This is a genomic window from Limnothrix sp. FACHB-881, assembly GCF_014698135.1.
Taxonomy (GTDB): Bacteria; Cyanobacteriota; Cyanobacteriia; order CACIAM-69d; family CACIAM-69d; genus CACIAM-69d.
Genome location: NZ_JACJSN010000013.1, coordinates 57,672 through 115,342, shown reverse-complemented (window position 1 = coordinate 115,342; position 57,671 = coordinate 57,672). Strand labels below are relative to the sequence as shown.

Genomic DNA, 57,671 nt, shown 5'->3' with positions numbered 1-57,671 from the left:
TGATTTGAAATCCGTGGACTTCAAAACCTTGGAAAGTCGCTCTTGCCCGGGGTTGCACTTTGCCGGTGAAATTTTGGACATTGACGGCATCACGGGCGGGTTCAATTTCCAAAGTGCCTGGTCTACGGGTTGGATTGCGGGCCAGGCGATCGCCCAGGGAGTTGCCGCCTCGCCTTCGGGGGTGAACCAGGGTTGAAGTCGTGGATTTTGCGACCTAAGCCGACAAGGACGGCAAGCTACAAACATTGGGCCAGTCGATCGCCGTGGCAGACTCGATCGGGCGATCGGCTGGTTCCTGCTGTCGCTTAATCACAATCAGGGTGATGTCATCAAAAATCTTGGCCTCACCAATGTGGCGATACACATCATCCACCACCAACTTACAAATTTCCTGGGGGGTGCGATGGTGCTCGGTTCGCAACAACCGACAGAGGCGATCGGCCCCATAGAGCTGGTTGCTGTGGTCGGCCGCCTCGGTCAGGCCGTCCGTGTAAAGCACCACCAAATCGCCGGGATTGAGATAGACCTCCGCTTCGGCAATGAAACTGCTGACATCCGCTTCAATCCCGAGGGGAAAGCCCAAATCTAAGGTATCGACCCGATCGATCGACCCATCCGCCCGCACCACGATCGCCTCCTCATGCTGACCGCTGAGGCGCAGTGACCCCCGCTCATAAACCAACAGGGAAAGGGTCATGTTTCGGTACGATCGCATCCGCCTGGTGTTGTCATACACCAAGCGATTGAGGGTGTTGATCGTTTTCACCTGATCAATTTCGCCCACCGCTTGCAAGGTGCGCACCGCCGCCTGCACCATCAGCATCACCATGCCGCTTTCCAAGCCATGGCCCGTCACATCGCCAATGCTGATTTCCACCCGGCCATCCCGGTGCAGCACGTCGTAGTAATCGCCGCCCACCTCATCGGCCGGTTCCATGTAGGCGGCAATTTCCAAATCCGCCGTGTTCAGCAAGTCTTCTTCCTTGGGCAGAATCATTTGGTGCAAACGACGCACCACGGACAATTCCGCCCCCATCCGGCGATTTTCGTCCGTGAGCTGCTGGTTGAGGGTCACAATTTCCTGATTAGCCCGCGCTAGGTCATAGGTGCGCTCGGTGACGCGCTGTTCCAGGGTTTCCAGATGCACTTGCAGTTGGGTGACCATCCGCGCAAAGGAGGTGGCCAATGCGCCGATTTCGTCTTCCCGATCGGTGGGCAAGGGTTGATCCCAATGGCCACGGGCGATCGCCTGGGAAGCCCGATTCAGGGCCACAATCGGCTCCACCAACCGACCCGCCATCCAATAGGACACCACCACCACCAGCAACAACACCATGCTGGACACCATCAGGAGCAATCGGGTTTGGGTGGCCAACGCCTCTTGCAGGGACTTCAGCGAGAGGGTGACCAGAGCGGATCCTTGCAGGGCCTGTGATTGATCGCGCAACGGCACAATCACATGCAGCAGATTGCCATTCACCACGCGGGCCGTGGCCTGAGTGTTGAGGCTATTACGCAAGAGAGACAATTGCTGCTCGGCCAATTGCTTCCCGAGGCCGCTTTCCGGGCGAGCTTGACCCGCAATCACCTTGCCCTGCAAGTTAACCACCCAAATGCCCAGCACGTCCGGCTCCCGCAGCAACTCCTCAATCAGGCGATCGAGACCCAGAGCCTGGCGGAGGGATTCCAAAAAGGCCACATGGTTACCCACCTGCACAATGCGGCGCTGATCAATTCCCGGAACTCCCACATATTGAAAGACGCGATCGTCAATTTCTCGCCGCCGAGGTTCTTGAATCACCATCTTGGCCTTGCCCGTCAACAGGGGCCAAAACACATGGGCTTGGGGTTGTTTTTTCGGATCAGGATTAAAACAAAAAACCGCCTCCCCGGGCGGTCGCAAACGGGCACATCCATCCGCATCAGAAATCCAAACTTCATCGATGATCGAATTAGCCAGGATCCTGTTAATTCGTTGTTGGAGTTGGGCGGTTGGTTCGCCGCGTTTTTGGCTCAAATCCACCAACTGAGCTAAGGCTGTGGCTGTGGCGGCCATTTGCTGGCCCAATTTGTTTTCCACCGTGGCCGGCACATCTCGCAACACCGACAGAGCACGGCTGAGGGTGTTGGCCAGACGCACGCCGTCCGTTTCCGAGCGCCGAATCAATTCGTGATGGGTGTTCCAGTGAAAAATGGCAATGGTGGGCAAGACGGCCACCACCGCCACTCCCGCCATCATGAATAGCAAGCGTCTTTGTAAATTCATACGTAAATGTTACTTAAAAATTTTTGTCACTTAAAACGGTTATCCGCCCTCCCAATCCTAGGCCATGTCATTGGTTGCGCCCAATATCAGGCTAAAACAATGTAAAACTGGCCCCATTCGGGGTGACCTCAAGTTAAAAACAGCTTAAAAACAGCCCGATTCGATGCCCGATTTGAATCTCAATTCAAAACCTGACTCAGAACTTGATTCAAAACTCAATTGATGGCCTAATTTTCGTCCTAATTCTGGGCCCAATTCAAGATCTCTCTCATTCATGGCTCATTAATGACTAATTCAGAGCTAATTCATGGCTAATTCAGTGCCAATCCTAATGAATTCGCATTTCAACGGCCGATCGAAGGGCGATCGTTTCGTTGCTGAGTTCGTCAGCCACCACCACCCGATTGCGCCCCTGTTGTTTGGCGGCATATAGGGCCCGATCGGCCCGGGATACCAACAGGGTGGGCGAGGTGGTCAAGGAGGGAAATATGGCTGCCACCCCAACGCTCACCGTCACACAAGGGTTGACGACCGATCGGGGATGGGGCAAATTCAACCCCAACACGGCCTGGCGAATTCGGGTTCCCACCAATTCCGCCTGCTGCAAGGTGGCGCGGGGCAACAAGACCGCAAATTCTTCGCCCCCATAGCGAGCCACCAAATCCGAGGTCGATCGAGCCACTTGGGCGATCGCCATCGCCACCTGCTGCAAACAGACATCCCCCGCCACATGGCCCAGCAAATCGTTGTAGGCCTTGAAGGAGTCCACATCCACCATCACCAAGGCCAACGGCTCAGACCGGCTGCCTCGCGTTTGCCATTGTTGCTCCAAATATTCATCAAACCGCCGCCGGTTGGCCACGCGCGTCAAGGCATCCATCGTGGCCTTGGCTCCCGCTTCCGTGGCTTGCACATAGAGCTGCTCGATCATGGCATCCCCATGCTCAATAATCAGCCGCAGCACATGCTCCAGGTCTTCCCGTTCCCGGGTAATGGTTCCTAACAGCGATTGCAGTTTTTGTTCCGCGTTCCGGTGTTGATGGGCCTCGATGGTCAACCGCTCATTGGCGCTCAACAGCTCGTTTTCAATCACGCTGCTATGCTCGATCGTGGTTTGCAAAACCCACTCCAGATCTCGCTTCTGTTGGGCCACTTGCTTCAAAATCGTCTGCAATCGCTGCTGTTGGCGACGGTACAGCGACAGGGTGGACTGTAGTTCGTTTTCAATACAGTCACCATGGATGGCGGTGGTTTCAAGGGCGATCTGGAGATCGCGGTTGCTTTGCTCTAAAGCAGCCACCTGCTGGCGAAGGCGTTTGTTTTCTTCAATCAACGCTTGTGGATCAGACGATGCCGCCGGATCGGGCAGCGACTGGGGATCGCGCACAGTATCTCCAAACAGACGCGGCATAGACCGCTTGTAGAGGGTAGAGCCGAGGGAGCGATCAACATCAACGCCACAGCCTAGTGATTGAACCGATGAATGTTGAACCGAGCGTTGCACAGACCTGGAAGGATCAAGGGCAATTCAGGGAACCCATGCTGCGTGATCGATGCCATAGGATTGCTCACCGCAGGATTACCCACCGAATGATGGCTTGTCATGATGATGACTCAGTGGTGATGACTCAGGGTTGATCGACGTTGAGCGATCTACTCCAAGCGATCCCTTCTGAGTGAGCCATTCTGAGCCATCCCTTCTGAGCGAGCCATCCGGTCATGACCCACGAAACTATCTCCAAGCTCATGATCGCTAAGTTAGCACTAGTTCAATGCTGGGCATGAGGCGCTGGAGATTTTTGAGCGATCGCGTTTGCCAAACAATATTAGCGGATCCTTTAAAAGTTAACTTTGCTGTCCCCCGCTGTCGCAACCGAACTACAAACATAGACAGCATACTGATACCGGAGCTATTGAGGAATTCGAGTTCCTGGAGGTCAACAATGATTTTCTCGGACTCTTCCGCCGCCGCTTCCAAAATATCGAGCACAGGACGGTAAGCCTCAAGGCCGTCCAGACGCAGGGAACCACGGCAGAGAATCGTTGCCGTGGCGGGGTCATACTGAATGCTGTAGTCCGGTTGTTTTAGTTCCATACGAATGAGTGGTGGGAAATTGCGGAGGACTGGGGCATTGGAGAAAACCAGGAACTAAGAAGTATTAACAGAAAGATAGGGCCATGATGTAAGGCGGCAGGGCTGGGGGCGAACCATGGAGAAGGCGCGATCGAATCGTGATCCTGTGGTGATGCTGACCGGTGTGGCCGCATCTTCAGATCCCGTTGGTAGATCCCGTTGGTAGATCCCGTTAGCTAGATCCAGTCACCCGATCCAGTCAGTCACGCGAATGAGCCATCGCAGTTGGTGCAGTTTCACCATGCGATCGAGCCTTAACTATCCTTACATGAACTTGCTCTGGGCCATGCAAGGTTTCGGGATCCCCCCATCACCGAAATGCTGGCAAGAGTTTGACAATATCTTGGTCTCTTTGCTCAGTTCCAGGGCGATCGACATTTTAATAGTCAATCACTACACTGTGAGTCGGGCCATCACGCTGATCGCAACGGAGTTGTCATCATTAGTAGACGGTGTAAACCGCCACCCCATTTTCACTCCGTAATCTGCCATGATTGAAATCAGCCCCAGGCAAGATTCATTGGACTCTTCACGCCCCATTTGCTCTAGTCGTTGAGCATAAAGTAGGTCAAGATCAGTCGTCAAAATATCATGGATGTGCTTCTGAAACCGGATGGCGCGATCGGCCGTTGTGCTGTTGCAAACCAGAAGCAAGATGCTGGACTCATAGAGATAGAGAGAAATGGTGACTGGGCTGTTCACCCGTTCATCACTGAATTTAATCGCATTCTCAATGAGTTCATTGGCGACATAGCTAATACAGGCCTTAACATTTTCTTGAGTGCTGGAGCTATCGGCCGCGTCCTCATTGTTGCCCGGAAAAAAGGTGGCGAAATAGTCGCCCAAAAAATCGGCCGATAGTCCATAGTTGCGCCAACGAATTTTGCGAGCTTGCGCACTCGGTGAAAACCCCAAGGTTAGGTATTCTTGGGTATCAGGTAGGGAATCGTAAAACTCGCCTAAGGTTACATTCATCACGCTTATGCATTGACCAAGCTAAGAACAGGATAAGGCAAAATTTTCCGAGAGTAGAGGGCTGAATTCAGCATCAACAATGTTTTGGAATGTTTTGGAAACTCCAAGTCATACCCTAAACTACCAAAACATTCGCACCATCATAGTTTTGCGGGCTGGTTCAGGCGGGCTTGGATTCAGCCCCGGTGCATGATTGCAGGGCTTTCTCCTGGCGCGATCGAGGGCAATGGCTCACTCAAAATCATGACTTCAAAGGCTCCACCGAATTTTTAGAATGATTTTTAAGATGATCAGAAAGATGATCAGATCTCCCAAAACCTTACTCTCTCCAGTGACTCCGACTGCGCTTCGGTTAATGGGTCGGCAGGCGCTGGCGATCGCCCGGCGGATTTTGCAGGAGTTGTGGCGACGCAAGCGCAGTTTGGTATTTTGGTCGCTGTTTCCGGCGCTGGTGTTGGTGCTGAATGGGTTGATTTTGGCGGAGCGGGCCCAACTGCCGATCGCGGCGGCCTTTGAGCGGGCGGCTCCGGTTTCCTGGGTGGGGGCGGCCCTGTTTTTTAGCTGCCTGGGCGGCACGGTGGCAACCCTGGTGGGCGAGCGAGAGTCGGGCACGTTTCGGCGGCTGGGCCTGTCGCCCCTGGGTGGCATGGCTTATTTTTTGGGAATTAGCCTCGCTCACGGGGCGATCGCCCTCGGCCAGGCGGTCATTGTGGGGATCATTGCCACCGCCGTGGGGGCCCAGTTCCAGGGGGCCTGGTGGTTGGGCGGGGCGATCGGATTGCTGAGTGTGTTGGCCTATGTGGGGGTGGGCTTTGTGCTGGGGGGACAATTTGCCCGGCGCACGGAGGATGTGAATGCGTTGGTGGCGGCCTTGGGCGTGCCCCTGCTGATTTTGGGCGGCAGCTTTGTGCCCGCCTGGCTGTTTCCACCCCTGTTGCAACAGTTGGCCCGTTTTGACCCGATCTACCACATGAATGAAGCCCTGTTGCGGGTGGCTAGCGAGGGAGCCACGGCCGCTGATATTGCCTTGCATCTGTGGGTGTTGGGCGGGGTGGCGATCGGGGGCTTGGGTCTGAGCGCGGTGACCTATCAACAACTGTTACGGCGCGATCGTTGCCTTTAGGACGCTCCATCCTGGGGAACGCGCTACGCTGAACTTGCAGTCGTTTTGGCCCTTTCCGAGGGGCCTTGCTCCCAACCATGCCTAGCTATCCCGGAATTTCCAGCGAAGCCTTTCGTCATCCGCTCGATCGCGAAGCCGAGCAAGCCCTGCGAAGCCTGCCGGGATTTGACTTGGTGGCACGCAAATTTCTAGAAGTGGCGGTCGATCGGCCCCAATATCTCTACCACATGGGCAACAGCGTCCAAGTGGGGCCCCGTCAATACGCCAGCCTGCATCAGCTCCTGCGGGAATGTCTGCGAGACCTCGATGTGTTCCCGGAGCCGGCCCTGTTCGTCAGCCAAAGCTATCAGGTCAACGCCTTCACCATTGGTCAAGAACAGCCCACCTTGGTGCTCACCACCGCCCTGCTGGAATTGCTGAATGAAGCCGAATTGCGCGTGGTGTTAGCCCACGAATTGGGACATTTGAAATGTGGCCACAGCACCCTCACCCAAATGGCCATTTGGACGCTGTATGCGGCTTCCATGGTGGGGCAAATGACCATGGGCTTAAGCAACATGCTGATTAGCAACGCATTGGTCATGGCATTTTATGAATGGAAGCGCAAGGCCGAACTGTCGGCCGATCGAGCCGCCCTGATTGCCACCGATGATCTCGACACCGTATTGATGACCATGGTGAAAGTGGCCGGCGGCAGTCCCAAACATTTGCAAGAGCTGAGCCTTGCGGAATTCAAAAAGCAAGCCCGCGACTACCAATCCCTAGACGCGGATGCCATGAATCAGGCTTATAAATTCTTTCTTTACAACAACTTGCCCCAGGGCATGTACAGCAGCCATCCCTTCCCTGTGGAGCGAGCCAGCTATCTCCAAGATTGGGCCACTTCGGCGGAATATCAAGCCATTCGACGCGGGGACTACCAACGGGATGTGGCTCAAGGGGCCGTGAATGTGACGGCGAATGCAACCACCACGGCGCGATCGACCGGCAACACCGAAGCCGATCGCCTGCGCCAACAAATTGAAGACCTGCAACGGGAACTCGATCGCCTGCGCCCAGCGCGATAGAAGTTGCTAGAAACTCGCAAAAATTCGCGCGAGTAAGCACAAATCGCCAATTGCAAAGTACAAGCCGAAAGGCAACAAGTGCAAACTCAAAAACACAAACCAATCAGGGCAGATTGAAAGGGCAGATTGAAAGGGCAGATTAATAGGAGTAGATCAGTAAGAGCAGATCAGGCCCTTCAAGACGCACCCCCCAAAAAACCAGAAAAACAAGGGGCTTAAGCCCCTTGTCTCAGGAATGAGAACAGAGAGCTTAAGCCCCTTGTCTACCCCCATTGGTGCTAGGGGCTATTTTGCAGGTTATTCTTCGCCCTTGCCGTCCACTTGCACCAGGCGAATGTGCTTGTAGCCCAGCTTGATCTCAAACTCATCGCCCGGCTTCAAACCCATGCTTTGGGTATAGGTCGAACCGATCACGATTTGGCCATTTTGATGCACCGTCACGCGATAGGTCGGTTCGCGACCCCGACCATCCTTGGCACTTTCCGGATCAATCCGCGTGCCCTTTGCTTCCAACAATGCATCATAAAACTCAGCCAAGTTCACCTGGACTTGGCCGCTTTTGGTCTCTTTGTAGTAGCCGCAGCGCTTTGCCTTTTCGCGACGGGGCAGATTCGAGAGTTCCTTCAGTTTTTGCAGTAGGGCTTTACCCTTCAGCGGTGTGGGTTGTTGAGCAGTTGCGGAATCACTCATTGCTGTCAAACATTCAGTTCAGTTAAAAAAGCCTAGCTCGGCTGAAGCGGGGTTCCTCAGATGCAATTGCCCTTTAACCCAAGAACACCGCCGACTTAGCCTAGCGCGTCCCCTAGTCGAGGCCAATTGTTCCGAACTTCCCCAATTCAGACATCACCTCCTCAGAGACTCTTCGACTCATTGGAGGGTGATCAAACCCCGATCGATCTTGGCTGGATCGATTGTTCGATTCGACTGGATTGGCCCCCTCAAAAATCAGGGATTTGCCATAATCTGGCAAAATCCAGCGGTAATTCTACAAACGATCAAACCGCACAATCTTGCATCGAAGGATGGTCGGTGAGGATGTCTCTCTCGATCGGAATCAGGTTTTACCGGTGTTGATCATGCTCTGACAGGCAGCCTAAATTTAGACCGGCCAATGCCAATCATGGCTGAAGCCTAGGATTTACCCATAAAAATTGATCGCCTAGAGACTAAGCACGGAGATAAATTTTTGAGGCAGCTTTAGATGCGCTCCTGGGCAGAATCCAGAAAAACACCGGAATCGAGATTGACTACATTAAGACTATAGCCCCAAGCGGCAGAAATTTGAATCGGACTGCTCAAAATTTTTAGATTAAAAAAAGCTCTTGCCTCCCTATAGATTGATCTATCCCCCAGGGTGGGTTCGATTGCTTTGATCAGTTCGGGATGACGGCCTTTGCCGCTAAGGCTAAAGCGGGGCTGGCCAAAAGCAAAGACAAGGGGAGCGGACGCATCCCACCAAAATAGAAAATGTATCCTCTTCAGGGAAGAAGCACTGCAAATTGGGTGTTTTCGGATGATTTTTACGGAAGGGGGCAAGGCGATCGGACGATGGCCGCGGGGTGCTCAAACCCTCCTCAAAAAACATTGCAGATTGTGTGATGGGGGAGCGGGTCTGCCAGCAATTTGCGACTAGACTAGTATCAAATCCCTGCCGTATTTGCCGAATCGACCAGCCGTGCAAGTCACTTTCCAAATCATGCGTCGGGAACCCGGATCGTCTCTTCGGGTTCAGTCCTATCGCCTGGACAATGTTTTACCCGGAAATACGATTCTGGATTGCCTGAATCGTATCAAGTGGGAGCAAGATGGCAGTCTTGGCTTTCGCAAAAATTGTCGAAATACGATTTGCGGAAGTTGTGCCATGCAGATTAATGGCCGATCGCGCCTGGCCTGTAAAGAAAATGTTTCGGAAATGTTGACCCGGGCGATCGGGACGGATGAGCACGGCGAGCCGGTGATCACCGTGGCTCCGATGGGCAATTTACCGGTGATTCGAGATTTGGTGGTGGATTTGCAACCGTTTTGGGCCCGGTTGGAATCAATTCACCCATCGGTGAGCCGGGCGGAGCAGTTGGCGGCGGCGGAAACGGTGGCGGCCCAGGAGCGATCGCCCCAGCAAAATCAGCCAGTCTCAACAGATCGGGTCAATCAGGCAAGCCAGGCAAGTCCAACGGATCAATCTACGGATCAACTTCTAGATCAACCTCTAGATCAACTTTTGCGGGAAACGCGCCAAACGCCGGATCAGCGGGCCCTGTTGGAGCAAGCGGGCAACTGCATCGCTTGCGGGGCTTGCTATTCGGAGTGCAACGCGGTGATGGTGAATCCGCAGTTTGCGGGGCCCCAAGCCCTGGCGAAGGCGCAACGGTTGGTGGACGATACGCGCGATCGGGCAACGGCGGAACGCTTAAGCCAGTTGGGTGAGGATGGCAGCGGCGTTTGGGGTTGCACGCGCTGTTTTGCTTGCAATGAAGTTTGCCCGATGGAGGTGAACCCGCTCGATCGCATCTCGCGCATTAAGTCGGTGCTGTTGGCGCAGGCGGCAACGGCGGGCGAGGCGATCGAACGACCTTTGCGCCACCGCCAAACGCTGGTGCAGATGGTGCGTGAGGGCGGGTGGATTGATGAGCGTCAGTTTGCCATTCGGGTCATTGGCAATTCGGGACGCGATTGGCGGGGGCTGGCCAGTTTGGCTCCGGTGGGCTGGCGGATGGTGGCTCGGGGCAAAATGCCGCTCACGTTTGAAAAATCCGAGGGCACTGACCAAGTGCGGGGTCTGATTGATGCGGTGCGGGCGGTGGAAGCGGCCCAAGGCACGGCCCAACCCCCCCTGCCCGATCGGGAACCCTAGGGGATCGCGAATTCGGGGAATCCTGTTGTTGAGGTTGAAAGTCGCCCCTACCGAGAACCAAAGGGATCGGGAACCGCTGGCCGGCCCAGCTTGGCCCACAGTTCCGCCTCAATGCGTTTGACGATCGACTGTTCATCCAAGGTGGCTAACACCCGCCCGATTGCGGCCCTTGGCCCATCGGGGCCCCAGGAGGCATCGTTGGCTAGGTAGGTTTTGGTTGCTTGGCCGATCGCGTAGGAAGAAACTCCGGCGATCGCGGCTTGGGTGGCGGCGATCGACAGATAGGGCACGGTGGTGATCCCGCCAGTGGCGACGGTGGACAGGCCCAGAAATCCCTTGAGGGCGCTGAGGCCCAACCGGGCGATCCATTCTCCGGCACTGAGGCCGCCTAGCCCGATCGCGATGGTTTTCATCAGGGCGATCGCGCCCCGTTGGCCCATGGGAATTCCGTAGAGCCGCGAGAGGGCCAAAATGGTGGCCAGGTCGATCGCCGCGCCCCCCACCAAGTCCAACACCACCACGGGATTCACCGCCACGGCGATCGCTTTGGCAATCGTGCCATTCCAAATCAGGCGATCAGCAGAACGATCCCGCAGGGCCAACTTGCGCGACAGGATCCGATCGCCCGCCGCTTGGGCATAAAGCAAAGAATTCAGGGCCACCAATGCCTTGCCCTCCCTTGCCAATACCTCCAAGATTTTCAGCTTCAGGCTTTCCACCTGGGGCGCGCCCCGTTGCAAATCCGCCGCGATCGTCCCGTCGGGCCGCTGCACCACCTGGGCCACCAGGGGAGCTGCCGCCACCATCACAATCTCATCAGGCGACAGCAGCTCCCGCACCCGATCGTCTCGAATCTTTTCATAAATGGCCTGTCGATCGGCCTCGGGAAACTGATCAATCTTGTTCAACACCAGCAGGATCGGCTTACCCGCTTCCCGCAACTGAGACAGGGCCTCGCATTCCACTTGGGTCATGTCCCCGGCCACCACAAACAGGATCAGATCCGACGCTTGCCCCACTTCCCGTGCCAGGGCCGCCCGCGCCGCCCCATTCACTTCATCAATGCCCGGCGTGTCCACCAGTTCCACTTGGCCCAAACTGGACGGCACTGTCCAATGAATGCTCCGGCTGGATTGGGTTACACCGTGGGTGGGGCCCGTTTCAAAGACCGATCGCCCCAACAGGGCATTGAGCAAAGAAGACTTGCCGCGACTGACGGCCCCAAACACGGCAATTTGAACCCGCTGATCCTCCAGCTTGTCCAGCATTTGCGCCAAACCCTCCAGATCTGGCTCCAGACCCGATCGCTCCCGAGGGGTCAAGTCCAACCGCTCCATCAGCGATCGCAGGGCCGATCGGGCTTGGCGATAGGCCAACTCCGCATCCAAATCCGCCAAGGACTCGATCGCCGCATCCAATTCCCGATCGACCGTATCCCACTCGTCTAGGCGATTGCTACTCTCAGAATCATCACCCTCAAAATCATCACCCTCAAAATCATCATCCTCAAAATCGCCGCGATCCAAGCCACTCCCATCAACATCGGTGGGTCGATCCATCGGCCCTTCCATTGACTCAGAAAATTCAGGACTTGGCGGAATGGCAGCCATGGGTGATCGGGAATAACCACTAAGAATAAAAATTGATCTAAACCACAATCGTCAGAATTGGATCAGACCTTTTTTGGCGATTAATAATTCCTGACCGGCCTTCGATCGCCTGCCTTGGGTATTGGTCATGCTGTAGGGCTTTGTCCAGGGTAAACAATCCGCCCAATCGGCCGGATAGAGATCCTGAATTGCTTCACAATTATCGATCGTCATCAGCCAATCGTGGGGACAATCGCGCAGGGCTGCCGCCAATTGTTGATGATTAAACCCCTTGTGCAAATCGCCCGATCGCCCATAAAGCCGCGATTGTTCTGCGGAAAAATAGGGCGGATCGAGAAAAATAAACACATCTTCACCGGGCGCATGAATTAGCTTCTGATAGTCACCGAGGGTTAAGTGTACCCCCGCCAGCCGACCTTGCAAATTTTCCAGCCGTTGGATGCTGGACTCCGTGAACCGACCGCAATAGGCCGCCGCCGTCATGCCGCCGGATTCTGTGAGACCGCTGGCGGTGCTGCGATTCAAAATGAAAAATCGCGCCGCATTATGGAGCCGATCGCCCGGTAAGTTCGCCAACTTTTGTTGATAGCGATCGCGAAATTCCACCCATTGATCGCACTTGCGCCGCTCACCGTCATAGTCATCCCGCAGCGATCGCACCAACCGGGCCAGGGCGATCGTATCGGTCTGCACCTGTTGCCAAAAATCCATCAACAACGGATTCGCATCATTGGCCCAAAATGATTGTGCCACCTCCGACCCGATCGCATGGAGCAACACACTCCCGCCCCCCAAAAACGGCTCCCGATATTCCTTCGCCGATCGAAAATATTGCGTAAAAATCGGCAGATCTTTTTGTTTCCCCCCCGGATATCGCAGGGGCGATCGCCAATCACGCAACTGCTCCGATCGGCTTTGATCGGCGACCACAGGGCGATCGGGTGAATCAGGAGTCATCGTTTTCATGGAATGCTGAAGGGCCAACGGCCATACGCCCCTGCGAATGTTGATGGGTCTGATTCGTGACTATATCTGTGACTGTATTCATGACCATGATCGCCTCCAAGTCAATCAACGGGCGATCGTCAGCGACACGATAGAATAAGACCTCTGAATCGGCCCGGCAAGTTGCCCGCCGATGACCCGTTTACCCCATCGGACTGACGCACCCCCGCACTGTCGGAGCAAGGGGCTTAAGCCCCTTGTCTGAGTAGATCACCGCGCTAGTCCTAAATCTGAGAGATACACCCACCACAGAGCGATCGCCCGTCATGAGCCAAGGAACCCTCTTCGACAAAGTTTGGGATTTGCACACCGTCGCCACATTGCCTTCGGGCCAAACCCAACTGTTCGTTGGCCTGCATCTGATCCACGAAGTGACCAGCCCCCAAGCCTTTGCCATGTTGCGCGAGCGGGGTCTCAAAGTGCCGTTTCCCCAACGCACCGTGGCCACCGTTGATCACATTGTCCCCACCCAACTGCAACAACGCCAGCGCCCCTTCCTCGATTCCTTGGCGGAAGACATGATCGTCGCCCTTGAGCAAAGCTGCCAAGAATTCGGCATTCGGTTCTATAACATCGGCTCCGGCAAGCAAGGCATCGTCCACGTGATCGCCCCCGAACAGGGACTGACCCAACCGGGCATGACGATCGCCTGCGGAGACAGCCACACCTCCACCCACGGCGCATTCGGGGCCATCTCCTTTGGGATCGGCACCAGCCAAGTGCGCGACGTGCTGGCTTCCCAAACCCTGGCCATGACCAAGCCGAAGGTGCGCCGCGTGGAAGTGAACGGCGACCTGCGCCCCGGAGTCTACGCCAAAGACGTGGTGTTGCACATCATCCGCAAGCTGGGCGTGAAAGGCGGTGTGGGCTATGCCTACGAATACGCGGGCACGACCTTTGAGGCCATGAGCATGGAAGAACGGATGACCGTTTGCAACATGAGCATCGAAGGCGGCGCACGTTGCGGCTACGTCAACCCCGACCCAATCACGTTTGATTACTTGCAAGGGCGCGAGTTTGCCCCCAAGGGAGCCGATTGGGATGCGGCGGTGGCTTGGTGGACGAGCGTTCGCAGCGATGCGGATGCTGAATATGATGATGTGGTGGTGTTCGATGCGGCGGACATTGAACCGACCGTCACTTGGGGGATCACGCCCGGCCAAGGCATCGGCGTGACGGAAACGATCCCGACGGTGGACGAACTGGACGAGGGCGATCGCTCGATCGCCAAGGAAGCCTACGACTACATGCAGCTCGCCCCGGGCCAGGCGATCGCCGGAACCAAGGTGGATGTCTGCTTCATCGGCAGTTGCACCAACGGCCGGATCAGCGACCTGCGGGAAGCCGCCAAGGTGGCCCAAGGTCGCCAGGTGGTTGAAGGGATCACCGCCTTTGTCGTGCCCGGTTCCGAGTCGGTGAAGCAAGCGGCCGAAGCGGAAGGCCTGCATGAAATCTTCAAGGCGGCCGGGTTTGAGTGGCGGGAAGCCGGTTGCTCCATGTGTTTGGCCATGAACCCAGACAAGTTGCAGGGCAGCCAAATCAGCGCCTCTTCCTCGAACCGCAACTTCAAGGGCCGTCAGGGTTCCGCCAGCGGTCGCACCTTGCTGATGAGTCCGGCAATGGTGGCGGCGGCGGCCGTGACCGGTTCCGTCACCGACGTGCGCGAGTTGCTATAACGACGCGCAAGGTTTGTTCTTTATTCGCTGAAGTTACGGGTTAGGGCAGGTTTCAAACCTGCCCCTACCGCCGGCCGTGCTTGATACAATTGCGGACATCTGCAAATCACGCTAATCAGGTGAACCTATGAGTGCAATGTCCCAACTGCAATCCGCCCTCGATCGCGGCCAAGCGTTGAAGGCGATCGCTGGTTTGAACAATTTCGACGGCGATCGGGTCGAAGCGATCGTCAAGGCAGCCGAGCTGGGCGGTGCAACCTTCGTGGACATTGCCGCCGACCCCGCCTTGGTGCAACGGATTAAGGCGATCACCAGCTTGCCCGTCTGTGTGTCCGCTGTGGAACCCGCCAAGTTTGTGGACTGCGTGGCGGCCGGTGCTGACCTGATTGAAATCGGGAACTTCGACAGCTTCTATGCCCAAGGCATCCGTTTTGAAGCCGCTGAAGTGTTGGCCATGACCCAAGAAACCCGCCGCCTGCTGCCCAATGTGCTGCTGTCGGTGACGGTTCCCCATATTTTGGCCCTGGATGAGCAAGTGGCCCTGGCCGAAGCCCTGGTGGCCGCTGGCGCAGACATCATCCAAACCGAAGGCGGCACCAGCAGCCAACCCGTTCACGCCGGTAGCTTGGGCTTGATTGAAAAGGCGGCTCCCACCCTGGCCGCTGCCTACGAAATCAGCCGCGCGGTGTCCGTGCCGGTGCTGTGCGCGTCGGGCATTTCGGCGGTGACGGCTCCCTTGGCGATCGCGGCGGGTGCTGCGGGCGTGGGTGTGGGTTCGGCCATCAACAAGCTGGACAGCGAAATCGCAATGGTGGCTGCTGTGCGCTCGATCGTTGAGTCGTTGTCGGGCACTGGCACAGCTTTGGACACCAAGAACCTGCAAGCCGCCTCAGGCACTGGCACTGGCACAGCTTTGGACACCGAGAACTAGCGCCTCAGAGTCCCGATCACTGCCAAGTTTGGTGGGCGATCGGGATTGAGCCTAAGCTCAGCCAGCAACCTCACGGATGGCTGATTTTCCCAAACCTCAAAAATGAGCACAGAAGCCGCCTCTCAAGGGTGGCTTTTTTGGTCTTGTTTTTCTGATTTGATAGGATCAATCGCGATCATCCACCCATTTAGCAACGGCGGGATCATTGATGCTCACTCCTGATCAGCGGCGGGCCGCGGAAGCACCCCAGAGTGTGGCAGTGTTGGCAGGGGCCGGCACGGGCAAAACCCACATGCTGGCTGCACGCTACCTGTACCATGTGACGGCATTTGGCTGCTCCCCGATCGAGATTGTGGCGGTCACCTTCACCCGCAAAGCGGCGGAGGAGTTGCGATCGCGCATTCGGCAGGATTTGCAACAGCTTTTGGCCACTGAAGCCGCAGCGCTGGCCAGTGGCCATCCATCAGCCCTGACCCAACTCTACGATCGCTGGCCAGGCTGTGACCTATTGGCCGATTTGGAAGCGGCGGCGGTGAACACTTTCCATGCCGTGGCGGGACAGATTTGCCGAGAACAAGCGCACCACTTAGAATTAGCGCCCAACTTCACGATTCAAGAGGCTTGGGAAACGAGTCTTTGGCAAAAGGAACAGTTAGATTTGGCGTTGGATGAGCTGCCAGAATCACATTATGCGGCTGTGCCCTATTCCACTTTGCGCCCCATTTTGGAAGGATTATTAGCCGATCGCTATACGGCGGAACAGGCCTTGCAGCGCGATCGCGCCGATTGGGAAGCACAGGTCAAAATTTGGCGACAAGCAGCGCTCGATCGGCTGGTGAATGCTCCCAGTTGGCAATCGGCACAACAGTTTTTATCCCAATGGGCTGGGAAACCCGGAGACGGAGCCGAGGGCAATCGGCAGCGAATTTTGGAATTAATGGATGCGATCGCCCAAGATCGCGATTCCGATCAATGGGCCACTTGGGCAAAGGCGATTGATTTTAATAAAGGACGAGGCAGCAAGAAAAATTGGGATTCTGGGGAGCTTTTAGAATCCGTCAAAGCAGCAATGAAGGCTGTGAGAGGTCAAATTAACCAGGCCTTAAAAGAAGGAGCCATTCTTTGCAAATTAGGAGAAGTTGACGATCGCTTTGAGGAAAAACTGAAAACCATTCGTCAAGTCTATGTTTGGGTGCGTTCTCGTTTGGAAGTGGCGAAAAAGCAAGCCCGGATCATGGACTTTAGCGATCTGGAATGGTATGCCCTCAAGGCGTTGGAAATGCCGGAAGTTCAAGCCTACTATCGTCAGCGATGGCAAGCATTTTTGGTGGATGAATTTCAAGATACAAATCCGGTGCAAAGCGCCTTGCTCGATCGCCTGCAACACGATCGGGCAAAGGTGACGATCGTTGGCGACAGCAAGCAATCAATCTATCGGTTTCGCCGGGCAGAAGTGGGGCTATTTCAAGATTGGTGCGATCGCCTGGCCCGCTCGGCCGAGGGCGATCGGGTCAGTTTGTCCCAGAGCTTCCGCACCCATCAAAATTTGGTGGCCGCGGGGAATGCGCTTTGTGAGCCGTTGTTGAACGAGTTGCACCAACCCTTGCGGGGCGATCGGGCAGAACCACCCCTCGATCGCCCCGTGACTCTGTTGGCGGTGGCGGCCACCAGCAAAGCGCAGAAGGTTGCGATCCGGCGGGTGGCCGAGGCCCAGGCGATCGGCCAACGATTGCGCGATTGGGTCGATCGGGGATTGCTGATTTTTGATAAGGCCTTGGGAACCCCTCGCCCGCTGGAATTTCGCGACATTGCAATTTTGGGGCGCACCCATCGGCAACTGAGCATCATTGCCCAAACCCTAACGGCGGCGGGGTTGCCGGTGAATCTCTGCTCCGGCGACTTGCTGGATACCCGTGAGGCGAAGGATGGAACCGCTTTGCTCCGGTTTTTGGCAGATCCGCAAGATAGCGTGGCCCTAGTTACGATTTTGCGTAGTCCTTGGTTTGCGGTCAGCGATCGGGCCCTGTTCGCGGTCAGTCGCCAGTTTCCAGCGCCGGAACCCGCCACCCCTGACGGATTCCCCGCGCCGCGCCGATCGCCCAATTGGTGGGCCGCTCTGCAAGAGTTGCTCACCGATTCCGCGACTTTCAATCAGTTAGACGAGGGTGATCAACAAGCCCTGAAGCGGGCGGTGGAGCAGTTGCGGCGCTGGCGGGGTGATCGGCGGCGGGAACTGCCCTCCCAGTTGCTGCACCGGGCCGATCGAGCCACGGGCTACAGTGCCACGATCGCTAACTTACCGGACGGGGCCCGCCGCCTGCGGGATTGGCGCGACTTTGCCGACTGGATCGCCCAATTGGAGGAAGGGGTGGGCGACACCTTTGGCGTGGTGCGGCGGTTGCGACGCATTGAAACCGTGCGACGGCTGAATTCTGGTGACCTCAAAACCCTCTTTGCCCGATCGCCCCTGGAAGCCGGTAACGCCATTGACCTGATGACCATCCATGCGTCCAAGGGGTTGGAATGGCCGGTGGTGGTGTTGCCGGATCTGAATCCCCAGCGAGATTTCCAACAGTCAACTTCTTGGCGAATGAGCGCGGACTTGGGATTCGTGTTCCAGTGGCGTGACCAACCCCAGGAAAATCCACAAATTCCAGCCCTGTGGCACTTGCTGGCAGCAGCCGATCGGGAAGCGGAGCAGGCGGAAACCCGCCGATTACTCTACGTTGCTTTGACTCGGGCCCGCGATCGGTTGCTCCTGAGCGCCAATTTGCCTTGGCATGAAGACAAGGCTGAAAAAGGTGAAAAACCGGACAAATCGGAAAAATCGGAAAAACCCGAAACCAGCGAAGACGAAACGGGCGATCGCTTCCGTCCTTGGGATTGGGTGCAAGGGGTGGCCCAGGCCCAAGGCTGGCCGATCGACTGTGTGATGATCCCTGCAGACTCGCCGGATTTTCCCGATCGACCCGATCCAACCGATCGGCCCGATCCAACCGATCAGCCCGATCCAACCAATCCAGCCAATTCCCAAAGCCCCCAAGACCCAACCGCACCGGGCGATCGCCCCCCAACCGCCCCCCGCCCACTCCCCGGCGACGGTCAGCCCCTTTGGGGTTGGGTGTCCTCCGGCTTGGATGAATTGCCCGTGGTGGCCCTCAGTGAATATGCACGCTGTCCCCGGCGGTTTGCTTGGCGCATTGTGGACGATCGCCCCCCCAGCGGTGACGGCCCCGCCCGATCGCGCCGGATTGGCACGTTGGTTCACCGGGCGATCGAACGGCGCATTCAAAATGTCGCTACCCTGGCGGCCCAGGATCCCGGATTGGATCTTGAAGCGGTTAGCGAAGCCCTGACCCTCGCCGATCGATTTTGGCAGGATCCCGCCTTGGTTTCCCTGAGCCACGATCCCCAAGCTCAGCAAGAAGTGCCGATCGGGTTTGATTTGGCACTGCCTCACGGCCAAACCCTGCGGCTGAATGGGGTGGCCGACTGGGTGGGAACCGCCGGAGTTTTGGACTTCAAGACCGATCGCGATCGTGTGCCCAGCGAACACCGACTGCAACTGTGGGCCTATGCCCATGCCTTGGGGGCCGATCGCGCCGCCCTGGTCTACTTGCGCCATCCCGATCGCCCGATCGAATGGTTCACTCAGCCCCAACTGCAACCGCTGCAAACCCAAGCGATCGAAATCGCCCAACGAATTCGGGCAGGACAATTTGACCCCACGCCGGGCCCCGCCTGTCAGTTTTGCCCTTACCACGACACCTGTGATGCGGCCCCACGGGACATTTCAACCTAGGCCATTAGCGAGAACTGGGGCGATCACGCGGCATATCCCCCGCTAAGGAAGACGGTTGCCGGATTGCCTCATAGGGCAGCGCCACAATTCGATCGCGCCCCTGCTGTTTGGCTTCGTATAGGGAGCGATCGGCCCCGGCAATCAGATCAGAAACTTCATCTCCCGACTGGGGAATATGGCTCATGATCCCAATGCTTAAAGTCACGTGGCTACTCACCTGGGAACCCCTGTGGGGAATCGCCAACTGATGAATTTGGCCGCGAATTTGATGTGCTAATTGCACCGCTTCCGCTAGGGTCGTGTTGGGTAACAAAATTGCAAATTCTTCGCCCCCATAGCGTGCCGCCAAATCACTACTTCGGCGGGCATGTTCCCGAAGAACTTGAGCGATCGCCACCAAGCATTGATCGCCCATTAAGTGGCCATAGGTATCATTATATTTTTTAAAATAATCCGCATCACAGAGCATTAAAGAGAGGGGTTGGGTCGATCGCAAACATCGATTCCACTCCGATTGCAGCACTTCATCAAAATGCCGACGATTGGCAATTTGCGTCAGTCCATCGATGCGAGCTTGGTGAGCCAATTGTAATTCTAATCGCTTGCGATCGGTAATATCCATTACCAAAAAACCAACACGATAGGGCTGATGATCCATATCAAAAATCGGAAAATAGGACACTAGCCAAGTGTTATCAATTCGAGATTGAGCAGAAATTTGGGCATTAATTTCCTGATTCAAAATCGAATCACCCGTGGTGAAAACCGCTTGAAACAGTGGCTCCAAACTCGATCGCAACCCAGGAACCACATCCCAAATCAAGCGCCCCAAATGCCCCGACTCCGGTAATCCGTTAATCTTCGCCAATACCTGATTCACCCGCACATAGCGATAGTGATGATCAATAATTCCCATGCCCCAAGGCGCTGCCGAAAAAAACGCATCCAGTTGCGCCTCACTCAATCGTAAGTCAGCGGTGCGCTCTTCAATCCTAATTTCCAACGTTTCTAGCATTTGCACCAAATCTGACCGAATCGCTTGGCGCTCTTGAACCGTTGCCGACAAAATTAGCCCCGTAATCGAAAGAATCCCGATAAATGATTGCAGCAAAATAATTGATTCATTGGGCGTGCGATCGGAGAAGGATCCTGTTCCTTGGGAAGTGGCGATAATTGCTGCCAAGGAAATGATCGCCACTCCCAATGCTGAAATCAGTTCTCCTAAGCGAAAAACACTCCAAATCAAAATTGCAAAGAGCACGTAAGCCAAAGGATAGCCATAAAAAAAGTCAATCCAAACAATGGCTGCGGTGAAAACCACAATGGCACTGCTTTCAAAAGTCCAGCGCATTGCTCGGTGCAACCCCGCAAAAATCTGTCGCCACCCCAATTCCTTGAGAAGCAAAATGGGAGGAGTAAAGATTAAGTGAGCCAACGTGCTTGCCAGCCACCAGGACAACCAACACACTCCATAGTCTTTCCAAGTAATCGTGCCAATCCAATAGGAAATGGTGATGCCCATGGTGGCAGACACGAAGGGTCCGGCGGCCGCTGCAATGACGAAAAAGGATGCGGACTGCACTCGACCGGAGGCGCGATCGAGCGTGGCTTTCTTCTGAAAAATCCATGTGCTGATCAAGGGCTGAAAGCAGTTGGCCAGGGTGCAAACTAAGTTAAAAAGAACAAAGCTAGCGAAAGAAAATTGCCAATCAAAAAATAATGGAACCAAGCCAAACATCGATCCACAGATGATACCAGGCAGAGCCTTGAATCGGTAATAGTAAAAAATAGCGAAGGTAAATCCTGAAGGTAGCCAAACCGAAGCAACCTTACCCGGCAAGGAGATAAATTCTAAGCTAACGGTTGCCAAGAGGAAGTAAACAAGGGCGATCGCCAGGTTAGAACCAATAATCTTGAGGGAGTCTTGTCCAGAGAGATGCTGACGATCAGAATCAATCTCGTTGAGAATTCGCTGCCAAAATTTTCTCATCGTTTCATGGGTCTCTTGATGTTTATATACATGCCAATGCATATAACAGACTTGCAATATTGTAAGCTTACAACTTTTGTTCTATGGATTCATGATCATAAATCCATGAAATCTAGCGAGAAGATTGATTTTTTGATCAAATAGATCTTTCCAGGAATTTGATTCAAAAATCTGATCTGATGAACACAATCTTCAGGGCCTTGAAAATGCGCGATCGCGTAGCGTTGACCCACTTTGGGAAAAACACTAAAGAAATGACAAGCCTTAAGGATTTCACCTATTTTTACCCATTGTCGATCCCAAGATCACCAGCCTAAGATAGGCGTTGCGTTTACACAGCATCCAACGCTGCATTCTGGTTAACGAATTAACGAAATGTTGACCGAATGCCGATGGATTGTTCACGGAAGTCCTCGATCGAGCGACAAGGACATTTTTATGAAATCAACGATTGGACTGGGTTTTGCGAAAACATTGGTTGTCACCCTGCTGACAACGGGGGTCGCACTGCCGGCGGTGGCGTTGCCGGTGGCCACGGCCCACAGTGCGACTGCCGCCCAGACAGACAAGCAAACCCAAAAGAAGCGCATTGTGGTGCTGGATTTTTATTACGGCAACACGGGCGACACGGGCTATTGGTCGAGCTACCGGGGCGGCGCTGCGGGCACGGGGGTGAGCGAGTTGGTGACCAATGCGCTGGTGGAAGGGGGTAAATATCGCGTGGCCGATCGCAGCCAAGTGGCGCGCACGGACGGAGAAGTGAGCACGGCGCGGGCGGTGGAAATTGGCAAGGCCAATGGGGTGGATGCGGTGATCATTGGCACGGTCACGCAGTTCACGGTGGAAAGTCGGCGGGCCAGCGGGGGCGCTTTTGGCATTGGGGGCAACTCGGAAGAGACGATCGCCCGGGTGAAGTTGTCGGCCCGCATTGTGGACACGGCCACGGGTGATATTTTGGGCACGGCGCGGGGGGAAGCGGAGGCCAGTTCCCGCAGCGGTGGCGGCTCGGTGTTTGGTGTTGGTGGCAGCAGCAGCAGCGCCGATGGCAATGCCCTGTTAAGCAAGGCGGTTGAAGAGGCCGTTGGTAAACTGGCAACGGATATTCAAGCGAAGTTTTAAGCGGCTTGGGCGAATTGGGCGAATTGGGCGAATCTCTTGTGCTGGTGCTGACCGATGCTCCTGACTCAGGATCCAAACCGATCGCCCTGTTCCATAGCTCTTAGCCCACGACTCTTAGGGGGACTGAAAAGCCAAAACTGCCACCTTGCGGGTCTCAGCGATCGACGAAAACAAGGGGCTTAAGCCCCTTGCCCCCACGACTAGATGCTTTTCAGACATCCTCATTAATCCATGGCAAAATCGTCGTTTCGATCGCGCCGATCGGGGTTTGCTTCTCGCCTGCCGCCGGTCTCGCCCCCTGCTCCGCCGCCCGAATCTGCCCCACCGGCTCCTGTCCCGGTGCAGGAACCTATTACGGCCCTCGCGCCGCTTGCCACTCCCTGGCAACTGACTTGGGGCCATGACTTGGCGCGATCGGGCGATTGGGACGGCGCAGCGATCGCCTATGGTCAAGCCTTGGCAGCCTACCCGGGAGATGGGTTAGCGGCCTTGGCGTTGGCGCGGGTGGAGCTACGGCGCGATCGACCCGCTGCGGCCTGGGCCGCCTTGGAACCCCTGTTGCCCCAATGGCCCACCGCCGGGCCCCTACTGCTCACGGCCAGCCAGGCCCAGGCGGCCCAGGGAGAGCTGGTCATAGCGGAAGATTTGGCATTGCGGGCCTGGTTGGCGGATCCCGATCGCCCGGAAGCTCGCCGTTGGTTAGCCCAGCTCGATCGCTTGGCCCATTCTCCCTTTCAGCTCATCGATAGCTGGCGGGGACGACTGGCCGACCATTGGCTTTGGGCCCTGGCCGATCGCTTGGGCCATCAAGAGCAGCTCACTCGCCTGGAAACCGCGACTCCCCTAGACGATCGCCCCTTTGCGGCCCAGGTGGACAACGGTTCCCTCTGGCATTGGCGGGGCATGGTGGGGGTGTTTGATGCCCAGCAACGGCTAATTTTGGAGCTGTCCGATGGGGCCTTGCCCCGTTGGCTGCAAATGCAACCGCCCAGACCGATGCCAACTGTGCAAGTGGCGGGTCGGGTGGCGGTGGTGGCCAGCGGCGCGGGGGATGCGATCGACCGTTGGTTTCAGGAACTGTTGCCCCGGCTGCAGGTTTTGCAAAGTTTGGAATCAGAGGGGGGAGCCTTTTGGGAACCCTTCGCAGCGATTGTGGTCGATCGCTTGGCCCATCCTTGGCAGCGGGAAACCCTCGATCGCCTGGGCATTCCCTCCGATCGACTGCTGGAACTCGATCAACACCTGCAAATCCAAGCCGACAGTCTCATTGTTCCGCGCCGCTTCAACGGCCCTTCCAGCTATGGGGTGGCCGCTCTGCGGGCCTTGGGAGCAGACTCGGATCGATCGACCCTGGTTGGGTTTCGGCAAACTGTGCCCAACTGCCGTCGTTGGGTACTTTCGGCCAGTGATGGGCGCGATCGCCCTTGGTTAAACGGCCCCGCCGTGGCCCAAGACTTGGCCCGTTGGGGGTTCAGCTTGCTGGATCCAGCCGCCTGCTCGTTGGCAGATTTAATCGGGATCTTGCAAACGGCCGAGGCGATCGTCTCCCCCAGTCATCCGGCCCTGGCACTGTTGCCCCTCTGCCCGCCGGACACGATCATTCTGGAAGTTGGCTCCCGCACCTATCAACCCCTGGCGCAACTGGCAGGACTGCAAGGGCGATCGATCCCTGCGGAACCCGCACCCCCAGGCAACACCAGCCCAGTGCTTTGGGTGCGATCGGCTGAAGTGCGTGCCGTGCTAGCCCGTTGTTTGCGAGGCCTGCGGGTTTAGCACCGCAATTTTCAGGCTAATACGCAGGCGGAGCGCCGCAATATTCATCAAAAACGCCCACCCAAAATTTATCAACACGGGTCAAATTTGAGCAAAACTAATCCAAAAGACCCATCCGAAAAATATTCATAAAAAAATGGGAGCCGTTTAAAACTCCCACTCACCTGACTTTAGAGACCTTAGAGACTAGAGAGACTGGTATCCGAGTCACGACAGTCGCTATCTGCCTTCGTGCTGCCGCTAGCGCAGTCCCCAAAAGTGCATGACCCCTTGTCGGGAAAGCAATTCTGTGATCATGGCCGCGAGGATGCCAAGCATTGCCAAGCGACCATTCCAGACTTCGGCGGTGGCGGTGAAGCCCCACGGATGGGCTGTGCGACTGTTGGTTTTCATCGACCAACTCCTATTTGTAAAATAATGTAACAAATACTTGTTGATCGTGCAACTTTGTTTCTCAAGGGCTTGCCAAATCGGCGGGCGTGAGCATTCTTTAGCGGTTGATTAGTTCCATGGATCAGCCCCGTTAATCCGCCCTGACAATCGCGGTGCTCATGGTGGTGTTCATGGTTGCCCCTGCGATCGCAACAAATCCTCAATGGCCGATCGCAAAGGTAAGGCATCGATCGCTCCCGGGTTGGTGGTGGTCAGGGCCCCGGCCGCGCTGGCAAAGGCCACGACCGATCGGGCAACGGCCGGATCGGCCATGGCCGCCAGCCCCCGTTCCAACAGTTGCGTCACAAACCCCGCCGTGAAGGCATCGCCCGCCCCGGTCGTGTCCACCACCGGCACATTGAAAGCGGGCATCACTCCCCCATGGCCACTGATCCAGTAATGACAACCGCGCTCCCCGTCCGTGACCAGCACGGCTTCTAGGTGATCCAGCTTGTCCGCGATCACCATGGGATCGTGGGTATGGAACAGCCAATCGGCCTCCTCCCGCGCCAACTTCAGAAAATCCACCCGCTCCAGCAACGGCATGATCGATCCCGGTGCAATGCCTGGGTCGGGCCAAAAGACCGATCGCCAGTTCACATCCAACACAATTTTGAGATAGTGCTCATCGGCCAAGTCCAAGGCCCGGCGGATGGCGGCGCTGCTGTCAGGATAGGCCAAGGCCAAAGTGCCCAACACCAAGCAATCGGCCGCTTGGAACTGCCGCGCCAACAGCAAGGAAGCTTGCAGCCGAGTATCGGCAAATTCTCGGGTGTCGTGGCCAATGTATCCACCGCTGCGAAAGGCGGCAAACTGTCGATCGCCCCGATCGTCCCGCAAGACGCAAACTTCACGGGTGGGGGCCGTGGGATGACGTTGCACCCCCTCCAAATTCACCCCCAAACTTTGCAGTTCCCCCAGCAGGCGATCGGCCGACTGCTCACTGCCCACACAGCCCACAAACCCAGCCGACACCCCCAACCGACTGAGGGCACAAGCCACATTGGCCGGCGCACCACCGGGGTAGGTTGTCCAAGACTCCACCGCTTCGATTGATCGGCCGGGTTGATCAGCCAGACAGTCCCAAAGCAATTCACCCACGCAAAGGACTTGCGGGGAGGAGACGCGCGCAGTCGTCATGATCTCTCCTCGGTTAAGCTGGATTCGATCGGCCAAGGCCGACCTATCTAGTTATTTGGACTAGTTATTGGACGGTTGATTGCTTAGACGGTTACTCGTGGTTATTCAGCCGTAGATCACCGCCCCATGGTGCTCCCGCCAGTCACGAAGGCAATTCAGCAAAATTCAGCAAATTTGATTTCAATTCAGCCAATTCAATTCAGCCAATTCAATTCAGCGGATGTTGCCACTCCCATCGGCAATCGGCAGGGTCTTCCGAAGACCGAGGGTTTTTAGCCCAGTTCAATGGGGTCTGTCCTCTGAATCCAGCATAACAAGCCACTTCTAGGCTGCTTGTGACAAAAAATGAATCTCTGTTAACGAGTGCATCCCTCTGTTAAAAGCAGTTGATTTAAAAACAGTTGATTAACCCTTGCCCAGGCCTTCATGAGGATCATGCCGCAGCGATCGCCGCTCTCAACCCCAGCCCCCACCGTTCATCCTCGCCCCGCTGGACTAACGGGAACCGGGAGGCGGTCAAATATTGGGCAACGTCGGGGGCGATCGAGGGGGGCGTGGGGGTTGCGTCCGCTGCGGGTGTTGTTGTTGGTGGTTTGGCTGGTGCTGCTGGGTGGTTGTGTGGATTTGGATACGGAGGTGCGGTTTCCGGATGCCAACCATGGCGCATTGGTGCAAAGGGTGCGGCTGAGTGAAGGGTGGCAGGTGTGGGGCGAGGCCACGGCCAAGGCCTGGCTCGATCGCTGGGCTGCCCAAGCCAAGACAGTCGGGGGTCAAGTGTTGGAACAAAGCGATCGAACCCTGACGATCGCCATTCCCTTCCAGAACGGGCAAGATTTACAATCCACCTTTCAGACATTCAGCCAAGCCCTGGGAATTGTCGATCGAGAGGCGGCGAAGTCGGGCGATCGCTCCGACCACCAGACCACCGCCGCCCAAACGAGATCCATTGCCAGAGGGGGCGATCGGCTGGCCGATCCAACGCCAAAGGTGAATGGGAATTCGTTGCCAGATCCGGCTTTGCTCGATCCCTTGGCCTTTCCCAGCCAGTTCCAATTGCAACAGCAAAATTGGTTGGTCGCCGTCCGAAACCAACTTCGCTACGAGGTGGACTTGCGATCGCTGGCGGCCCTGGGCGGCGAGCAGTTGGCCCTGGTGGACACGAGCCGGCTCTTGCGTTGGCAATTTGGCTTGCGAGTGCCCCATTGGGGCCAAAGCACTATCCAACGGCCTCACCCGGAACCCGACTTGAACCCCCAAGCAGGACAACCGAACCCGATCCAGCCCAACCGCCCCAGCCCCCAACGGCAACAGGGCCGCTGGGTTTGGACTTTGGAACCGGGCACGGTCACCACGATCGAAGCGGTGTTTTGGGTTCCCAGTTGGGTGGGCATTGGCGGCCTCATGATTGGGTTGTTGGGGGCGATCGGGTGGTGGCGTTGGCGACCGATCCCGATCAGTTCTCCCCCAGAGACGGAACCCGCCGAAACCCCCAACCCAACCGATTCCACCCCTGCCCACTGAGCCGTTTCCGTGCCCATCGGCACCCGATCGCCCCAGCCCCGGCCCTGAAAATGACTCTGAAAACTGTCGCCTGTGAACCTTGCGGAACGGGGGCATTTTTTAGAATAACCTCCACAGAACCCGCGCCCCAATCACTCCCTGATTCAGCCTTGGATCGGGGTTTAGACCACGGCTTGTTTGCTCAACCTCGGCCTACACACAACCTGACACTGTTATGACCGCCCAGCTTCGCATTCTGATGTGCTCGCCTGACCACTACGACGTGGATTATGTGATTAATCCCTGGATGGAGGGCAATGTCCACAAGTCCTCGCGCGATCGGGCAGTGGAGCAGTGGCAAAAACTCTACAAAGTGCTCAAGGCTCGGGCGATCGTCGATTTGGTGGAACCGGCCAAAGGTTGGCCCGACATGGTGTTCACCGCCAACGCCGGCCTGGTGCTGGGAGACAAGGCCGTTCTCAGTCGCTTCTATCACAAGGAACGGCAGGGTGAAGAACCCTACTTCAAAGCCTGGTTTGAGCAAAACGGCTTCACGGTTTACGAACTGCCCAAAGATTTGCCCTTTGAAGGGGCCGGCGATGCCCTGTTCGATCGCGAAGGGCGTTGGCTCTGGGCGGGCTATGGCTTCCGTTCCGAATTGGACTCGCATCCTTACCTGGCCCAATGGCTGGATATTGAGGTGCTGTCTTTGCACTTGGTTGATGAGCGGTTCTATCACCTGGATACCTGCTTCTGTCCCCTTGAAGGCGGCTACTTGCTCTACTATCCCGGTGCATTCGATGCCTACTCCAACCAACTGATTGAGCGACGGGTTCCGGCGGCCAAGCGGATCGCGATCGAGGAAGCCGACGCGGTGAACTTTGCCTGCAACTCCGTGAACCTGGGCCAAGTGGTGGTCATGAACAAGGCCAGCAACAGCCTGAAATCCGCCCTGGCGCGGGCCGGGTTTGAGGTGGTGGAAACGCCCCTCACGGAATTCCTGAAAGCGGGTGGCGCGGCCAAGTGCCTGACCCTGCGGGTGAATGAGCCGGTGATGGAAGATCGCCATGCGGTGGCCGGCGTTGAAACCCGTGTAATCCAAATGCAAGGGCACTTGCTGGACTCGGGGCTAATTAACCGCGCCCTGGACTTGATTGTGGAAGGGGGCGGCAGCTTCCAAGTGTTGGACTTCCGGTTGGGTGAGCAGCGCCAAAGCACCTCCGCCGCTCGGATCAAGGTTTCCGCACCGTCCCATGAGGTGATGGAAGAATTGATGGCTCAGTTGATCGATCTGGGGGCCGTGGCTCCAGACGATCGCGCCGAGCGGGATGCTCAGTTGGAACCCATTGAGCTGCCCGGCGTGGCTCCCGATGACTTTTACGTCACCACCATTTACCCCACGGAAGTGCGGATCCAAGGCCGGTGGGTGCGTCTGCAAAACCAGCGCATGGACGGGGCGATCGCGATCTCGGGCCTGAACGAAGGGCAACCGGTGGCTCGCTGCAAACTGCTGCGGGATCTGGAGTTGGGTGAGTATGTGGTGACCGGCATTGACGGGATCCGCACGGTGCGCAAGGCCGAAGCCCGGGGCGATCGCACGGCCCGCGAGTCCCAGGAATTTACCTTCATGGGATCCGGCGTTTCCAGCGAGCGCCGCGTGGAGCTGGTGGTGGAACAAATTGCTTGGGAACTGCGCCAGGTGCGGGAACGGCGCGGCAAAACCGTTGTGGTTGCGGGGCCGGTGGTGATCCACACGGGCGGCGGTGAGCACCTTTCGCGGTTGATTCGCGAAGGCTATGTCCATGCCTTGTTGGGCGGCAACGCGATCGCTGTTCACGACATGGAACAGGCCTTGATGGGCACTTCCTTGGGGGTGGACATGAAGCAAGGAATCGCCGTGCGCGGCGGCCACCGCCACCACCTGAAGACGATCAACACCATTCGCCGCTGCGGCAACATTGCCAAGGCCGTGGAACAGGGCGTGTTGACCAACGGGATCATGTATGAGTGCGTCAAACAGGATGTGCCCTTTGTGCTGGCGGGATCAATCCGCGATGATGGCCCCTTGCCGGATACGGTGACGGACATGGTGGAAGCCCAGCAGGCCTACGCCCAACTGCTGGAAGGGGCAGACACCATCATCATGCTGTCTTCCATGCTCCACTCGATCGGGGTGGGCAACATGACCCCAGCGGGTGTGAAGCTGGTTTGCGTGGACATCAACCCGGCGGTGGTGACAAAACTGGCCGATCGCGGCTCCCTGGAGTCCGTGGGCGTAGTGACCGATGTGGGTCTGTTCCTGAGCCTGCTGATGCGGCAGTTGGATAAGCTGGAAAGCCCCTACGAACTGGCAGTTTAGGCGTTAGGCGCTCAATGGGCTGGGTTTCGGGGCCATCCGCTTTGGCAACCGATCTCAGCCCCTGTCAGTCCATGGTTGCCACAACCGGCCTAGGCCTTGAGCAAGCCATGCATTCCCGCTAACAACACCCAGCCCAATAAATTCACCCGCAAATCAAACAGGGTGACATCCAAGAAATGGTAAGCGGCAAGATTGGCGAATCCCAAGCCCCAAGCGGCTAAGCGGGTTTGGGATTCCCGATTGCCCCAACGACCGATCGCCCGGGTGAACTGGGCCATGATCCAGCCACAGAGGCAAATCAGCCCCAAAGCCGCTGGCCAGCCCGTTTCCATGGCCAACATCAGGGCCAAGTTGTGGGGATGGCCCAGCCAATTGCCCGTGGCCTGTTGATACAGTCCTGTGAAGTTTCCCAGCCCCCAACCCGTCCAGGGCCGTTGGGCTGCCAAATTCCAAGCAAAGTCCCACTGACTCCGGCGCAGGGTCGCTTCGGGGCGATCGGGATAAAGGGCATCATTCAGCCGGCCCCAAATGGCCTTCGGGACGATCGCCCTCAAGGGCCCGGCGGCCGGTTCCGGGCCAAAGGCCGCCCCCAGCGCCAAGGCGATCGCCCCGCCCGCCAGGGCCAACAACCAAAACCAACCAACGTATAGTCCCGTAGCCAACAGGTCGATCGCGGCCAGGGCCCAACCACTGCGAGAGTCCGTCAGCCCGATCGCCCCCAGCAGCAACAGCACTGATAATCCATTGCCCAGGATCACCCCCCAACCGGGGGCGGCATGGGTCGATCGGTGGGTTTGCGCTTGTCGCTGCCGTTCCCGATCCATCACCAACAACCCCAAGGCCAGCACCAGCGCTACCCCAAAGTAGCTGGCGGTCACGTTGGCATATTCAAACGCCGAAGACAGTCGCCCTGGCGGATTGCCGCCCGCGGCCAAAATCCAGTCAATCACCGGCACAATGCGCACCGGGCCGCGCCATCCCCCAAACAGTTGCCCCAACCCCAACCCCACGGCGGGCAGGCAACCCCACACGATCGCCTGAGCCAAGGGCCGCAGGTGCGATCGATGGGTGATCAGTTGGCTGAAGGCCCCAAAGGCCCAAAAAAACGGTAAGAAATTCGCCAGCCCCAACGCCGCCCGCTCCAGGTTGGGCGAACCGGGCAAGGACAGCAACATCACCAGGCCGATCGCCCCCCAGGCCCAAACCAGCCGATCGCGCCGAATTGCATTCCAGCGTTGCCAATAGGTGGCAATGATCCCCAGCCCGATCGCCACCGCTCCCAAGGCCGGACTCAGGGGCAACACCAACAGCCCCCACCAAAGCCCCGCCCAAGGCCCCAACAGGGCTGGGTCAATCACAATCGAGCGCGTGGGCCACAGCCAAACCCGCCCCAGCGCGGCCAACTTCCCCATGGCCTAGGCGCGCTCCCTAGGCAAATCCGTAGGCGATCGCGTCATCGCCGCGTGTCATCCGAATTTGGGCCAGGGCAAACACCGCTGGCACAATCCGCCCGTAGTTGGTGGCGATCGTTCGCCAACCCAAATCCGCAAAAAACCAGCCCCACATCAGGGGCCCCATCACCGCCAACACCGTTTGCGCAGCACCATAGCGAGCGGCCGTCATCATCATTCCCCGTTGGGCCATCTTGGCCGCCACTTGGGTTTCCAGGGCCGCCGCCGCGCCGCCGGAAGCCGCGATCGCCACCTGGGCCGACTGATATCGCACCATGTGGGTTACAAACTGCTGGGCAATTTGCCGCAACACCAGGGGCCGCACCACCGCATCCAGGGCGATCGCGCTGCCCCCTTCCAACAGCAGCCGCACCGGATCGCGCCGCAGGGTTGCGGGAATGGCATCCACACCGGGAATCGTGGCGATCGACCGTTGCAAGTCCTTGGTCAGGGCAGCCCGTTGGCGCTTGGGCAATCGCTTCCAGGCGCGATCGAGCAAATGCAGAAAAATTTCCGCCTCCAGCTCCGTTGCCGTCCAGGTTTCACCGTAGGGCAATCGCAAATGTTGGCAAACCCTGACCAACACATCGCGGTAGGTCACCTCATGGAACCGCCCCCGCAACACCGTTAGCCCATCGGCGGCCAAGTAGCGAAATCGGCGGTCGATCGCATCTAACCAAGCTTCCCGATCGCGGCTCTGTACCGACAGGGGATCGGGCGTAGCAACGTAGTCCAAGGGGTTAAACTTCCGCGCGAACAGCATCTCCGTCAGTTCGCGCAACTCGTCATTAGTTGCTAATTCCAATGCTGCTCGCAGTTCGTCCACAGCCCCAACTCCGCATCATTTCCAGCGTGATTGCCAGCGTTTAAATAGCGTTTGAATCGCCAATGAATGGCTCGCTAATAGCCTGTTTATGGCTTGGTTTCTATGGCTTGGGTGAGAGTTAGCGCCAATCGCTCCCAAAGGTGTCACACAAGGGCGCAGGAATGGCAACTCAACGCCTAAATTTGCTTTGCCCTGGGGTCAGCCCCATTGTACAAAGGGATGGGAAAACGCCCATGGCCTTGACGTAAGATCGCGCTAAATCTCGCTACAATCTTTAGATTTTCTTTGCATTTCGTCTTAGTGTCTGAAGTTCCGGTAACCCTGACCATGGGCTTGGCCGTTTAGCCCGTGCTGCTGGGTTGCCCCAAAAATAACGCAAAGTCTCCGTAAAATTCCTGGCCCGATCGCCCCGATATCAAGTCCCTATGACAACGCTTCCCCCGACTTTAACTCCCTCTCATTCTGTCGCGGTGATTGGCGCAGGGTTGGCGGGACTCACGGCAGCCCGCCAACTGCAAGCGGCCGGGCGATCGGTTGTGGTGCTGGAAAAGTCCCGGGGCTTGGGTGGGCGGTTAAATACCCGTCGCCATTTGGACAGTCGGGCCGATCGAGGCCTGCCCTACCTGGAGCCTCAGGGGCCCTTAACGGAAGCTTGGATCCAGGAACTGCAAAACACCAGCGACCTGCAACCTTGGCCCCAACCGCTCCATCACCTGACCGCCGAGGGCTTGCAAACCATTCCGGGGGATCAACGCTGGGCCATGCCCGCTGGCTTGAGCGTTGCGGCCAAACAATTGGCCGCGGGGCTAACGATCGCCCGTGGCCACCGGGCCATTGCCCTGACGGCTCCAGAAAAACCGGGAGAACCTTGGACAATTCAGTGTGATTTTCCGGCGGCGATCGAACCGGAGCAACAGCAGGAATTTTGGACTGCTGGGGCGATCGTGCTGGCCATTCCGGCTCCCCAGGCGGCGGACTTGCTGGAGTCGGTGGCCCCCGACTGGGCCAAGCGGGCCCGCCAAGTGACCTTCGATCCCTGCTTCAGCGTCACGGCCGCCTATGGCCCCGATCGGGAATTGCAGTTGCCCAATGGGGAAGCTTGGCAGGGAATTCGGGCCCAAATTCCCACCGATTGGCGCTGGTTAGCCCGCGAAGACAGCAAGGCCGACGGGATCTGGGCCATGGGGCAACCGGTGTTGCTGTTGCAAAGTTCGGCTGCGGTGGCCGAGCGGCTGTGGGATGTGCCAACGCTGGAGGCCGTGGGGCAAGCGCTGCTCGATCGCGCCGGGGCCGATCTGGGCTTGCACTTGCAACAGCCCGAATGGATTCAGGTACACCGTTGGCGTTATGCGATTGCCCGAAACCCGCTGGATGAGGGGTGTTGGATTGATCCCGATCGGGCCCTGGCGGTGGCGGGGGACTGGTGTGCAGCTCATCCGCCGGGACAATCCCTAGAAGCGGCAATGCGATCGGGGCTATCTGCTGCCCAAGAACTGCTAGTCCACTGTTTTTAAGGCCCCTTACTTTTAAGACCCTACGTTTTTAGGGTCTCCTGCGGGGCCCCGCTACCGATGGGATTGGGAATTGATCGCGCCCCCCAGGTTTGGGGAATTAGACCTGGGGAATCGCCTCGCCGGGAAAGGCTTCCTCATATTCCGCAATCAAATCATCCAATTCTTCCAAGGCCTGGTTCACATCAATCCGAATCGGGCCCAAATCGGCTCGATCGAGCAAAGACAATAAATAATCTCGTTTGGCCGCAATCGATCGCACCTGATCTTTCAGCACTTGCACATCCATGGCACAGTCATCCTCAGCTTTACGAAAGCGTTCTAAAGGGTTGGGGGCAAAAGGGTTCGGGTCGGTTGTCCAGTCCTGTCGGTGCGGAGTTGGGGATCGTCCCGTCCGCTAGACGAATGGGCCATTCCATCTCAGAATTTACATTAGTTAATGAATACCCGGAACGCGATCGTGTTTGGCAGCCTTCCCCTTGCTCGAATTTTGCTCTATGCCGGTGGAGCCTTAACGGCGATCGCGGCAGTGGCCTATGTCATTGGTAACTCAACCCTGAATCTGATCACCTTTTTTTACGGCGTGCCGGTGCTGTTGGGGGGCTTGGCCCTGAAGGCTGCGGAGTTGAAACCAGCCCCCTACAAAACTCCCACGTCTTCGGAGGTCGTTGCCCTGCGCGATCGCCTGGCCACCCCCACCCAAAACCAGGTGCGCAAGGATGTGACCCGTTATCGCTACGGTGAAGAGGCCCATCTTTCCTTGGCGCTGGAGCGTTTGGGCTTGGCTCCCACGGATCCTGAACGGCCCAAACTGGTCAGCGTGGAAGAGGTGGACTTGCAGGGAGACTATGGGCTGATCCTGGAGTTTGAATCTCCAAAAATGCCCTTTGAAACCTGGCAGACCAAGCGGGACAAGATTGAGCGCTTCTTTGGCCCCAACTTGCGAGCGGAGGTTGCCCAAGGCGAAGGCTCGATCGTGGTTGTGTCGTTGATTTCACCAGCCCCGACGGCCTAGATCTGCCAACTGCTTCGATCAACCGCTTCGATCAGGGACTACTGCTACCTAAGGCTCTTCAATGGCGGGTTGATCGCGCCGTTGCACCCCTAGCCCTAGCTCGATCGGGGGCAACAACCGACCACCGGGCGCAATCGCCGCGCCCACAAAGGGATCGTCCATCAAATTCAGATGACTATCCAAGTCCAAGTAATCGGCCCAGGGGCCCAACTGCAAGGCGGCGGTGTTGGCCAAGGCACTGTCGGAATAGCAGCCAAACATCACTTGCAAGCCACAGGCCCGCGCCGTGGCCACCAGCCTTGTGGCCGCTGTCAGACCGCCGGATTTCATCAGCTTGATGTTGATGCCGTGGATGTGGGGCGCAAGCTGCGGAATATCTCGCTCATCAAAACAGCTCTCATCCACAAAAATCGGGAGGGGCGATCGCGCCTTCAGTTCCGCGAGTTGGGTTTCTTGGCCCACGGGCAAGGGCTGTTCCAGATAAACCACGCCCCGATCGGCTAACCAGCGGGCCATCTCGATCGCCCCGGCCAAGTCCCAACCCCCATTGGCATCCACCAAAATCTTGGCCGTTGGGGCTTCTGCCAACACGGCTTCCACCAGGGCCCGATCGGCCGCCAACCCCTCGGGGCTACCGAGCTTCAACTTCAGCCAAGGGGTTTCAATCACCGATCGCCACTGTTGAACCCGCTCCCGGGCCGCCGCCGGAGAGCCAATCCCGATCGTGACGGAAATGGGCGGAATCCGTTCCCGATCGCCTCCCCACAGTTGCCAGAGGGGCAATCCCGATCGCTTGCCCGCCCAATCCCACAGGGCCAGATCGATCGCCGCCCGCGCCGCCGAGGGCAACGAGCGCACCCGATCGGCAATTTGCTGGCGATCGAGCGGGTGGCAGCCGGCCAGTTGCGGCCCGATCGACTCCAGAGCCTTGGCCAAGTCCTCAGTGGTTTGGGCGTGGGCCCCATGCACCACCGGGGAAGCCTCGCCCCACCCTTCGTAGCCCTCTGCAAAGATCCGCAGCCAGAGATTAGTGTTGCCGTGGTTTGTGCCGCGACTGATGGTGAGGGGCGATCGCTTGGTGACCGTGAAACGTTCGACGCAAATTTGCATTGCGAGAGAGGAGGGGAATGAGTGGCTAAAGGGCAATCCATAACCGATCGCCCCATTAATCAAACGTTAATTCGCCGTTAACCCATCCAACTGTGCGCAGGCAACCTCCTGCAAACTCTTTCAATCGCCTTGATGCAAGTGTGCCAAGATCCACTAAACTCTAATTGAATAGTTTTCTCAATAAATCAAGCCTGATGGGCTGAAGTGGGGGTGGCGATCGACGTACCCCCTTTGTTTAGCCTCCCTTATTGCAAATCTTTCTGGATAGTTGGAGGACTTCGTGAAGCCGTTTTCGTTCGATCGCCCCTTGCATAACGCGCATAATCCTTTCAACCCCGCCACGCCCCCTCGGCTTGGGCTGCAATCAGTCTTTTATCCCCTTAAAAAACGACAATTTTTCCAACTGAGCGGTCGCATTTGTGCCACCCACACCGACAAGGCCGGCCGCTGCAAGGCGCTTCAACTCGAAACCGACGGACGCATTGAACAGATCAAGTTGGCCAAGCCGTTGCGATCGCGCCTGGGCCACACCTTGCACGTGGGCAGTTGGGTTTCCCTGGCGGGCACGGCCAAATGTCATCCCTACAAAGGGTGGGTGAAGTTTAAGGCCAAGGCCCTCACGGGATCTTCGGTGCAACCCATGGAACCGGCAGGGCGATCGCCCTTTAATCGTTCGGCTAATTTGCCCTGGACTCGGCAACCGGCAGCACCCCCCACCCGCCCCGCTGCGGCTCCCATGCCCCACCGGGCCCCCTTCACGCCGCCTGCACAGTCCCCCTCGCCCGATCGGTCATTGGCACGCCCAACCGATCACGCAAGCGATCGCTCAACCGATCGCGCCACCACGGGCCCTGCCAACCGCCCCGTCGGCAGAATTCTGATTTGTCAAAAGTCCAGTTGTCGGAAGCGGGGCAGCGATGGCGTTTGCCGGGCCATTAACCAGGCGTTGGCTGATCGGGGACTGAGCGATCGGGTCAAGGTACAAACCACGGGCTGTCTCAAGGAATGTAGCCGCGGCCCGGCGGTGGTGACCCTTCCGGACAAAACCCGCCACACCCGGATCTCGCCCGATCGGATCCCCGAGCTGATTGAAACCCACTTCGGGCAACTGTCTTAGGGTTGGTTCTCCAATCCCTCTGCCCCTTGTGACGACGATTGGGGCATCGAAAATTAACCATTTCCGCTGGATTCCAGGAACAAACGACAGGCCCTAGGGTCTGTCGTCTTCTTTCTGAAACCCTGATGTTTGCGTCGCGCGGCCTGGAGAAACGGAGGCATGGCCCAGAGAACTCGCGTTTTGGTAACTAACCAATGCAAAGTTCTACAGTCTGTTAAAAATTGCGAGCGATCGGTCACAACTCCTTTCCATCTCAGGATTCCACCGATATTCTGGGGTTCAGAAGCGGTAGATAAAAATCGAGTTGGATCTTCTCGGCGGGGGTGTGTAACATCTCTGCCGATTGTTTTTCTCAGCTCCTCAGCCGTTTTGGATCCGTTTCCCAATGTTTTCCAACTTATGAAGCAGTCGATGATGTCTCTGCCGGCGATCGCCTTGGCCATTGGACTCGGTTTGGCAGTTCCAGTGATTGAAAGCGCGATCGCCCCGTCGGTGGTTTTGGCCCAAAGCTTGCCCACCGGCACATTTTCCGATGGGGAATGGACCGTGCGCATTGCTTACCAAGGCAACGCGCTCACCTACTACGGCCGCAATGAAAATAGCGGGGATTCATTGTTTTTGAGCGGGGCTTCCGTGGGTGGCAATGCCAGCCGCCGCACCTACACCTGGAACAATAGCGGCCATCGCTATCGGGTGAGCTGGCAACCGTCGGATCCGGACACGATTCGGGTGGAAGTGTTTTCGCCCAATGGTCGCAGCATTCTGAATCGACTGCTGTATCGCTAGGGTTGCAAGACCTGGGCATGGTCGCCAGGGGGATGCCCTCTCAAAACAACAGGCGCGATCGCAGTCGGTCTCCCCATTGATTGAGCTGCTCCAGCCACTGACCACCCTGATCGCGCCATTGTTGCCAAGTTTCCGCTAAGTTCACCAGTCGATCGACCCGCAGATCCACATTCTGAGTTGGGTACTTTTGCAGTAGCTCCAACAGGGAAATTTGACCGTCATTCTCCGCTGCGGCCATCAGGGCCCGGCGGAGATTTTGATTGTTGTCGGTGCGCTTGGGCCCTTGCAATACTTGGCTCAACTGCTCCAACAGGATTGTTCCCTGGGAACTGGCCAGGGCCCGATCGAGTAACGCAGGGGGCATGGTCACCCGCTGGGTCAAAATTTGGCGCACCCGATCAGGTCGTTGCTGGCTCAAGATCAAATAGGTTTCCAAATCATCCGAGAGTTCTCCCCGATCGGCCCAAGTCACCAAATCGGTGACCGGCAAGGCTCCTCCCAAAGGGCCGTAGCGAAGGGTGATGGTTTCCGCCGCGATCGCGGGGCCAGTCCCGGCTCCCCAGGCGATCGCGAGGCCGGCGATCGAACCGGTCATCCAACGGGCCAGGGCGCGATCGGGTAGCAGGGCGCAATCAACTTGGTTGAGCAAAATCAGCGGCAACAGAGAACCTTTAACGCAGTGCTGTTGAGTTGAAATCGTCTGTTGCATTTGAGTTAATTAGTCTGATTCGGCACTAATATGCGAAATTTTCAACAGTTGCTCGGCAATATCAATTAGCTGATCTATAGACTCTTGTGTAATCTGTACGGTCTTAAAGCCATGAGCAACTACATTGCGCAATGAAAGCGCATTCATCAGTACCTGATACTCAGAGCGCGAAATTACACCCTCTGTCACCAACTGTTTGACGAGATAGTGTGGATCAAGTTTTTGTACAATCACTCCTTCATTTTCTGCAACAAGCCTTAAGCTTGCCTCCGCAAGAGACCAGGAATAGAGGAGCGCAGACTCTGGATGTTGCGTTGCAAGTTGCCTTGCTATCTGCAATCTTGTTTTGATTTCAGATGATTGAAGAGAGCCTTCAGCCTCTGGCGGGTAGACGGCATCCTCTGGATTAGTCATCACTAACTCAAAGCGCCAACCGGGATGCTGTTCGACGGATTGAGCTAAATTTTGGAGATATTGCCTAGAAGAGGAACTCAGAGAACGGCGTGACTTCACTTCAATAATCACAGCTTCATTCCCCCGCCGAGCAATCATATCAGGACGATAGTTCTTCAGAAAATTGGGCAGATCTTCAAGACTCGGATGAAAATAAACCTCGTATCCCTGATTACGATATTCTTCCGCTAGTTGCAGTAATCGCTCTCTTTCTAGCGTTGCAGATGAAGTTGCCATTAAATAAGTACCTCTTGATCGGGAGCATCAATGACGACAATATGCAAAAATTCATTTCCACGAAGAAAGCCTTCTGCCAAGGTTGAGGTCATATTTTCAACTTTAAAGTTGCCTGACAGATTTCGTTTTCTGACAAGAACATCAGTGACTTGATCATCATCAATGTAGGCTAATCCAATTATGGCATCTTGAATTGGCTTGACAATATTGTCCACATCCATAGCCACAGAATCATAGAAATAGGTTATTTGCAGCATGATTAGACCGATCGCTGCTTTTTGTCCTGGAGGCCAATATTTCTCTGCTTCTTGTCGTACTGTCGTTTTCCAGGCTCTAAGACGCTCCCGCCTACGGGTTTGTTGAGATACGGGTGGCCCATCGACTATGAACTCAAGTCTCGTCAAAATACTCTCAAGTAAATTTCAGGTGGCAGATGTGCATTTGCATTTGTGCATTTATTGTCTTAACACGGGGTCTAAAACCCCGCCCTTTAGGGCCTGCTAGAATTTGACGGGCCGCTGGGCTAGCGGTGTCAGTCTGTGGAGCAACCGTAAGACCGGAAAACTCCTTGAGAGTGGAGGCAGGTGCAATGAAACAGAAACCTAAGTCGTGAGTCTTAGGAATCCTCGTTCCTTGGGGCGGGGAGGATGTCAAGCACTGACTCGGCGGGAGGATTCAGGGGTGGAGCCGGAGCCACCCGCTGGGCCGGACGGGGCAAATCATCGCGCCAAGGGCCCAACAGTTGCACCGAAACCCAGGCATAGCCCGCATAGGCCGGAATGGTGACCGCCGCGAGCAGGGCGGCAATTCCCCAACCCCAATTGCGGAAGCCGGGCCCTTGGTATTGGGTGCGATAGGGATCAAAGGGCAGAGCCGATCGATCCAGTTCGTCGCGCAAGTGCAGCGGCCGGCGAAATCGTACCCGGCGATCATCAAACTTTTCCAACAAAATCCAACCGGCCAGGGCTTCTTCGCGACAAAGTTGGGCAAAGGTGACAGGATTGGCAAAGAGGGGACGCTTGGCGCGCACAATTTTGTATTCCCACTCGATCGCCTGGCGCTCCGAAGGTGCGGTGTCTAGGGGGGGTAAGGCGGCCACGGCCGGATCGATCGGGCGGTGCAAACTCCGCAAAAACTCAACGCAATCGATTAGGTCGGGCTGTGTTGCAAGGTCGGGTTGTCCGGCGCTGGGGTCTATTTCCCGCAGCACCGATGTGAAGTCTTGGGGCGATCGGCTGGCGGGGGAACGGGGCATCCGGCGCGTGGGCCACAATGGCATGTCGCGGGAATCGGCATCGTAATCATCGCGGTAATGATCAAAACCTTCTTCACGAGCTTCATCCGCCGAGGGAAAGCCGGAAGCATCAGGGCCGGATTGCACCGTCATTGCTGCTGAAGCCTGTTGGAATGCGTATGGTGGAATGCGTACCGTGGAAGATGTATCCGCTTTGGGCATTGGGTGGCGAGATGGGCCTCATTGTATCTGAGATATTTGCGTTGGTCGGTGGTGGGCTGGGGCAGACCCGGAACCAGGAAACGGGTGGGCGATCGGGCCCCTGGCGCTGGTTGCTTTGGGGGGCGATCGCCTTGGGGCCCGTCCTGATGCCCGTTACCCATACCAATGCCCAAGCCGCCGAACCACCCACCCCCGAGCCAAACAGCAACCCCTGTGGCCCGGCGGTGCTCGATCGACTGGTTCGCCATCGGTTGGCCGCCGGAGAAACCGTCGAAAGCCTTGCCAATCGCTATAACCTGCTGCCCAGCACCCTGCTGGCCCTGAATCCCAACCTGCGGGGCGGCCAACTGCCCAAACCCGGCACGGAAATTTTGATTGCTCCCATTAACGGAATTCGGGTGGAAACCCAACCGGGCGACAATTGGCAGTCGATCGCCCAGCAATACCGCGTTCGGGCCGACTCTCTGTTTACGGTCAATGGTTGCCAGACCCAACCGGGGCGATCGGTCTTTGTGCCCGGCGTGCTTTGGTCCCCGATCGACCCTGGAGTCGGCTCGCCCCCCAGCGCCAGCGACCCCGACAACGACCTGCTGCGCTATCCCCTGTCGGAAATTAGCCGCTCCCTGACGGACTTTGGTTGGCAAGTGGGGCCCGCCGGAGCCGCCGTCTTTAACAGTTACATCACCCTTGAAGCCCGGCCCAGCGCCGTTGTCTTGGCCGTTGGGCCCGGAACCGTCGCCTTTGTGGGCCCCAACTCTGGCTATCCAGGACAACTGGTGGTGATCAATCACCAGGGCGGTCGCCAAACTCGCTACGCCAACCTGGGAGCCACCTCCGTCCAGCGCGGGCAACGGGTCAACGCTGGCACTCGCCTGGGCACGATTCCCAGCCGCCCCGCCAACGGTCGCAGCCGTGGCCTGTGGTTTGAAGTTCGCTACAACTCCTCCGTGGGCTGGGTGGCGCAAAATCCTGGCCCTTACCTGCAACGCATGGAACCGGCGCGATCGACCCCGCCCAGCCCCACCGCCCCCACTGGCAACCGACCCAGCCCGCGCCCCAGTCCGTCCCGTAACGGTTCCAGTAATTGATGACGGTTGGCCTTCGCTTCTGAATTGACCGCGATCGCCCGACCCGATAAGGTTCTAGGAGGAAATTTCTAGCGCAATAGGCAACCCCGAACCTTGGCTAAGACCGTCATTGCAGGCAACTGGAAAATGTATAAAACCCAGGCCGAAACCCTGGAGTTTTTGAAGCCCTTCGTTGAGCAAATCGCCGAAACCCCGGACGATCGCGAAATTGTGCTGTGCGTTCCCTTCACGGATCTCAGCGTGCTGTCCAATGCTCTTCACGGCAGCCGCATTCGCATCGGCGCGCAAAACGTCCACTGGGAAGCCAACGGAGCCTATACCGGCGAAATTTCGGCTGAAATGCTGACCGAACTGGGTGTTCGCTACGTGGTGGTGGGCCACAGCGAACGGCGGCAATATTTTGGTGAAACCGACGAAACCGTTAACCGCCGATTGAAGGCGGCCCAAGCGGCCGGCTTAACCCCGATTTTGTGTGTGGGCGAAACCAAACAACAGCGCGACGCAGGCGAAACCCAAACCCACATTGCCCAACAATTGAAGGCGGGGTTGGTGGGCGTGAACCTCAGCAATCTGGTGATTGCCTATGAACCCATTTGGGCGATCGGCACCGGGGACACCTGCGAATCCAAAGAAGCCAACCGAGTGATTGGCTGGATTCGCGATCAACTCAATGGTGAAGACTTGCCGATTCAATACGGCGGTTCCGTCAAGCCCGAGTTGATTGATGAAATTATGGCCCAACCGGAAATTAACGGTGTGTTGGTTGGTGGCGCTAGCCTTGACCCGATCGGCTTTGCTCGGATTGTGAACTATCAATAATTGCCATCATTATTGCCACGATCTGTTCCACTGTTTTGCCTTGCTTTTCTCAACCATTGCTAACCAATAGGCGGGCGATCGAGCGGATATTCCAGCTCGATCGCCTGCCTGCATTTTTATCCAAAATCATGCCAGTTTTTCAGAAATTTATTCTGAATTGAGTTGCCGTTGTTGCTTAAAACGCCAGTTATTATCTGTGAGATGATGACTTGTGGTAAAAGATCACTCACATTGCAAGATTTTCCCTGACTCATTACTACTCAATTACGGCACTACAGCCTTTACCTAGAATTACTGGCACGCCATATTGCAGATGCCATAAAGCAACGGTTTGGTGGGCAGTGCCCACCCTACGGGCGACTATGCTTAGTAATTGAGGTAAGGGCTGTATCTCCGATCATTCCCTAATTATTATTACTACTGCTGCCTTCTTCTTGCGTTTCTGCTGGTCCTCCAAACGTGCCACCGGGGCCAAACAAGGACGTGGCCGCCTCATCCAATTGTTGGAAAAAGAGCAGGAAACCCAACACATCTCGGAACGGCTGGGTCACGGTGTTCAAGGCATAGGTAACGCGAGCGATGAGGTTGCGATTCACAACTACCACGTCGTTATCGCGCAGGGGAGGATTATTGGCTGGATCGCCCATAAACGCAGCTTTGCCATCCAGGATCCGGGTAACCGGTTTGCCCTGTTCTGGATCAAAACGAATGAGGGCAATTCGCCGGAGCCGGGCGGTATCCAATGACACGCCATTGAGCGCATCAATGAAGGTGCTGCCGTTGGGCAGGGTGAGGGTGACCAGGCCACCGCGACCGGCATAGTTCACCATCCGAATCCGAATGGCGGCGCGGGCTACGTTGCTGCGGGCCATCAGGTCTGCGTCATAGCCCGGATCAATGCCGGATTCGCGCCGAGGCACCACGATCGCATCGCCATCTTGCAGATAAATCCGTGGTTCCGGGACCCCTTCCACGAGCAGGGAGAGTAGGTTCACGTTTTTCTCGATCGTGGAGCCGTCGGGCAGTTGGCGGCGAACTTTGATGGCCCGTAAATCAGCCCAGTCGGTGGCTCCGCCGGAGGCCACTAGGGCGGTCACAACCGTATCAAAGGGGCTGACTCGATAGAACCCGGGTTTGACCACTTCGCCAGTGACCACAATGTCAGGATTCACGGGGGTGAGCACGCCGACGGTGACGATCGGGTTAACGAGATAGCGTTCGTAACCCTGCTGTAGAAACTTTTGCAGTTCGGCGGTGGTTAGCCCTTCCGCATTGACGATTCCCAGTAGGGGGACGGAAATTTGCCCCTGAACATTGACGATGGTGGAGGTGTTGAGTTCGGGAAAGCCTTGCACCTGAATGGCGATCGTGTCGTAGGACGAGAGGCGATAGACCCGCCATTCCGGGGGCGGTGCGGTGAGGGATTCGGGCCAGTCGGGAATGGGTTGCCCCGGTTGTCCTGGTTGCCCCGGTTGTCCCGGTTGCCCCGGTTGCAAAAGTGGCACTGGGGCGGCGTTGGGGCCGGAGGGTTGAGCCGGGGCCGGGCCGGGGGCCGGTTGGGCTGGGGTTGTTGGGGTGGCTGGCGGCCGGTTGGGCTGGGGGGCCGCTTGGATGGGTTGGAGTTGGGGGCGATCGGGGCCCGATCGGGGAATGTCCGGAAACACGACTTCAGCGGTGGATGCGGCGGCGGACGGATCGGAATCGAGATCGGGCTGATTGACGGGCTGATCTAAACCTGAGCCATTCGCTCCCTGGCGAGGCGTTTGGGCCAAGACGGCGATCGCCTGACTACTGAGCAGGACGATCGGTAAACAACGGCTGAGGGCCAAGGTCAAGGCGGGCAGGGAGGAACGGGCCATAGGACAGAAAAGGGCAGCAACGGCAGAATCAGCGGCATCCAAAGTATCCAGTCAGCAGAATTCAATCAGGGGCAAAGGGCAGCAATGCCATCCCGATTGAGCCATGCAGCAATTCGCGATCGGCGCTAGCGATCGACCTTGGGGGGGGCGGGTTTCAGCGGCCCCGTCAGCAGAACTTGCTGCACCTGTTGCGCCAGGTCGGTTAAGCGGGCTTGATAGTTCTGATCCCACTCATCCAAGGGCTTATCCGTAGGCAACAGCAAACTGACCGCTACCCAAGGGGTGTGGCCCTGTTGCCATTGGGCCAGTTGATCACGCCAAAACCATTGGCTGGGGGCCGGGTCGCCCCCTTGGGGCCAGGCATACCAGGACAGCAGGAAATAGGTTTGGTGCTGACTAGTCCAAAGCCGCACCAGCCGGGCCCGAAAGGGCGGCAGGCCCGCCGGGGCCAGGGTCAAGGTCTGTTCTGAGTCTGTTTGCAGGCCGTCGCCCAGCCAGTTGCCGGAGTCGAGAGCGGTCCATTCCACTTGGGGTCGATCGCGCCCACGCTTCATGGGCATCAGCAACAACACGGCGCGATCGCGTTGGGCTGCGGCGTTGGGAGTTGCGCCCGGGCCTTGGGGCCGCACTCGCTCGATCGGCTGCCAAAGCCACTGTTCACCGCCCAAACTGCGCTGGCTGATCTGTTGGGTTTGCCAACCGGGGATGGCTAAACCCTGTTTGGGTAATTGCCGCAGGGTTTTCAGTTGGCTGGGGTTGCCGGCTCGTTGCCAGCGCCAGGCCCCGCCCGCCACATAACCCGGCAAGGATCCCAGGGCGATCGCCCCCAACAGACCCAGGGTTAGCAGTTTTGAGCGGTGGCGGCCCCAGAAATTTTGAGCGGGGGCGGGTTGCGAGTCCGAAGTGGAAGAGTCGGTCATGGGAGAACAGCAGCGGCGGGCAAGGACAGGCTCAAGCGCAAAAATTAAACGAAAGCAATCAAACGAAAGCAATCAAACAAAAAACCAAACTGAAACCGAAGCAAAGCTCAAAACACCGACTACAACACGAACCCAAACAGCAACAGATGCACCACGATTAGCTGATCCGCAGGCCAATCCTCTCGCCAGGATAGCGGGCTGGGACTGGTGGCCGCCAAGGGCAACGCGATCGCCTGGGGAATCGATCGACCCGTCTGGAGACCGCTTCGGGATCGATTTGAAATCGATGACACGGCCGCAAATTACCAAGGACTGCCAATCGTGGTGAAGCTGGCCCAATAGTAGGGGTGAGCTAGGGAAAAAGTCGCTAACTTGCTCGACTCCGGCGGCAAATCGACAACGCCACCGGGAAACACCAAGCGCCCATCCTCGGCTCGGGTTTGCCCCCGCAACATGGCAACTTGGGCCCGCCGCAGGGCTTCCGCTTTGATGGGAGCCGATCGCAGGGCATCATAGAACCCCGCCATCAGCCCCAAGGTTCCCTCATCACTCACATACCAGAGGCTGGCCACCACGGATTTCACCCCCGCATCCACCGCAAAGCCCGCAAATCCCAACTCCGCCGACTCATCCCCGATCGCCGTGCGACAAGCGCTCAGCACCAACAATTCCACGGGCGGACTGCCCAACCCCAAGTAGCGCAAATCACTGACGGCTAACCGTCGATCCCATAACCGCACAAAGGAATCTTGGGGAGAGCCGGGCCGAAAATCCGCGTGGGTGGCCAGATGCAAAATCGGGAACGGGTTCGATCGCCGCTGACGTTTCAGGTTTTCTAAGTTGAACTCTTCATTCAGAAAGGTTTTATCCCGGGGAATCAGCCGCTGAATCGTCGCCAGTTCCACCGGCACGGCGGGCAACGGCGGCAAATCCGTGAACTCCGAGGCCCCAAAACTGAGCACCGGGGCCGATCGAATGGGTTCAAACTGCGTATCGGTCAGGTTGATGCTGGGAATTAACCCAACGCTGTATTTCTCAATCAAAAACTGCTGGCCATCGTGCAACACGGACACGGGCAGCGATCGCATTCCGCGATCCATCGAAAAGGCGATCGTATCCACCTGATGGCGCACCAACTCTTCGGCCACGGGCCCCACAATCCAGCGGTATAGCTGCTCGGCCGGAGGGCGGTAGGTGTTGCTGATGCGGGCAACGGGGGTGGTGATGGCGGCTCGCAAATCAATCACCGCCTTCAAAACCCGATCGCGCGGGGCCTCGCGCACCACGCGATAGATCGGTGGTGCGTCGGGAATCACCAAAATCACATCCAACTGCTCCGGGCGAGCGAAGGTATACAAAATCGCCGGTTTCAGGCCCGTTTTGGACTCCAAACGGCGCAACGTGCCCTGAAGGTCGGGAAAACTCTGCACATCGTTGCTCAGGGCCCGACCCAAATGGCCGTTGGTGAGGGTGGTATAGAGTCGATCGATTTCCACCGCCGCCCGATCCGAAGCGCCGCCTTTCAGGTGGTCAATAATTTGCCGACGGGCCACCTGTTCAATGGCCGCCAAATTGTCCCCCGATCGCCCCCCGTTGCCCATGGGCCGTTGCTGCACGATGCGCCCCGCTTCCGGGTCAGGGCGATCGCCCTCCGCTTCTGGCTCCACAACGGGAGTCGGTGTGGGACTGGGAGAAGGCGTTGGCGTGGGACTCGGAGAAGGAGTCGGCGTGGGACTCGGAGAAGGCGTTGGCGTGGGACTCGGAGAAGGAGTCGGCGTGGGACTTGGAGAAGGAGTCGGCGTGGGACTCGGAGAAGGCGTGGGCGTGGGGCTAGGGGTGGGACTGGGAGAAGGAGTCGGTGTGGGCGTGGGGGTGGGAACTGGCTCGCCCGTGGTGATGAATTCGATGTTGCCCTGGGTGAAGGGGCCCGGAAAGGAACCGGTGCTGATGGTGCTGCTGCCGGTGGATACGCCACCGGCCAAACCATTGCCGCCGCTGCTGGGCGTTTCGCCCACCACCAAAGGCACAACGGGCGTTTGGGAACCGCCGCCATGGGTGATGCGCACGGCATTCCCTCCCTGGCTGCCGCCCGTGGCGATGCTGGTCAAAACACCCGATCGATCAATGAAGGCCCCCAGGGCCCGGAAAAAGCGCGTGCTCACAATGTCCACACTGCCACCCCGACCATCGCTCCCCCCTTGGGCGTTCAGGCTGGTGATTTGCACATCGCCCGGGCCCGTGAGGGTGAGGTTGGCGTTGCCGCCGTTGCCCCCAATGGCGCTGAGATTCAGGGTTCCCAAACTGATGCCGGTGCGGGCGCGGGCCTGGAGATTGCCGCCTTGGCTGTTGCCACTGGCGTTCAGGTTGCCCCCACTGATCTGATCCGTGGCGCTGATCAGCGTGATGCTACCGGCGGCGTTTTGTCCCTGGGTGCTGAGGCTGCCAAAGCTGAGGGCCCGTTGGGCCGTGAGGGTGATGTTGCCGCCGCCGTTGCCTGCGGCCGTGATCAAACCGGCGATCGCGGCGCTGTTGTTGCTGCTGGCGATCGCCACATTACCGGCCACGCCAATCACCGGAGCACTGGTGGACAGGTCGCCACTGAGGGCGATCGGGCCGCTGCTGTCGATCGTCACGCCGCCGCCGCTGCCATTGTTGCCGATCGCCTGGAGATTGCCCCCCACCGTCACCCCCGTGCTGCCATTGAGCGTGACCGCTCCGCCGGACTGACTGCCGCTGCTGGTGATGGCTCCCGTGGCGATCGCCCCGCCCGAGGTGCGCAATGTCACTTGCCCCCCGATCGGGCCCTGGCTGGAGATTGTGCCCGTGGTCAGGTTACCTGGCGCAGACAGGTTAATCGCCCCGCCGATGGTGTTCATGTCGCCCGTGGTGATGGAGCCGCTGCTGCTATTGAGGGTGATCGGGCCACCTTCGTTACCGGTGGTGCGTAAGGAGCCGGTGGTGATGCTGGAGCCGGCCGAGAGGTCGATCGCCCCGCCCTGGGTTTCCAGCCGCCCGATCGAGATCGCCTCGCCCGCTTGGATGGTGATTGGCGCGCCCAAGGTGCTCAACACATCGGCGGAATCCAAAAACCGCACATCGCGCCCCGCCGTGAACCGCACCGACCCACCATTGGCCATCCGCAAACTGAGGCGATCGTCAAGCAAATTTTCCAGCACAATATCCCGCTCCGCTTCCAGGATCAGGTTAGCGGTGCTCAACAACAGCTCTAAACGCCCCTCACTGATTGTGAAGTCCACGGGAGCGGGCGGCCCCGTAAAAAAGCCTTGATCGGTGCGCAGAATCTGATTTTCTGGCTGGCCAAAGGGCACATTACTACTCAGTTGTGAATCATCACTGCCGAGGACACCAGGCACAATCCGAATATCCTGAGGATCCAGCAGCAGCGTGCCCAAGGGGCCCAAGGGAGCCGTCAGATCCACCGTTCCCCGCACGGCCAATTCCCCCTTGGCCGACAGTTCCACAAAACCACCCGGGCCACCGTTGGGGCCGCCCCGGGCCGCGATCGCCCCGCTATACCAAGTCAAACCATCGGCCCAGACAATCACCTGACCGCCGGCCCCTCGATCGGTGGCGTTGGCCTGAATTTGGCTGGCCCGATCGACCCAAGTGGCCCAAGCGCTGAACAGATTACCGCTGCCCCGTTCGCTGCCGCCAATTTGCACCCGACCGCCCCCCCGGGGGCCGCTGGCTTCCAAGTTAGCCCCCACCAGACCCACCCGATCGCCCCCGATTGTGATGCTGCCGCCGGGGCCGGTGGAGCGGGCGGTGTCCACATTTCCGGCCACCACCACACCCCGATCGGGCAAGGCCACGGGCCCCGACGCGGCAGACTGCAACAGCACCGAGCCATCGGGATTGATCACCAACTGGGATGCGGCGGCGGTGGGGCTACCGGCCAACAAGTCCGCCAGCGATCGCCCCCCGATCGCCCCCGGTTCCGGCAAGGCCACTTCCAAGGTCAAGGTGGATCCATCGGGCGCGATTCTGACCCGATTCGTGCCGGGAATGGCGGCCACGGTCACGTTGCCCCCGGGCGCTTGCAGCCGGCCCGTGGACACCACGGAACCACCGCCCAACAGCCACAGATTTTGTCCTTCGCCTACGGCCAGGGAACCCCAGTTCAACAGATGACCCGGGCGATCGCTCACAAAATCCAGCCATTGCAGGGAACCGCTCAAGCCGCGAAAGTCCACGGGCCCTTGGGCAGAAAACCAACCGCCATCGCTGAAACCCAGCCGATCGGCGGTGGTGGCCATAAACGAGGCGGGCACATCCAACCGGGCCCCAGCCCCAAACAGGATCCCCGCAGGATTCATTAGATATAAGTTGGGCTGGCCGCCGGAGATCCGAATCAGCCCTTCAATCACGGACGGTTCACCCCCAGTGACGCGCCCAACGATCGCCCGCAAGTCCGGTGTGGCCAAAAAGTTAGCAATTTCCTGGGGACTGAGGCCCAGCCGCTGAAAGCTATGGAACAGGTTATCGCCCGATCGGGTTCCGCCGCCGATGTTGTATTGGTTGCCCTGTTGTTGAACGGTAGTGCCCAGGCCGTCGTTGGCGGGAACGATCGCCGGTTCGGCATGGACGGGGCTGGCCATGAGGGCCATGCCGATTCCAAAAATCCCGATCGCCGTTTGCCGGTAACTACCCATGGCTTTTCCTCGCTCGATCGCTGGGGGTGGATCTGTCCTTAGGGCGATCGTAGCTCGCAAACGGTTGATTAACCCTGGCTTAATTTGGAGCGGCGGGGTGATTGGGGCGATCGGAGAGGTCGGCGGCGCGATCGCCTCTCAGGATAGCGGGTTGGTTGTCGGCGGCCATGGGGCGGGGTCGGGTTATGCGGCCTGGTTCTGGCTGGCGTTCAGGATGGTTAAGCCGACCAAGATTTCGTTGTGATAGTGATAGATGATGTTGTCTTCGAGCGTGCTGTCGTTGGCGTTTTGGGGTTTACGAAAGCTGAGATAGAGAACATCGGCGATCGGGTCGTAGCTACTCCAAATTTGGTTGGAGGGAGCCTGGAGCAGATGGGGGATGGCGTTTAGGATTGCGGGCGTTGCCATTGGATGCCTCGTTGGGTGATTTTGTGGGGTTTTGAGGTCAAGAATGCAGTGATCACGAAGCCATCTTCGGGGCTAGTTTCTTTGTAGACAACGACGGCGTTTTTCTCGGTGATTGGGGTTTTGGGGTAGTGGCGAAGGGCGACTTTTTCGTCTGTCCAACCATTGGCGATCAGGTCAGGATCGCTAACGGTTTCAATGACCATATCGAGGCAACCGGCCATATAGTCGTGGTTTTCGGTGATGTGGGCCCATTGCTGGTGGGTGATGCGAATGGGTGTGCCGCTGATGGATTGAGTTTGGGCGAGTGGTGGAATGTTGGTTTGGCCGTTGCTGGTCATGGATGAATGGTTTAGGGATTCTGTAATTCTTGCAGAATGAATTGGGTGAGGGGGTGGTCGAAGAGGTCGGCGGCGCGATCGCGGGTCGGTTGTCGGCGGTAATAGGGTCGGGTAGGGGCGTACCGCTGTACACCCTCCAACCGGGTCGATCGCTTGAAATGAATCGGTTAGCGGAGATCTCGCTTATCGGAGAGCGCATCGTTATGTGCCCCTACAGATTCGAGAATGTTTAAGTCCGCTAAGGTGTTCATAAAACAATCGCTGGGGTGTCTGGATTCACGATCAAGAATTTGACATTACTTAGGGCAAAAATTATTGATCGTGGCGGCATTGGGTGCGCGGGTTGAGGCGATCGCAGTCCCAGCGTTGAGGATTGGTGACAATGTAATTGCGAAAATTGGTTAATTCCTGATCGTGACGCACCACCCTTTCCCAATAATTTCGCTGCCAAATTCGTCTGCCAGCCTGACCCGATTTTTGATTAATCGTTTTCGTCGTCTGATATTTAAAATACGCCACCACATTCCCCACCCCAATCGTAGGGGCGGGGTCTCCCCGCCCAGCCCCCACGACCATTTCCCGCCCAGCCCCTGGCGATTCATTCACAATTTCCAGGATGCCGTGAACATGATTAGGCATCGCCACAAATCCATCCAATCGAATATTTGGAAATCGTTGGGGTAAGGATTGCCAAGCCGCGATCGCAATTTCTCCATCTTCTGTGGGGTCAAATTTGCCATCAATAATTTTGCCCAACCAGGGTTCGCGATGTTGGGTACAAAGGGTCAAGAAATACATCCCCGGTGTGGCGTAATCATAGTTCCGTAAACGGATTGATCGTCTGTGGTGAATTTCGGGGTTATATCCCATGTTTATGCAACTATTGACAACGTTTCACATATTATCAAAATTTTGCGTTTGGATGGTCGTGGGGGCTGGGCGGTGGATGGTCGTGGGGGCTGGGCGGGGAGACCCCGCCCCTACGGGATTTCGGGTGGGGTGGTGAGTTGTTGCAGGATGGATTGGGTGAGGGGGTGGTCGGAGAGTTCGGCGGCGCGACCTTGCTGGAGGGCGGCTTGCACCATGTATTGCAAACTTTGGAGGCTGCCTTGGGTTTTGGGATGGGCTTCACCCAGCTTCTGTACCCGAATCTCCAAAGCACGCACCAACAGCCGCTCGGCTTCACCCCAACGATTTTGGTAACAGTGCAGCACTGCCAAGTTGTTGAGGCTGAGGGCGGTGTGGGGATGGTCGGCTCCCAGCACTCGCTCACGGATTTCCAGCGATCGCCGGTAGAGGGGTTCCGCTGCCTCGTACCGTCCCTGGGATTCGTAGAGTAATGCCAAGTTGTTGAGGCTGGTGGCGGTTAAGAGATGGTCAGGGCCGAAGTGGCGTTCGGTGATGCTCAAGCAGTTGCCGTGGTGCTGCTCGGCTTCAGCCCAGAGACCCTGCCCCTCAGCCAACCGCGCCAGGGCAATAAAGGGCCAATTGTAATCGTCATTATCGATCTCACCACTGGCCGCTGCTGCCGTTGCCAAGTGTGGCCAGGCGGGGCGGGTGCGCGCCAAGTCCGCCAGCGTCACCGTTTGCGGAACCGTTCTGGCCACGCTCACCATTTGCCCCAAAAACGCCTGTTGCAGCGCCCCACCCTCGGGCCAGTCCGCCCGTTTGGCCGCAAAAAACTCCCGAATCAGCGGATGCAATTTGTATTCTTCCTGTCCTGTTCGCTCCAGCAAACTCAGTTCAACCAACCGACGACGGGCTTTGGCTAATTGATCGTGATTCAGCAACAAGCACCCTTGCTCGGGTTGGGTCGCAGGTTGCTGAGTGATCCACCGCCAAAGTCGATCGCGCTTGCGTTGGCGACGGGGTTGAGGTTGGGGCTGGGTTTCACAGCGGGCAACGGTCGCCTCCACCAACTCCCAAGGAATCGGGCCATTGCCAAAACAACCCAATAGCACAGCCAGTTGCTGAGGTGCGGGGGCAAGCTGCTGCCAACTGATGTTGAAAGCGATTTCAATTTTGCTCATCGCTTCATGCCGGAGTTTGTCCCGTTTCAGCCGCTCCAAAACCGACTGAACCGACCAATCTGGCTCCAACTTCAGCAAGCTACCAACTAACTCAATCCCCAACGGCAAATAGCCCAGCCATTCGCACAGCGCCGCCGCCGTCTCCGGTTCTGCCGCGATCCGCTCCCTTCCCACAATGCTGGTGAGCAACTGAAGCGCCGCCTCTGGGGTCAGCACCTGCAACTCCAGCCGCTCAACCCCCTGAAACTGCGCCCGCGTCGTGACCAACACCCGAAATCGCGAATCGCTCGGCAAAATCGCCCCAACTTGGGCGCGATAGTCCGTCACATCATCAAAGATCAACAACACCGATTCCGGCGGCACTTCCTGGGCCGGCCAATGGCCAAAGCAATAGGTCAACTGCTCCGGCAAATCCCCCAAATCCGCCAGATCCACCGTCGGGAAAAAGCGCGATCGGGCAAAGTTCAGTAGCTCACCCCCCGCCCGTTCCCCCGCCAGCCACACCACCCCGCCGCGATAGGTTTCGTGCAGATGTTGCCGCGCATATTGCACTGCCAGCTCACTCTTGCCCACACCACCCATGCCATCCACACTGGCGATCGCCACCCGGTGATCTCCCGTTTGGAGCAACTGGTGCAACTCTTCCAATACCTGATCGCGCCCAAAGAAGCGATCGCGCGCCACCCCCCGATCCTGCAAATTCGTCGGCGGCCCATCCCCAGTCGGCTGCGGTGGCTGTGGCGACAGATAGACGTTGATATTCTTATCGCCCGCAACGTTATCGCCCGAGCCACTGTGGGTTTGCTCGACGCGATCGCCCATCGTCTGGTCAACCTTGCCGATCTCGACCTTGGCTTGATCGTTGGCAATAATGCCCTGCTGGATTTCGGGTCGATCACTCATGGCTCGTGCAACTCCAAACAATCAATCGGAGCATTGCCGCAACGCAACCACAGCACCTTGGGCGGCGAACCATAGAGCCGACTGCGTTCCGCAAAGTCCGCATCCTGGGTGACGATGCAAAATCCGCGATCGCGCGCAAACTCCCAAATCGCACTGTCAGGGGCTTCCGCCAGCCCTTCCAACTGCACATGGCTCGCGTCCGGCAACAGATCCGCCAGTCGTCCCAACAGTTTTCGGCTCAGATTTTGATCGAGTAACAGTCTCATGCCGCGATCGCCACAAGTCGATGATCGCGATCGGCTGCAAAGGCCAAGCAAGCCAAAATATCCTGCATCGTCAACTCTGGGAAATCATCCAAAATTTCCTCAAAGGACATTTCCGCCGCCAACCAACCCAGCACGTCATAGACCGTAATTCGCATACGCCGAATGCATGGCTTTCCACCTCGTTTATCCGGCTCGATCGTAATGATTTGGCGATAGTCGATCATGGCTTTGTTTGTCGGTTGCTCTTAACTGAAATGTTGCGTGATCGGCGCGTTGAAAACGGGGGGCTGATTGGCCATCGGAACCGCGATGCCTGCGAATGCCAATGTTGTGGGTTCCATACGTCCTACCGATCGAATGCTCTTTTGATTTGATTGATTTAATGCGATCGAATCCTCCTAGCTGGGGGCAAACCGGGGCGATCGCGCCTCACATCTGCCTTAAGTTTACTCACTCCCCCAAACAGCGCCATGGTATCGGGGGCGATCCAACCGCTCGATCGGCCCGTGCTATCCTTCAGGCGAGTTGCGAACTATGTCGATCGTGCGGATGCGAGATCGATTTGGTGTGGAAAGCAACACAAACCCTTGGTGTGGAGTGAGCGCAATTATGGTTACGTCTCCTGTTCGGTTGGGTCGCGAATCGGGCGAACTTGGGTTGAACCAAAAACCCCAGGATTTGGAGCAACCAAGCTTGAATCTGAATCTGCATGGGTTGTCGCCCCTGGAAATTCCCGAGAGCGTGCCCCTGTTTGGAACCGACGGGATTCGCGGGCGCGTGGGCGAGGTGCTGACCGCGAGCTTGGCGCTGCATGTGGGCTATTGGGCTGGGCGTGTGTTTGCGGCCCGATCGGGCAAAGGGGCGATCGTCGTTGGCCAAGATTCCCGCAACTCCAGCGAAATGTTGGCGGCGGCCCTGACGGCGGGGCTGACGGCGGCTGGGTTGGAGGTGTGGAATGTGGGCCTCTGCCCGACTCCCTGCGTGGCCTATTTAGTGGAAGCGACCGGGGCGATCGGGGGCGCGATGATTTCCGCCAGCCACAACCCGCCCGGCGACAACGGCTTGAAGTTCTTCGGCCCCGATGGGCACAAGCTGGCCAAAGAAGCCCAACAACAAATTGAATCGGCCCTGCGTCACCACGTGCTGCCCGGCTTGGAACCCGTGACCGGTTGCGGGCGCGGCTATTTCCGGCCCGAGCTGGTGCGCGGCTATGCGGTGTCCCTGGAACAAACCCTGGAGCAAGAGGGCTGGGGCGATCGCCCGTTGGCGGGTTTGAAGGTGGTGTTGGATACGGCTTGGGGAGCCAGCGCCAAGGTAGCTCCGGCGGTGTTTGAGGAGTTGGGCGCAACGGTGATTCTGCTGCACGGGGAACCGGACGGTGATCGGATTAATGTGAATTGCGGCTCAACTCACCTAGAGTCCCTGAAGGCGGCGGTGGTTGAGCATCAAGCGGATCTGGGCTTCGCCTTTGATGGGGATGCCGATCGGGTGTTGGCGGTGGACGGTCAAGGGCGCGTGGTCGATGGCGACTACATCCTCTATTTCTGGGGGCAAACCCTGCGATCGAGCGACAAGCTGCCAGAAGCGACGATCGTCTCGACGGTGATGGCCAACCTGGGCTTTGAGCGGGCTTGGCAAAAACAAGGCGGCAACTTGATTCGCACGGCCGTGGGCGATCAATACGTGCAAAAGGCGATGCTCGATCGCGGCTACATGCTCGGCGGTGAGCAGTCGGGTCACATCCTCTGCCGTCACTATGCCGTCAGCGGCGATGGCACGTTGGTGGCCCTGCACTTGGCGGCCCTGGTGAAGCAGTCCGGGCGATCGCTCACCTCCTGGGTGGATGACAGCTTCCAGAAATATCCGCAACTGCTGGAAAATGTGCGGGTTGAGGATCGCGCGCGCCGGTTGGGCTGGCAAGATTGCGCCCCCGTGACCGAGGCGATCGCCCAGGCCGAAACCCAAATGGGCGATGCGGGCCGGATTTTGGTGCGGGCTTCGGGCACGGAGCCGGTGATTCGCGTGATGGTGGAAGCGGCTGAAGCGGATTTGGTGCGCCATTGGGCCGATCGCCTGGCCGCCGTGGTGCGATCGCACTTGAGCTAGGTTCCCAACGCGCGATCGGGTGGGTTAATCCGGGCGATCAACCCACCCATTTCCTGTTGGTTTTCTGGGCGGGTTGTTGCATCAACCTTGAAGCCGTTGACCTACCCAACGTCCTCCAAGTCAGTCCAGTTGATTCAATTCTGAAAACCCTTGAGAATCAACAAAATTTAACCCAAAATTCAGCAACTAAAGTCTCATTAATACTTAAGGTCTTAAAGTCAAAAACTTAAAATTTCAAAACCAAAATCATCAGACATTACAAAAAAGGTCTCCTCGTTTTTATTGATTGGGTTAGTGCTTAACAGATCAACATATTTCCTGTGCAATCGGGCAGGTAATGCCTATCTTGATGGGAGTAGTTGTTCTGGATCTGAAATGATATTTTTCCAGCTAAAGATTACACAACAGAGACCGCCTCAAACCCAGCGCCAAGCTAGCCCCATGAATTGGCAGCGGCTAGGGGAGTTCGTGGGCAGCCGTTGGGTTGTTGGGTTTGTGGTGGGACTGGCGATCGCGCTGCTGACGGCAACGGGACTGCAAGCCGCGCCACCTCCACCCGACTATTACCCCTTTCCTTTGAATGGTCGTTGGGAATATGCCACGACCAATGCAGCACAGGGCACAACGGGCAACTTGCTGATCAAGGTGATTGGGGCCGATCGCGACGGCTCGCAAATGCGCTACACCACTGAACAAGATTTAGGATTTGGGCCATCTAATTTGCTCTATCTCAAGGGTGAAGGTTGGGTCAAGGAAATTAAGTTTGTGTTGGCTCGTAATGGCATGACCAACGAGACGGTCAATGATCCAATCAAGCCCATTTTAAAAAATCCACCGAAGGTGGGCGATCAATGGTCTTGGACTGGTCAGCAGGTGGGTGCAGCCACCACGAACGCCTCCGAATCCTTCAAGGCAGCGGCGGCGGAAGAGGTCACGGTTCCAGCGGGCAAATTTAATACAATTCGGGTGGAAATTACGGGAGAAAAAGCGGGAACGGCATTCCGCAAGGTGATGTGGTATGCCGATCGTGTTGGGCCAGTGAAGTGGCAAATTTGGGATGCCAGCAATGCGCTACAAACCACCACGGAGCTGAAGCGATACGAATTTCCCAAGGCTTCCTAGTCTTGCCCGATGACAGATTTGGCAGCCGCAACACTGGGCGATCGGGGGATTGAATGGTCATTATCCCCCTCGCCGTCAATTATTACGGGTCTGCGATCATGCCCCAGCCTTTCGCCTACCTTTGTTGCGATCGGGATCCGGGAGACAACTATGCTCGATCGCCTGAGATAGCAAAGCCATGAAATTAGTTTTCATGTGCGAATTTCTATTGATCAATTACTGGGGAAATTTCTGAAGTTGCAATGAATTGATAGGACTCTGGCAAAGTACCACGCCAAAGATATTGAGTTAACATCCGTCCGGCGGCCGGTTCTTGGTCTGCTTGCTTCGGAAAGGGTAATCGCAAAGCCTCGTAGAGCAAGCCACGATAGAGATCAAAACTCGCTTCGATCAAGTCGCCATAGGTTTTGGCCGCGGCGATCGCCCAGTGATAGGCAAAGCAAATTGAGAACAGGGCGATTAGTGCTGCCCACCAAGCCCAAAACATCCAAACCAAAAATAACCAGCTCCAAATCCACAGCCGGGCCGTGGCATTCAGTTCAGCCCGCGCTGCCTGTAAATCTGCTTTGGCGGATTCGGGCAACAACAACCACAATCGCGGCCAACAAATCACCGCATCCAGCCCATATTTATCGAGCGATCGCAACTCCGCCGCCCGCAAGATATTCCCCAACGGCGTGGGCATAACATCAATATCTTGGACAGGAAAATCACT

49 protein-coding genes and 1 pseudogene (2 of these 50 cut by a window edge) are annotated in these 57,671 nt (G+C 57.4%); 19 read left to right on the top strand and 31 right to left on the bottom strand.

What is annotated here, in order from left to right:
• Positions 1-196 carry the 3' portion of an NAD(P)/FAD-dependent oxidoreductase gene (locus H6G52_RS12885; RefSeq protein WP_242026364.1) on the top strand. Its footprint begins 1,121 nt before the window's first position, so the window shows 196 of its 1,317 coding nt (coding positions 1,122-1,317); its start codon lies off the left edge, out of view; its stop codon occupies positions 194-196.
• Positions 197-214: 18 nt separating this feature from the next.
• Here H6G52_RS12885 and H6G52_RS12880 read toward each other — a convergent pair whose 3' ends face one another.
• From H6G52_RS12880 to H6G52_RS12865, 4 genes are all read right to left on the bottom strand, one after another.
• Positions 215-2,266 carry a PP2C family protein-serine/threonine phosphatase gene (locus tag H6G52_RS12880; protein ID WP_190528834.1) on the bottom strand — a complete coding sequence of 684 codons (2,052 nt, stop codon included), beginning with the start codon at positions 2,264-2,266 and terminating at the stop codon, positions 215-217.
• A gap of 328 nt (positions 2,267-2,594) precedes the next feature.
• Complete coding sequence (locus H6G52_RS12875; RefSeq protein WP_190528832.1) at positions 2,595-3,677, bottom strand: diguanylate cyclase; 1,083 nt, start codon at positions 3,675-3,677, stop codon at positions 2,595-2,597.
• Positions 3,678-4,019: 342 nt separating this feature from the next.
• Positions 4,020-4,361 (bottom strand): STAS domain-containing protein, encoded by a 342-nt coding sequence (locus H6G52_RS12870; protein WP_099534461.1) that lies wholly within the window; start codon positions 4,359-4,361, stop codon positions 4,020-4,022.
• Between the two features lie 432 nt (positions 4,362-4,793).
• Positions 4,794-5,375: an ATP-binding protein gene (locus H6G52_RS12865; RefSeq protein ID WP_190354459.1), complete on the bottom strand. Its 582-nt coding sequence runs from the start codon at positions 5,373-5,375 to the stop codon at positions 4,794-4,796.
• A 355-nt stretch (positions 5,376-5,730) separates the two neighbouring features.
• On the opposite strand from H6G52_RS12865, the gene H6G52_RS12860 reads away from it, so the two are divergent.
• Together H6G52_RS12860 and H6G52_RS12855 are read left to right on the top strand one after the other, a co-directional pair.
• A complete protein-coding gene (locus H6G52_RS12860; RefSeq protein ID WP_099534463.1) occupies positions 5,731-6,498 on the top strand; it encodes an ABC transporter permease in 768 nt (255 codons plus the stop codon).
• Positions 6,499-6,575: 77 nt separating this feature from the next.
• Entirely contained in the window at positions 6,576-7,565 is a 990-nt protein-coding gene (locus tag H6G52_RS12855) for a M48 family metallopeptidase (RefSeq protein WP_190354458.1), read from the top strand.
• A 297-nt stretch (positions 7,566-7,862) separates the two neighbouring features.
• Here the strand turns inward: H6G52_RS12855 and H6G52_RS12850 are convergent, their stop codons facing one another.
• Both H6G52_RS12850 and H6G52_RS12845 read right to left on the bottom strand, forming a co-directional pair.
• Positions 7,863-8,255 (bottom strand): AbrB family transcriptional regulator, encoded by a 393-nt coding sequence (locus H6G52_RS12850; RefSeq protein WP_099534465.1) that lies wholly within the window; start codon positions 8,253-8,255, stop codon positions 7,863-7,865.
• A 507-nt stretch (positions 8,256-8,762) separates the two neighbouring features.
• On the bottom strand, positions 8,763-9,101 hold the full coding sequence (locus tag H6G52_RS12845; RefSeq protein ID WP_190528830.1) for a hypothetical protein: 339 nt from the start codon (positions 9,099-9,101) through the stop codon (positions 8,763-8,765).
• Between the two features lie 139 nt (positions 9,102-9,240).
• On the opposite strand from H6G52_RS12845, the gene H6G52_RS12840 reads away from it, so the two are divergent.
• Positions 9,241-10,416 (top strand): 2Fe-2S iron-sulfur cluster-binding protein, encoded by a 1,176-nt coding sequence (locus tag H6G52_RS12840; RefSeq protein ID WP_190528829.1) that lies wholly within the window; start codon positions 9,241-9,243, stop codon positions 10,414-10,416.
• 47 nt (positions 10,417-10,463) lie between these two features.
• Here the strand turns inward: H6G52_RS12840 and H6G52_RS12835 are convergent, their stop codons facing one another.
• Positions 10,464-12,026: a GTP-binding protein gene (locus tag H6G52_RS12835; protein WP_242026363.1), complete on the bottom strand. Its 1,563-nt coding sequence runs from the start codon at positions 12,024-12,026 to the stop codon at positions 10,464-10,466.
• Positions 12,027-12,077: 51 nt separating this feature from the next.
• Complete coding sequence (locus tag H6G52_RS12830) at positions 12,078-12,983, bottom strand: DNA adenine methylase (protein WP_190528827.1); 906 nt, start codon at positions 12,981-12,983, stop codon at positions 12,078-12,080.
• A gap of 314 nt (positions 12,984-13,297) precedes the next feature.
• On the opposite strand from H6G52_RS12830, the gene leuC reads away from it, so the two are divergent.
• From leuC to H6G52_RS12815, 3 genes are all read left to right on the top strand, one after another.
• Positions 13,298-14,707, top strand: a complete 1,410-nt coding sequence (leuC, locus tag H6G52_RS12825; protein ID WP_190528825.1) for a 3-isopropylmalate dehydratase large subunit — start codon at positions 13,298-13,300, stop codon at positions 14,705-14,707.
• 127 nt (positions 14,708-14,834) lie between these two features.
• Positions 14,835-15,638 (top strand): DUF561 domain-containing protein, encoded by an 804-nt coding sequence (locus H6G52_RS12820; protein ID WP_190528823.1) that lies wholly within the window; start codon positions 14,835-14,837, stop codon positions 15,636-15,638.
• Between the two features lie 208 nt (positions 15,639-15,846).
• Positions 15,847-19,440: a UvrD-helicase domain-containing protein gene (locus H6G52_RS12815; RefSeq protein ID WP_190528822.1), complete on the top strand. Its 3,594-nt coding sequence runs from the start codon at positions 15,847-15,849 to the stop codon at positions 19,438-19,440.
• Between the two features lie 4 nt (positions 19,441-19,444).
• Here the strand turns inward: H6G52_RS12815 and H6G52_RS12810 are convergent, their stop codons facing one another.
• Positions 19,445-21,430: a diguanylate cyclase domain-containing protein gene (locus tag H6G52_RS12810; RefSeq protein WP_190528820.1), complete on the bottom strand. Its 1,986-nt coding sequence runs from the start codon at positions 21,428-21,430 to the stop codon at positions 19,445-19,447.
• A 438-nt stretch (positions 21,431-21,868) separates the two neighbouring features.
• Between H6G52_RS12810 and H6G52_RS12805 the strand changes: the two genes are divergently transcribed.
• Together H6G52_RS12805 and H6G52_RS12800 are read left to right on the top strand one after the other, a co-directional pair.
• Entirely contained in the window at positions 21,869-22,549 is a 681-nt protein-coding gene (locus H6G52_RS12805; protein WP_158234356.1) for a CsgG/HfaB family protein, read from the top strand.
• Positions 22,550-22,780: 231 nt separating this feature from the next.
• Positions 22,781-24,322 (top strand): glycosyltransferase 61 family protein, encoded by a 1,542-nt coding sequence (locus H6G52_RS12800; protein WP_190528818.1) that lies wholly within the window; start codon positions 22,781-22,783, stop codon positions 24,320-24,322.
• A 240-nt stretch (positions 24,323-24,562) separates the two neighbouring features.
• On the opposite strand, the gene H6G52_RS12795 is transcribed toward H6G52_RS12800, so the two are convergent.
• Together H6G52_RS12795 and H6G52_RS12790 are read right to left on the bottom strand one after the other, a co-directional pair.
• The gene (locus tag H6G52_RS12795; protein WP_099532288.1) at positions 24,563-24,715 is read right to left on the bottom strand and encodes a chlorophyll a/b-binding protein; all 153 of its coding nucleotides are present in this window, start codon (positions 24,713-24,715) and stop codon (positions 24,563-24,565) included.
• A 168-nt stretch (positions 24,716-24,883) separates the two neighbouring features.
• The gene (locus H6G52_RS12790; RefSeq protein WP_190528816.1) at positions 24,884-25,894 is read right to left on the bottom strand and encodes a carbohydrate kinase; all 1,011 of its coding nucleotides are present in this window, start codon (positions 25,892-25,894) and stop codon (positions 24,884-24,886) included.
• Positions 25,895-26,455: 561 nt separating this feature from the next.
• Here H6G52_RS12790 and H6G52_RS12785 point away from each other — a divergent pair.
• Positions 26,456-27,415, top strand: a complete 960-nt coding sequence (locus H6G52_RS12785; protein ID WP_190528814.1) for a DUF3153 domain-containing protein — start codon at positions 26,456-26,458, stop codon at positions 27,413-27,415.
• 214 nt (positions 27,416-27,629) lie between these two features.
• Positions 27,630-29,753 (top strand): TIGR00300 family protein, encoded by a 2,124-nt coding sequence (locus H6G52_RS12780; protein WP_190528812.1) that lies wholly within the window; start codon positions 27,630-27,632, stop codon positions 29,751-29,753.
• Between the two features lie 89 nt (positions 29,754-29,842).
• Here H6G52_RS12780 and H6G52_RS12775 read toward each other — a convergent pair whose 3' ends face one another.
• A complete protein-coding gene (locus H6G52_RS12775; RefSeq protein ID WP_190528810.1) occupies positions 29,843-31,165 on the bottom strand; it encodes an O-antigen ligase in 1,323 nt (440 codons plus the stop codon).
• A gap of 16 nt (positions 31,166-31,181) precedes the next feature.
• Entirely contained in the window at positions 31,182-32,030 is an 849-nt protein-coding gene (locus H6G52_RS12770) for a hypothetical protein (protein WP_190354439.1), read from the bottom strand.
• A gap of 425 nt (positions 32,031-32,455) precedes the next feature.
• Here H6G52_RS12770 and H6G52_RS12765 point away from each other — a divergent pair, with 425 nt between their 5' ends.
• A complete protein-coding gene (locus tag H6G52_RS12765) occupies positions 32,456-33,544 on the top strand; it encodes an NAD(P)/FAD-dependent oxidoreductase (protein ID WP_190528808.1) in 1,089 nt (362 codons plus the stop codon).
• A gap of 97 nt (positions 33,545-33,641) precedes the next feature.
• Here H6G52_RS12765 and H6G52_RS12760 read toward each other — a convergent pair whose 3' ends face one another.
• Positions 33,642-33,830, bottom strand: coding sequence for a hypothetical protein (locus H6G52_RS12760; protein ID WP_099532295.1), 189 nt, complete (start codon positions 33,828-33,830; stop codon positions 33,642-33,644).
• 171 nt (positions 33,831-34,001) lie between these two features.
• On the opposite strand from H6G52_RS12760, the gene H6G52_RS12755 reads away from it, so the two are divergent.
• Positions 34,002-34,556: a DUF2854 domain-containing protein gene (locus tag H6G52_RS12755; RefSeq protein WP_099532297.1), complete on the top strand. Its 555-nt coding sequence runs from the start codon at positions 34,002-34,004 to the stop codon at positions 34,554-34,556.
• Between the two features lie 48 nt (positions 34,557-34,604).
• Here the strand turns inward: H6G52_RS12755 and H6G52_RS12750 are convergent, their stop codons facing one another.
• Positions 34,605-35,666: a dipeptide epimerase gene (locus tag H6G52_RS12750; RefSeq protein ID WP_190528806.1), complete on the bottom strand. Its 1,062-nt coding sequence runs from the start codon at positions 35,664-35,666 to the stop codon at positions 34,605-34,607.
• A gap of 280 nt (positions 35,667-35,946) precedes the next feature.
• Here H6G52_RS12750 and H6G52_RS19125 point away from each other — a divergent pair, with 280 nt between their 5' ends.
• Both H6G52_RS19125 and H6G52_RS12740 read left to right on the top strand, forming a co-directional pair.
• Entirely contained in the window at positions 35,947-36,783 is an 837-nt protein-coding gene (locus H6G52_RS19125) for a (2Fe-2S) ferredoxin domain-containing protein (RefSeq protein WP_190528804.1), read from the top strand.
• Positions 36,784-37,182: 399 nt separating this feature from the next.
• Positions 37,183-37,569 (top strand): hypothetical protein, encoded by a 387-nt coding sequence (locus H6G52_RS12740; protein WP_199312387.1) that lies wholly within the window; start codon positions 37,183-37,185, stop codon positions 37,567-37,569.
• Between the two features lie 40 nt (positions 37,570-37,609).
• Here H6G52_RS12740 and H6G52_RS12735 read toward each other — a convergent pair whose 3' ends face one another.
• From H6G52_RS12735 to H6G52_RS12720, 4 genes are all read right to left on the bottom strand, one after another.
• Positions 37,610-38,278: an alpha/beta hydrolase gene (locus tag H6G52_RS12735; RefSeq protein ID WP_190528802.1), complete on the bottom strand. Its 669-nt coding sequence runs from the start codon at positions 38,276-38,278 to the stop codon at positions 37,610-37,612.
• Between the two features lie 9 nt (positions 38,279-38,287).
• Positions 38,288-38,968, bottom strand: a complete 681-nt coding sequence (locus H6G52_RS12730) for a hypothetical protein (protein ID WP_190528800.1) — start codon at positions 38,966-38,968, stop codon at positions 38,288-38,290.
• A complete protein-coding gene (locus tag H6G52_RS12725) occupies positions 38,968-39,372 on the bottom strand; it encodes a RusA family crossover junction endodeoxyribonuclease (protein ID WP_199312385.1) in 405 nt (134 codons plus the stop codon). Before H6G52_RS12725 ends, H6G52_RS12730 begins: the two co-directional genes overlap by 1 nt.
• 212 nt (positions 39,373-39,584) lie before the next feature.
• Positions 39,585-40,355, bottom strand: coding sequence for a hypothetical protein (locus tag H6G52_RS12720; RefSeq protein WP_190528798.1), 771 nt, complete (start codon positions 40,353-40,355; stop codon positions 39,585-39,587).
• Between the two features lie 80 nt (positions 40,356-40,435).
• Here H6G52_RS12720 and H6G52_RS12715 point away from each other — a divergent pair, with 80 nt between their 5' ends.
• The gene (locus H6G52_RS12715; RefSeq protein ID WP_190528796.1) at positions 40,436-41,512 is read left to right on the top strand and encodes a M23 family metallopeptidase; all 1,077 of its coding nucleotides are present in this window, start codon (positions 40,436-40,438) and stop codon (positions 41,510-41,512) included.
• 93 nt (positions 41,513-41,605) lie between these two features.
• Positions 41,606-42,331 carry a triose-phosphate isomerase gene (gene tpiA / locus H6G52_RS12710; protein ID WP_190354424.1) on the top strand — a complete coding sequence of 242 codons (726 nt, stop codon included), beginning with the start codon at positions 41,606-41,608 and terminating at the stop codon, positions 42,329-42,331.
• A gap of 404 nt (positions 42,332-42,735) precedes the next feature.
• Here tpiA and H6G52_RS18580 read toward each other — a convergent pair whose 3' ends face one another.
• From H6G52_RS18580 to H6G52_RS12660, 11 genes and pseudogenes are all read right to left on the bottom strand, one after another.
• Positions 42,736-44,190: a polysaccharide biosynthesis/export family protein gene (locus tag H6G52_RS18580; RefSeq protein WP_190528795.1), complete on the bottom strand. Its 1,455-nt coding sequence runs from the start codon at positions 44,188-44,190 to the stop codon at positions 42,736-42,738.
• Between the two features lie 125 nt (positions 44,191-44,315).
• A complete protein-coding gene (locus tag H6G52_RS12700) occupies positions 44,316-45,110 on the bottom strand; it encodes a cyanoexosortase B system-associated protein (RefSeq protein WP_190528793.1) in 795 nt (264 codons plus the stop codon).
• 119 nt (positions 45,111-45,229) lie between these two features.
• The gene (locus H6G52_RS12695) at positions 45,230-45,403 is read right to left on the bottom strand and encodes a hypothetical protein (RefSeq protein WP_190528791.1); all 174 of its coding nucleotides are present in this window, start codon (positions 45,401-45,403) and stop codon (positions 45,230-45,232) included.
• Positions 45,404-45,412: 9 nt separating this feature from the next.
• Positions 45,413-49,783, bottom strand: a complete 4,371-nt coding sequence (locus H6G52_RS12690) for a CHAT domain-containing protein (RefSeq protein ID WP_190528789.1) — start codon at positions 49,781-49,783, stop codon at positions 45,413-45,415.
• 183 nt (positions 49,784-49,966) lie between these two features.
• Positions 49,967-50,191, bottom strand: a complete 225-nt coding sequence (locus H6G52_RS12685; RefSeq protein ID WP_190528787.1) for a DUF2283 domain-containing protein — start codon at positions 50,189-50,191, stop codon at positions 49,967-49,969.
• On the bottom strand, positions 50,170-50,529 hold the full coding sequence (locus H6G52_RS12680; protein WP_190528785.1) for a PBECR2 nuclease fold domain-containing protein: 360 nt from the start codon (positions 50,527-50,529) through the stop codon (positions 50,170-50,172). Before H6G52_RS12680 ends, H6G52_RS12685 begins: the two co-directional genes overlap by 22 nt.
• Before the next feature lie 11 nt (positions 50,530-50,540).
• On the bottom strand, positions 50,541-50,669 hold the full coding sequence (locus H6G52_RS18815; protein WP_255508529.1) for a hypothetical protein: 129 nt from the start codon (positions 50,667-50,669) through the stop codon (positions 50,541-50,543).
• 172 nt (positions 50,670-50,841) lie between these two features.
• Positions 50,842-51,399 carry a transposase gene (locus H6G52_RS12675; protein WP_190528783.1) on the bottom strand — a complete coding sequence of 186 codons (558 nt, stop codon included), beginning with the start codon at positions 51,397-51,399 and terminating at the stop codon, positions 50,842-50,844.
• A gap of 110 nt (positions 51,400-51,509) precedes the next feature.
• Positions 51,510-53,462: a tetratricopeptide repeat protein gene (locus H6G52_RS12670; protein ID WP_190528781.1), complete on the bottom strand. Its 1,953-nt coding sequence runs from the start codon at positions 53,460-53,462 to the stop codon at positions 51,510-51,512.
• 11 nt (positions 53,463-53,473) lie between these two features.
• Positions 53,474-53,728: pseudogene (locus H6G52_RS12665) on the bottom strand (DUF5615 family PIN-like protein); the annotation flags it as partial.
• The gene (locus tag H6G52_RS12660) at positions 53,725-53,949 is read right to left on the bottom strand and encodes a DUF433 domain-containing protein (RefSeq protein WP_099531542.1); all 225 of its coding nucleotides are present in this window, start codon (positions 53,947-53,949) and stop codon (positions 53,725-53,727) included. The gene H6G52_RS12660 and the pseudogene H6G52_RS12665, both read right to left, overlap by 4 nt.
• Before the next feature lie 388 nt (positions 53,950-54,337).
• Between H6G52_RS12660 and glmM the strand changes: the two genes are divergently transcribed.
• Together glmM and H6G52_RS12650 are read left to right on the top strand one after the other, a co-directional pair.
• A complete protein-coding gene (gene glmM / locus H6G52_RS12655) occupies positions 54,338-55,834 on the top strand; it encodes a phosphoglucosamine mutase (protein WP_190528777.1) in 1,497 nt (498 codons plus the stop codon).
• 441 nt (positions 55,835-56,275) lie between these two features.
• Entirely contained in the window at positions 56,276-56,956 is a 681-nt protein-coding gene (locus H6G52_RS12650) for a hypothetical protein (protein WP_190528776.1), read from the top strand.
• Between the two features lie 205 nt (positions 56,957-57,161).
• On the opposite strand, the gene H6G52_RS12645 is transcribed toward H6G52_RS12650, so the two are convergent.
• Positions 57,162-57,671, bottom strand: the 3' portion of a protein-coding gene (locus H6G52_RS12645; RefSeq protein ID WP_190528774.1) for a hypothetical protein. 420 nt of this gene lie beyond the right edge of the window; the window shows 510 of its 930 coding nt (coding positions 421-930); its start codon lies off the right edge, out of view; its stop codon occupies positions 57,162-57,164.

Coding starts and splice junctions, on each gene's coding strand:
- H6G52_RS12880 (WP_190528834.1), bottom strand. CDS start 2,266: ATGAATTTACAAAGACGCTTGCTATTCATGATGGCGGGAGTGGCGGTG.
- H6G52_RS12875 (WP_190528832.1), bottom strand. CDS start 3,677: ATGCCGCGTCTGTTTGGAGATACTGTGCGCGATCCCCAGTCGCTGCCC.
- H6G52_RS12870 (WP_099534461.1), bottom strand. CDS start 4,361: ATGGAACTAAAACAACCGGACTACAGCATTCAGTATGACCCCGCCACG.
- H6G52_RS12865 (WP_190354459.1), bottom strand. CDS start 5,375: ATGAATGTAACCTTAGGCGAGTTTTACGATTCCCTACCTGATACCCAA.
- H6G52_RS12860 (WP_099534463.1), top strand. CDS start 5,731: ATGGGTCGGCAGGCGCTGGCGATCGCCCGGCGGATTTTGCAGGAGTTG.
- H6G52_RS12855 (WP_190354458.1), top strand. CDS start 6,576: ATGCCTAGCTATCCCGGAATTTCCAGCGAAGCCTTTCGTCATCCGCTC.
- H6G52_RS12850 (WP_099534465.1), bottom strand. CDS start 8,255: ATGAGTGATTCCGCAACTGCTCAACAACCCACACCGCTGAAGGGTAAA.
- H6G52_RS12835 (WP_242026363.1), bottom strand. CDS start 12,026: ATGGCTGCCATTCCGCCAAGTCCTGAATTTTCTGAGTCAATGGAAGGG.
- H6G52_RS12830 (WP_190528827.1), bottom strand. CDS start 12,983: ATGACTCCTGATTCACCCGATCGCCCTGTGGTCGCCGATCAAAGCCGA.
- leuC (WP_190528825.1), top strand. CDS start 13,298: ATGAGCCAAGGAACCCTCTTCGACAAAGTTTGGGATTTGCACACCGTC.
- H6G52_RS12820 (WP_190528823.1), top strand. CDS start 14,835: ATGAGTGCAATGTCCCAACTGCAATCCGCCCTCGATCGCGGCCAAGCG.
- H6G52_RS12815 (WP_190528822.1), top strand. CDS start 15,847: ATGCTCACTCCTGATCAGCGGCGGGCCGCGGAAGCACCCCAGAGTGTG.
- H6G52_RS12810 (WP_190528820.1), bottom strand. CDS start 21,430: ATGAGAAAATTTTGGCAGCGAATTCTCAACGAGATTGATTCTGATCGT.
- H6G52_RS12805 (WP_158234356.1), top strand. CDS start 21,869: ATGAAATCAACGATTGGACTGGGTTTTGCGAAAACATTGGTTGTCACC.
- H6G52_RS12800 (WP_190528818.1), top strand. CDS start 22,781: ATGGCAAAATCGTCGTTTCGATCGCGCCGATCGGGGTTTGCTTCTCGC.
- H6G52_RS12795 (WP_099532288.1), bottom strand. CDS start 24,715: ATGAAAACCAACAGTCGCACAGCCCATCCGTGGGGCTTCACCGCCACC.
- H6G52_RS12790 (WP_190528816.1), bottom strand. CDS start 25,894: ATGACGACTGCGCGCGTCTCCTCCCCGCAAGTCCTTTGCGTGGGTGAA.
- H6G52_RS12780 (WP_190528812.1), top strand. CDS start 27,630: ATGACCGCCCAGCTTCGCATTCTGATGTGCTCGCCTGACCACTACGAC.
- H6G52_RS12775 (WP_190528810.1), bottom strand. CDS start 31,165: ATGGGGAAGTTGGCCGCGCTGGGGCGGGTTTGGCTGTGGCCCACGCGC.
- H6G52_RS12765 (WP_190528808.1), top strand. CDS start 32,456: ATGACAACGCTTCCCCCGACTTTAACTCCCTCTCATTCTGTCGCGGTG.
- H6G52_RS12760 (WP_099532295.1), bottom strand. CDS start 33,830: ATGGATGTGCAAGTGCTGAAAGATCAGGTGCGATCGATTGCGGCCAAA.
- H6G52_RS12750 (WP_190528806.1), bottom strand. CDS start 35,666: ATGCAAATTTGCGTCGAACGTTTCACGGTCACCAAGCGATCGCCCCTC.
- H6G52_RS12740 (WP_199312387.1), top strand. CDS start 37,183: ATGAAGCAGTCGATGATGTCTCTGCCGGCGATCGCCTTGGCCATTGGA.
- H6G52_RS12735 (WP_190528802.1), bottom strand. CDS start 38,278: ATGCAACAGACGATTTCAACTCAACAGCACTGCGTTAAAGGTTCTCTG.
- H6G52_RS12730 (WP_190528800.1), bottom strand. CDS start 38,968: ATGGCAACTTCATCTGCAACGCTAGAAAGAGAGCGATTACTGCAACTA.
- H6G52_RS12720 (WP_190528798.1), bottom strand. CDS start 40,355: ATGACGGTGCAATCCGGCCCTGATGCTTCCGGCTTTCCCTCGGCGGAT.
- H6G52_RS12715 (WP_190528796.1), top strand. CDS start 40,436: ATGGGCCTCATTGTATCTGAGATATTTGCGTTGGTCGGTGGTGGGCTG.
- H6G52_RS18580 (WP_190528795.1), bottom strand. CDS start 44,190: ATGGCCCGTTCCTCCCTGCCCGCCTTGACCTTGGCCCTCAGCCGTTGT.
- H6G52_RS12700 (WP_190528793.1), bottom strand. CDS start 45,110: ATGACCGACTCTTCCACTTCGGACTCGCAACCCGCCCCCGCTCAAAAT.
- H6G52_RS12690 (WP_190528789.1), bottom strand. CDS start 49,783: ATGGGTAGTTACCGGCAAACGGCGATCGGGATTTTTGGAATCGGCATG.
- H6G52_RS12685 (WP_190528787.1), bottom strand. CDS start 50,191: ATGGCAACGCCCGCAATCCTAAACGCCATCCCCCATCTGCTCCAGGCT.
- H6G52_RS12680 (WP_190528785.1), bottom strand. CDS start 50,529: ATGACCAGCAACGGCCAAACCAACATTCCACCACTCGCCCAAACTCAA.
- H6G52_RS12675 (WP_190528783.1), bottom strand. CDS start 51,399: ATGGGATATAACCCCGAAATTCACCACAGACGATCAATCCGTTTACGG.
- H6G52_RS12670 (WP_190528781.1), bottom strand. CDS start 53,462: ATGAGTGATCGACCCGAAATCCAGCAGGGCATTATTGCCAACGATCAA.
- glmM (WP_190528777.1), top strand. CDS start 54,338: ATGGTTACGTCTCCTGTTCGGTTGGGTCGCGAATCGGGCGAACTTGGG.
- H6G52_RS12650 (WP_190528776.1), top strand. CDS start 56,276: ATGAATTGGCAGCGGCTAGGGGAGTTCGTGGGCAGCCGTTGGGTTGTT.